Origin of the sequence: Streptomyces sp. NBC_00236 (assembly GCF_036195045.1) — a bacterium.
Taxonomy (GTDB): domain Bacteria; phylum Actinomycetota; class Actinomycetes; order Streptomycetales; family Streptomycetaceae; genus Streptomyces.
The window spans coordinates 802,449-857,636 of sequence record NZ_CP108100.1 but is presented as its reverse complement, the minus strand read 5'-3'; the positions used below and the strand labels follow the sequence as shown (position 1 = coordinate 857,636).

Genomic DNA, 55,188 nt, shown 5'->3' with positions numbered 1-55,188 from the left:
ACCTCGGTCGGGCGCAAGGACACCCTGCGCAACATCGAGGCGACGGGCTCCTTCGTCGTGAACTTCGCCCCGGAACACCTCTTCGAGCAGATCAACGCCACGGCGACCGACTTCCCGCGCGGCGTCAGCGAGTTCGAGGCCGTGGGCGTCGAGCGGGAGCCCAGCCTGCGGGTGAAGCCGCCGCGCGTGGCGGGGGCGCCGGTCGCGCTCGAGTGCGAGCTGCACAGCACGGTCCTGCTCGGCGACTCCACCGTCGTGTTCGGGCGGGTGGTGCATGCCGCGGTCGACGAGGACGTCATGACGGACGGGCATCCGGAAGTCACCGCACTCCGCCCGCTGACCCGGCTGGGCAAGGACGAATGGGGCACCTTCGGAGGCGTACGGGAGATCTCCCGCATCCCGTACGCCCGCTGGCAGGAGGACCGCGACGCCCGCTGACACGGCTGTGCAGGCGAATGGCGGGCGGACCGGGCGACGGCGGCTACGGCCGGGCCCGTGACAACGGATACTCTCAGCATGCCTCGTCGGATACCGGTGCCCTGGTGGGTGTGGGGCCGGGACGGTGCCACACCCCGTCGCCGCCGCGTTCCGAAGGACCGGACGGCGTCCCGGGGCCCCAGAACAACTGCGAAGCAACAGGAGACCCCGATGGCTGATACCCCGCCCCGCCAGGTTCAGCGGCGCTCGGACGAGAGCGCGGCGGGCTCGGCGTCCGAGGCCCCGGGCCGCGCCGAGGCCGTACCGACACCGCGCTACCAGGGGCTGTTCGTCGAACCCGATCTTCCGCCCTTCGCCGAGACCGAGTGACATCACCCGCGTCGAGGCCCGCGCTGCCCCCGTTTCCCGCTCCGCGGGGCGGGGGCAGCGCGGTGTCCGGGCTCCTCGTACCGGCAGACGGAGCCCGGCGCGCTCAGGCCGCTGCGAAGTCGTGGGCGGCGGCGCCCTGCCACTCGACGAGGGACGGTGTGTCGAGGGCACGTGCCGGGTCCGCCATGCCGGCGTCGGCGAGGAACACGATGACATCGTGATCGCTGTGCGCGAGCCCGAGCCGCTCCTCGCGACCGGCGATGTGCACGGTGACGAGCCGGGCGCCGGACGGTGTCGGTCGATGGATCACAATCGGGGGAGTAGCCATACCTCCAGCGTGGCCCCAGGCGCCCGCGCCCGCATCCGAAACCGGCGGGGCGCTTCAGTCCGTGCACCCGGCCTGCGCCAACGCAGCGAGGGCCCACCTGAACGACAGGAGCTGAGAAGCCGGCCGGGCCCCACGGCCGGCGGACACCACTCGGTTCAGCGTTTGATGCGGCCACGAATGGCAAGGGCGGCCAGCGCGAGCAGGACGGGCTCCAGGAAGCGGCTGATCATCTCCGTGTACGTGCCCCAGGTGGTGAGGTCCTGGCCGCTGGTGCGGAACACGACGGAGTTCAGGACCACCTGCACGGCCTTGTCGAAGCGCTCCCCGGTGAACCGATCGGTGACAGGCAGAGTCAGCCGTGCGTCCTCCTTGCCCACGACCAGCGTCACCTGCCCCCCGCCGGCGGGGACAGTACCCGTGGCGACTTGCTCGGGTGACGAGTCGGGGAGGCCGAGGCCCAGCATGAGCACGATGGTGACCGCCATCGCTGCGAGCAGCCAGCCGATGGCGCGGGATGCGCGCAAGCCGTAGCCGGAGAGCAGCCAGTACCCCCGGAGAAGGAAGCGCTCGCCGGTCGTCGTATCGACGCGGTCGTGGCGGCGCATCTCCATCTCGCCGTAGTAGAAGTCGGCTGCCCCGGGCTCGTTCTTGCCGTCCTCGAACGCCTTGCGCAACTGCCGGTAAAGGGTTGCCACGTCTTCCGGGTCAGGGGTGAGATCCGGGCTGGGGTGGGCCGGACCGGTGCGCCAGACACGGGGGGAGGGATGCCGGCCATCCGGCAGTGCGGGTTGGCCGGCGACCTGCGCGCGCCAGTGGTGTTCCTCGGCCAGGGTGCGTCGACTGCTCCACCGGTACGGACAGATGAGATAGCGGCGGTGCAGGCCGGTGGGAGTGGGGGCGAAGGTGCAGCGGCCTTCCAGACGGAGCTGGTCGAGGTGGAAGGCCCCGGCGAACAGGCAGTCGACAAGATCGATGTCCGTCAGGACCAGGTGTGCGGCGTCCACCCCGCGCACCGAGGACACCCGCACTCCGCTTCGGGAGCCCCGAAGCAGGTCTTCCCTCACCTCGATGCCGCCCCCGGCGTTGAAGAGCGTCGGATGGGCCGTGACCGCCACTGGATTGGTCAGCACCGCATGACTCAGGTTCACCGTGGCGTGGCGAAGGCGAAGGGTTGCCGTCGATTCCCAACGAGTCCTCTCGAAGCGCACCGCAACGGCCGCGATCTCCAGTGATACGGGAACCTCGAAAACCGAACCGGACAGATCGATCTCCTTGGCACACTCCATCGGCCCGAACCGGGTCGTCCGTGCGAAGAGCGCGCCGCTGAAGTCGGCGCTGGAGAACCGCGCCCCGTCGAACTCGGTCTCCCCGGAGAATATGGCCGCGCCGAAGCCGGCATCGCTGGAGAATTCGGCCCTGACGAAGTGTGCAGGGCCGGAGAACTGGACCCGGGCGAAGTCGACTTGCGCGGAGAACATTGTCGCGCCGAAGCCGGCGTCGCCTGCGAACTCTGCCCCTGCGAATGAGGTGTAGCTGGAGAACCGCGCCGCAGTGTACCCAGCGCTTCCGGAGAACCTGGCCCCGATGAACATGGCCTGTCCGTCGAACTTCGCGCCGTAGAATCTGGCCGTACCGGAGAACTGTGCGTCGTCGAACGCGGCGGCGCCGGCGAACTGTACCTGGTCATACGTCGCCTGAGCGTCGAACCTCGCCTTGCTGAACCCGGCTTGCCTGGAGAACTGTGCATCGGCGAATCCGACGACCTCATGGAAATGGGTTCCGTCGAAGCAGGCATCGCCAAGGAACTGCACCTCGGTGAACGAGGCTCTTTCGTAGAATTCCGCCCCGCTGAGTCTGGCAGTTCCGGAGAAGATCGCCCTGTCGAATGCGGCCTCGTGGAACTCCGCCCCTCTGAAGTCAGCTTCGCCGATCCGGGCGCGACCGGCTTCGGGGTCATGGAGGGCCTGAAGGAGGCGATCGAGGAGGTGGCCGGGGAAGGGGGTGCACCGGTGATCGATGCTGGAGCCGGGGACCAGTCCGGCGAAGTAGGCTGCGCGACCCGCTTCGGCGGCGTGCATGAGGCAATAGCCTTGATCCGGGATGCGGACGCCCCGGCAATTGGCGGTCGAGCACGTGCTCCCCGGTGCAGGACTCATGACAGCGACCCCTTGTCGACTCACGGTGGACAGGAGGACTGTCTGAGTGCCGATCCCCTGACCGACCGAGCGTAGCGAATCGACCCCAACTCGCTTTTGGGCCAGGGGCTTCGGCTCGGTGAACCGGTCGGCCTCTTCGGGCCGCTCGCCGGACCGACCGGGTATGAAGCTGCTTCGCGTGAGGCTTGCAGTCCCGGCGGGGCGCCTGCCACCTGCCGCCAGTGACGGGCTTCAGCAGACGCAGGAAGGGTGTGGCGGCTTCAACAGCCCGATGGCCACGCCAACACCCCCCGCCCCTGCCCCTGCCCCCGCTCCCCGTCCCGGATCGGGAGGCAAGCGGGAGAGAGGCGGGAGATGATCATGAAGCGCAGAGGTGCGGAGGCGTCCGGAATTGCTGAAAGGCGCTGGACACGCCCACGTGATCAGCCCGCGGACTCACCCGCGTGCGGGCTCAGGGACCCCGCGCCGACCAGGATGAACAGCACGATGCCCAGAATGATCCGGTAGATCACGAACGGCATGAAGCTCTTGGTCGTGATGAACTTCATGAACCAGGCGATGACCACGTATCCCACGCCGAAGGCGATGAACGTCGCGAAGATCGTCGGCCCCCAGGACACGTGACCTTCGCCCGCGTCCTTGAGCTCGAAGACACCGGAGGCGAGCACGGCCGGGATCGCGAGCAGGAACGAGTAACGTGCCGCCGCCTCACGGGTGTACCCCATGAGCAGACCGCCACTGATCGTCGCACCCGACCGGGAGACGCCCGGAATGAGGGCCATCGCCTGGCAGAAGCCGAAGATCAGGCCGTCCTTGACGCCGAGTTCCTTGAGCGACTTGCGCTCCTTGATGGCCCGGTGCTTGCCGCCGGCCTCGTCGCGCGCGGCCAGGCGGTCGGCGATGCCGAGGACGATGCCCATCACGATCAGGGTGGTGGCGATCAGCCGCAGATCGCGGAACGGGCCCTCGATCTGGTCCTTGAACGTCACACCCAGCACGCCGATGGGAATGGAGCCGACAATGACCAGCCAGCCCATCTGCGCGTCGTGGTCGCCGCGCATCGAGCGGTCCGTCAGCGACTTGAACCATGCCGAGACGATGCGGACGATGTCCTTGCGGAAGTAGATGAGGACTGCGGCCTCCGTGCCGATCTGGGTGATCGCGGTGAACGCCGCGCCAGGATCGTGCCAGCCGGCGAATGCCGCGGTGAGCCGCAGATGCGCGCTGGAGGAGATCGGCAGGAACTCGGTCAGTCCTTGAACGAGGCCGAGGACGAACGATTCGAACCAGCTCATGGGGCTTGGGCCATCCCGGAGTGATCATGCATCGGCCGACGGCGTCGAACCGTCGGCGGCGTGCGGATTGCGGTCGTGCGATGACAGGGCCGCACCGGGCCCGGAGATCGTCAGTCGGTCGCGGGCAGCGTATCGCCCCCGGATGAACAGGGGGACGACTGCCCCCGCGCTGCCCGCCGCGTCACTCCGCGCCGAGCCGGTGGCGCCGCCGCCAGGCGACCACGGCCCCGCCGGCGCCCGTCAGCACGATGAAGCCCATCGCGGCCAGGAAGGCGGGTGAGGTCGGGGAGGAGGCCGAGCTCCCCGCGACGACGTACGCGGCCGTGTTCGGGATCGATCCGAGGCCGGTTGCGACGAGGAAGGGCGGATACCCCATGCGCGAGACCGCGGCGCAGTAGTTGGCGGCGGCGAACGGCACCCCGGGGAACAGCCGCAGCGCCAGCATCGAACGGAAACCGTGCCTGCTCAGCTGGCCGTCCGCCGCACGCATCCAGCGCCCGCGCAGCAGCGTACGCAGCGCCTCCTGGCCCAGTACCCGGCCGAGCATGAACGAGATGCCCGCGCCGAGCACCGTGCCCGCCAGGGCCGCCGCCAGTCCCGCCTGCGAGCCGAACAGCGCACCGGCGGCGAGGTTGAGCAGCGGTCTCGGTACGAAGGCCACCGTGCAGACGCCGTACGCGAGGCCGAAGAGCACGACCGCGGCGGCCCCGCCGCTCAGCTGGGCCGGCCAGCCCGAGGCCAGCAGCCGCTGGGGCTCCAGGAGCAGCATCGTCGACGCGGCGGCCAGCAGGACGGCCACGAGCAGGGAGAACCGGGACCAGGGCGACAGCAGCACCCGCGTGCAGCGCACGGCGAGGCCACCGGAGGGCCGGGCGGCAGGAACGGGGACGGGGTCGAGCATTCGGGGAGAGTAACCGAATCCTTGAGGTGATCGCCGTAACGTAACCGTTATGAGCCATGGAGCCGAACCGGACCCGCAGCGCGCCGAAGCGCCCCCCGGGCCGCCCGGGAGCACGCTCGCCGACACGGTGCTGGAGCGGCTGACCCTGCTGTACCCCACGGCCGCTGACCCCGTACGCGCCCGGTCGGCCGCCGCGTACATGAAGCACGTCCAACCGTTCCTCGGCATTCCCACGCCCCGCCGCCGCGCGCTGTCCCGGTCCGTCCTCGAAGGCACGCCGCGCCCCGACGAGCGGGACTGTGCGGCGATCGCGCTGCGCTGCTGGGCGTTGCCCGAACGCGAGTACCGGTACTTCGCCGCCGACTACCTGCGCCGTCATGTCGCACGCTGCTCGTCCGGATTCGTTCCGGTGCTGCGCCGTCTGGTCACCACCGAGCCCTGGTGGGACACCGTCGACACCCTGGCCGCCCATGTCGCGGGGCCGCTGGTGGCCGCCGACCCGGAGCTGCGGCGGACCATGGACGAGTGGATCGAGGACGACGACCTCTGGATCGCCCGCACCGCGCTGCTGCACCAGCTCCGCTTCAAGGAGGCCACCGACGCGCACCGGCTCTTCGCCTACTGCCTGCGCCGCGCGGACCATCCCGACTTCTTCATCCGCAAGGCGATCGGCTGGTGCCTGCGCGAGTACGCCAAGACCGCCCCGCAGGCCGTACGCAACTTCGTCGACGGTGCCAGGGACCGGCTGGCGCCGCTGTCCGTACGAGAGGCCACCAAGCACCTGCGATGAGTGCCGGGGCCAACCTCCGTACCGCTCGCCGAAATTCGCTCGACGGGCCGACGGCCGTCGGAGATGATCGAGCCATGTTCCGGTACGCCTTCCTCGCAGCGCAGTCCGCAGTCGCGGACACGCCGGAGGCTGCCGTGAGCCCCCTCGCAGCAGTTGTCGCAGCAGCGTGCACCGCTGCCGCAGCGCCCCTCGGCGGCGCCCGAAGCTGACCCTCCCCCGACTGTCCGGCGGACCCCGCAAGGGGAGGGTCGGCCGGGCCCCGGGGTCCCCTCTCCAGCTTCGCTTCCCAAGGAACTCACCATGCCCAAGACGGCATACGTCCGCACCAAGCCGCACCTCAACATCGGCACCATGGGGCACGTCGACCACGGCAAGACCACCCTGACCGCCGCCATCACCAAGGTCCTCAGCGACCGGGGCACCGGCACGTTCGTCCCGTTCGACCGCATCGACCGGGCGCCCGAGGAGGCGCAGCGCGGCATCACCATCAACATCGCGCACGTCGAGTACGAGACCGGCACCCGCCACTACGCGCACGTCGACATGCCCGGACACGCCGACTACATCAAGAACATGGTCACCGGTGCCGCCCAGCTCGACGGGGCGATCCTCGTCGTCTCCGCGCTGGACGGGATCATGCCGCAGACCGCGGAGCACGTGCTGCTCGCCCGTCAGGTGGGCGTCGACCACATCGTGGTCGCGCTGAACAAGGCCGACGCGGGTGACCCCGAGCTGACCGACCTGGTCGAGCTGGAGGTGCGCGAGCTGCTGTCCGCGCACGGGTACGGCGGCGACACCGTGCCCGTCGTGCGGGTGTCGGGTCTGCGGGCGCTGGAGGGCGACCCACGCTGGACCTCGGCCGTCGAGGCGTTGCTCGACGCCGTCGACACGTACGTGCCGATGCCGGTGCGCTACACCGACGCGCCGTTCCTGCTGTCCGTGGAGAACGTCCTGACCATCACCGGCCGGGGCACCGTCGTCACCGGTGCGGTGGAGCGTGGCACCGTGCGCGTCGGCGACCGGGTGTCCGTGCTCGGTGCCGGCATCGAGACGGTCGTGACCGGTCTGGAGACCTTCGGCAAGCCGATGGAGTCCGCCGAGGCCGGTGACAACGTCGCCCTGCTCCTGCGCGGAGTCGAGCGCGACCGGGTGCGACGCGGGCACGTCGTGGCGGCGCCCGGCAGTGTGACACCGAGCCGGCGCTTCACCGCGCAGGTGTACGTCCTGTCGGGGCGCGAGGGCGGCCGCACCACTCCGGTCGCCACCGGCTACCGGCCGCAGTTCTACATCCGCACCGCCGACGTCGTCGGCGACGTGGACCTCGGAGCGGTCGCGGTCGCGCGCCCCGGCGAGACGGTCACCATGACCGTCGAGCTGGGCCGCGACGTGCCGCTGGAGTCCGGTCTGGGCTTTGCCATCCGTGAGGGCGGCCGCACCGTCGGCGCGGGCACCGTCACCGGACTGCTCTGAGAGGTACGGCTGTTCAGGGTCCGTCGCCCGCACCCCGGGGGCGGCGGGCCCGCCGCCGTGCGCCAGACTGACGGCATGACAGAGACAGCACTGGTGCTCGGTGCCGGCGGCATCACCGGGAGCGCCTGGGAGACCGGAATCCTTCACGGCCTCGCGAAAGCGGGACTGGACCTGTCCACCGCCGATGTGATCATCGGCAGCTCGGCCGGTGCGGTCGTCGGGGCACAGCTCGCCTCCGGGCTGATCGGCCTGCCGCAGCTGTACGAACTCCAGCTGGCCGAAGCCGGCGCCGAGCGGGGCGGCAGACTCGGCGCGGTCACCGTCCTGCGCTACGCACGGGCCGTGCTGACCTCGCGCACCCCGCAGGCGTACGGGCAGAAGCTGGCCCGCATGGCCCGCGAAGCCCGTGTCGGCCTCTCGCCGGAGGAGCGGCGCGCGGTCATCGCGAGCAGGCTGCTGTCGCCGGAGTGGCCGCAGCGCCCGCTGCGCGTCACCGCGGTCGACGCGGTCACCGGTGAGCTGCACACGTTCGACAAGGACAGCGGGGTGTCACTGGCCGACGCCGTCACCGCGAGCTGCGCCGTCCCTGCCGTCTGGCCCGTGGCCTCCTTCGGCGGACGGTCCTGGATCGACGGCGGTGTGCACTCCCCGGCCAACGCCCACCTGGCCGCCGGATACGAGCGGGTCGTCGTCATCGCGCCGACGGCCTCCGGCAACAAGGTGATCGCGTCGCCCCGCTCCCAGGCCGACGCACTGGCCGCGCAGGGTGCCCGGACCGTCGTCATCACCCCGGACGCCGCGGCGAAGAAGGCCTTCGGCCGCAATCCGCTCGACCCCAGCAGCCGGGCCGCCGCCGCGCGCGCCGGACTCGCCCAGTCGGCAGCGCACACCGAAGCCGTCGCCGCGGTCAGGAACAGCTGATCCCACGCCGCACAATGGTGTCGTGAACGAGTCGATACCCGTCATCCGCGACGTGGACCACGGCACCGCCAGGCTGCTCCCCGACGTGGACCGGGAGCGGGCCTGGCTGCTCACCGTCGACGGCGCACCCCAGTCGTACGTCGACCTGGACGCGCCGGAGCACCTCGAATTCGAGTACGCGCGACGGCTGGCCCACGTCGTGGACTGCGCGGCCGGAGCGGGCGCGCCGCTGGATGTCCTGCACCTCGGCGGCGGCGCCCTCACCCTGCCCCGCTACGTCGCAGCGACCCGGCCCGGTTCCCGTCAGGACGTCGCCGAGGCGGACCGCGGGCTGCTCGGCCTCGTCACGGAACACCTGCCGTTGCCCGAGCGCAGCGGAATCACGGTGTACGCGGCGGACGCCCGCAGGCAGCTGGAGGAGACGGCCCCCGGCTCGGTGGACCTGGTGATCGCGGACGTCTTCGGCGGCTCGCGGGTACCGGCCCACCTGACGTCCGTGCCCTACGCCGAGGCTGCGGCACGGGCCCTGCGCGCGGGCGGGATCTACGCGGCCAACCTGGCCGACGGGGCGCCCTTCGGTTTCCTGCGCTCGCAACTGGCGACCTTCGCGACCGTTTTCGGGGAGCTGGCCCTGATCGCCGAGCCCGCCGTGCTGCGGGGGAGGCGCTTCGGCAACGTGGTCCTCGTCGCGTCCCGAGAGCCCTTCGACACGGCCGCGCTCACCCGCCGCTGCGCCGCCGACGCGTTCGCGGCCAGGGTCGCGTACGGAGATGCGGTCGCCGCACTCCTCAAGGGCGCGCGGCCGGTGGGCGACGACGAGGCGGTCGCCTCACCCGAGCCGCCCGACGGGGCTTTCGGCATCGGCTGACGCCGGCGGGACCTTGGCGAGCACCTCGGCGGACGTGGTCCGGCGGGTCAGGTTGCGTACGTCCGGTACGAACAGCACCGCGCCGGTGACCAGGACGACCAGACCCGCACAGCCCCACAACGCCTGACTGCGGCCGACCATCGACTCCACCGGGCCCGCGAGCGCGGTGGCGACCGGCACCATGGCGACCGAGCCGAACCAGTCGTACGCCGCGACCCGGGACAGCTTCTCCTCCGGGATCTCCTGGTGCATGGCCGTCATCCAGGAGACGCCGAACACCTCGATGGCCGCCCCGCTGACGAACATCACCAGGCAGAGCCCCTCCACCGGCAGCGGGACGGCGAGCCCCGCCGAGGGCAGGGCGAGCGGGAAGACGCAGAGTGTTCCGGCGAGCAGCAGCCGCCGCGGCTTCCACCGCACCATCAGCAGCCCCCCGGCCACCGTGCCGACCCCGAACGCGGCGAGCGCGAAACCCCAGGGACGGGCGCCCCCGAGCTCCTCCTGGGCGACCAGCGGCCCGTAGACCGCCTCCGCGGCCCCGACCGCGGCGACGACCACGGAGAACTGCGCCACGACGGCCCAGAGCCAGGGACGCCCGATGAACTCCTGCCAGCCGTCCCGCAGGTCGGCGAGCAGGCCACCACCCGGCTCCCGGGCGGGGATGTGACTGACGTCGAGGAAGGCGCGCAGCGCACCCGCCAGGGCGAAGGCGGCGGCATCGACGGCCAGCACCCAGCCCGGATCCATCGCGGCGATCATCGCCCCGCCGAGCGCCGCCCCGCCGATGGCCGCGCCCTGCATGGACATCCTGAAGAGGGCGAAGGCCCGACTTGCCTGTTCACCGCTGACGCTGGACATCAGCATGCCCTCGGCCGCAGGGCTGAAGAAGGCCTGTCCGGTCCCGCACAGCGCGGTCAGCAGCATCATCTGCCAGAGCTGCGGGTCACCGGCCAGGACCAGCCAGGCGAAGACGCCCTGGGAGACACAGTTCAGGGTGTTGGCCGCGACCATCACGCGATGGCGCGGCAGCCGGTCGGCTATCGCTCCGCCGATGAGCAGGAAGAGCACCAGCGGCGCGGTCCTGGCGGCGGCCACCAGACCGACGTCCCCGCCGTCGCCGCCGGACTGCAGAACCGCGAACGCCGCCGCGATCAGCGCGCCATGGGTGCCCAGGCCGGTGATGATCGCGGCGGCGGTCAGCAGCCGGTAGTTGCGGCCCGCCGGGATGGGGCGGTCCGGGCGGGGTGCGGGGTCGGCTGCGTCAGTCACTCAGGGACTATCGCGGCAACGACCTCGTTGTGCCAAATACGTTTCCGCCGGTCAGGACTTGGTGATCTTGACCAGGCGCACCGTGCTGAGGATCTTCTGCACCGTGGCTTCCGGCAGTTCGCCCTCGACGCCGGCCGCGGCGTACAGCACCCAGGAGGAGAAGGCGCCGCTGCTGTTCTTGAAGGTGAAGGCGTAGGTCTTGCCGTCGCTGTCACACTTCTTCTTCTTGGTGACGTTCGGGGCGGTGGCCGTGACCAGGCTGCCCGTCAGGCCCGACGTGGTGGTGTACTGCTTGGCCTTGCTGATCTTGATGGTCTTCTTCGGCATGTGCTGGGCGTAGGCGCCCCAGGCCCAGGTGCCCGCCTCGTTCCTGGCGTTCAGGGCGGCGTCCGTGGCGCCTTCCGCGCCGCGGGTGCCGGTACCGGCGAGGCTGTAGTTCTCCTTGGTGCCGTCCTTGTCGAAGTCGTCGACGCACCACTTCTTCTTGAGGTCCGCCGGCGCGGAGAAGCCGATCAGCGGCGAGCCGTCACCCTTCGCGTCGTCCTCGAAGTACGAGAACGTGCCGGGGGACCCGACCTCCCAGTCGCCGGGCACGTCGAACTGCGTGCCCCACTTGGGGTTGGTCACGACCTTCCAGCCCGCGATGAGCGGCTTGGCCTCCGCGTCCTCGCCCCGTGGGTTCGCCACCGGCGAGGAAGCGGCGTCGGTGGGCTTGGCGGGCGCGGACGACTTCTTGCCGTCGGCGACGTTCTTGCCGTCGTCGTCGTCCTTGTTCAGTACGACGACACCGGTGACCGCCGCGGCCACCACGACCGCGGTCGCCGCGACGATGGCGATGACGGTCGTCTTCTTCTTGTCGTTGCCGGGCTGGGGCCCGCCGGGCGGACCGGGCACCGCGTACTGCGGGACGGTCGGCTGCTGGTACGGATTGGGCTGCTGATACCCCGGCTGACCCTGCTGCGGGTAGCCGTACCCGGGCTGCTGCCCCGGCTGACCCTGCTGCGGATAGCCGTACCCCGGCTGCTGCTGGGGGCCGGGCTGTTGCTGCCCCGGCTGCTGATAGGGGTTCGGCTGTTGGTACCCCGGCTGCTGGTACGGGTTCTGGTTCTGGTCCTGCGGGTTTTGCTCGCCCCCGGGCGGCTGCTGTCCTGGCCACATGGCGAGTAACGATAGAGGGGCGCCGCCCGGGCGGCTATCACCGCCCCCGTGAGCGGACGGTGAAGGATGCGTCCGGGGCGCGGGCGCACGGCCGTGAGCCATGGCCAAATATCTCTACTCGTGAGTAACATCTGGGCCATGAGCGCTGAACAGATGACCGCGGGCGAGATGGTCGCCGCGTCGGTTCCGATGGTCCGGACCCTCAACCTCGAATTCCTGGAGTCCACCGCCGAACGTGCCGTGGTCCGCATGCCGGACCAGGCCGACTTCCACAACCACGTCGGCGGACCGCACGCCGGAGCCATGTTCACCCTCGCGGAATCGGCGAGCGGGGCCATCGTCATGGCCGCGTTCGGTGACCAGCTGACGCGGGCCGTCCCGCTCGCGGTGAACGCCGAGATCGCCTACAAGAAGCTGGCGATGGGCGAGGTCACCGCGACCGCGACGCTCGGCCGCCCGGTGGCCGACGTCGTCGCCGAACTCGACGCGGGCGAGCGCCCCGAGTTTCCCGTGGCCGTCCGGATCCGGCGCGCCGACGGTGCGGTGACCGGTGAGATGACCGTCCTCTGGACGCTGCGCCCGATCGCCTGATTCCGGACCTGCCCGGACGGGGCCGCCACGCACCCGGGAGGGGGCGGGCGGCCCCTCGGGCGTCCGGGGGCGGCCGGTCCCCTTCGCCCTGTCGGGGCCGACGGGGCGACCGGTAGGCTTCCGCCGTGCGCCGAGGAGTTGTCCGGCGGGCGATGAGGACATCACTACGGAGGAACCGGCGTTGCACATCCAGGAGTGGCTGGAGACCGTCCCCGCGATCAGCGTGTACGTCCTGGTGGGCGTCGTCATCGGGCTGGAGAGCCTGGGCATTCCGCTGCCCGGCGAGATCGTGCTGATCAGCGCGGCGCTGCTGGCCGCGGGACACGACGGCATCAACCCGTGGATCCTGGGCGCCTGCGCCACGGCCGGGGCGGTGATCGGCGACTCCATCGGCTACGCCATCGGCCGCAAGGGTGGACGGCCGTTGCTGGCCTGGCTCGGCGGGAAGTTCCCCCGGCACTTCGGTGAAGGCCAGATCGCCATGGCGGAGCGCTCGTTCCAGAAGTGGGGCATGTGGGCGGTCTTCTTCGGCCGCTTCGTCGCACTGCTGCGCATCTTCGCCGGACCGCTCGCGGGCGTCCTGCACATGCCGTACTGGAAGTTCCTGACCGCCAACGTGCTCGGCGGCATCGCCTGGGCGGGCGGCACCACCGCCGTCATCTACTCCGTGGGTGTCGTCGCCGAGGAGTGGCTCAAGCGGTTCTCGTACCTGGGGCTGGCGATCGCCGTTCTGATCGGCCTCGCCTCGATGCTGATCATCAAGAACCGGGCCAAGAAGGCGGCCGCGCAGTCCACGGTGACCGCGCCCGAACCCGAGGCCGTACCGGTCGCCGACTGACGAAGGCCGACCCGGCTGCCCGGGTGGCGACACATGTGCCCCGGCCGTCCGGCCGGGGCCCGAGCGCTCAGTTCTCGTACGCCTGTCGGTGGGCCCTGGCCAGCTCCACGTAACCGACCGCGTTGAACCTGATTCCTTCGAGCTCCTCCTCGGTCAGCTGCCGCTTGACCTTGGCGGGCACGCCCGCGACCAGGGAACCCGGGGGCACGCGCATTCCCTGTGGGACAAGGGCCTGGGCGGCGATCAGCGAACCGGTACCGATGTGGGCGCCGTTGAGCACGGTGGCACCCATACCGACCAGGACGTCGTCCTCGATCGTGCAGCCGTGCAGTACGGCGTTGTGGCCGACCGACACCCGCTCGCCGACCGTCACGGGGAAACCGGGGTCGACGTGGACGCTGCAGTTGTCCTGGATGTTGGAGTCGGCGCCGATGACGATCGGGCCGCAGTCGGCCCGCAGCACCGCCTGGTACCAGAGGCTGGAGCCCGCGGCCATCGTGATCTCACCGATCGCGACCGAGGTCGGTGCGGTGAAGGCATCCGCGTCGATGACCGGCTCCTTGCCGCCCATGGCCGTGATCAACGCCTGCTCTGCCATCGCGCGTCCTCTCGTTCTCCCGTGCCGTGGGGCGCGGCCGCCCGGTCGCCGACCGGCGGTCCCGCCCCGGAAACGGTAAGCGACGGGCCGGGCGCTCCGCGGCCGGGTGGGGCGAAGATCACAGGACGGTGCGGCGATCGCCGATGGGGCGGCCGACTACCGTGTGCGAGTGCCGAAGAACAGAAACACGTTCTCCTCCGTGACCGCCTGGCGGCGGCGCGCTCTGTCCGGGGCCGTCCACCGCTGCTGGCGCTGGGTGCAGAAGACCGGTGCGGTCACGGCGGCGCACCCCGGAGGGCTGCGCTTCCGCCGGATCGGCGAGGGCACCCGGCTGGCCTTCCCGCAGGGCACGGTGTTCGGTGAGCCGTGGATCGAGCTGGGCGCCCACTGCATCATCGGCGAGCAGGTCACCCTGACGGCCGGGCTCATGCCCGATCTCGATCTCGGGTCCGACACCGTGCTGACCCTCGGCGACGGAGTGGTGCTGGGACGCGGCAGCCATGTCGTCGCGGACACCACGGTGACGATCGGCTCGGACACGTACTGCGGACCGTACGTCTACATCACCTCGACCAACCACAGCTACGACGACCCGCGGCAGCCCGTCGGCAAGCAGTGGCCGCGGATGGAGCCGGTGGCCATCGGCCCGGGCTGCTGGATCGGCACCGGGGCGGTGATCCTTCCGGGTGCCAGGCTCGGCCGCAACGTGGTGGTGGCCGCGGGTGCGGTGGTACGCGGTGAGGTGCCCGACCATGCGGTCGTGGCCGGGGCCCCGGCCCGGGTCGTACGCAGCTGGGACCCCGAGAAGGGGTGGCAACCGCCCCTGCGGACACCGGCCCCGGTGCCCATCCCGGCGGGCGTGACGCCCGAACAGCTCCTGGCCGTGGCGGAGCTCGACGAGAGTTGAGGCCCGCCTGCCACCGCCGCCGTCAACCGGTCGCGAGCAGCACCGTGCCCAGCAGCGCGAGGCCGGCGCCCGCGGCCTGTACCCCGCGCAGCCGCTCCCCGAGGAGTCCGCGCGCGGCCAGGGCCGTGACCACCGGGTAGAGCGAGGCCAGCACGGCTGCCACGGTCACCGGTCCGTGCTGCGCGGCGATCGAGTAGCTTCCGTTGGCCGCGACGTCGGCGAGACCCACGAAGGTCAGCGCCGGCAGTGCGGCGACCACCAGGGCGGCGCCCCCCTCCTCGGGCAGGGCGCGTGCCCCGCGCCGCACGGAGGCGTACAGCGCCGCACCGCCCACCGTCACATTGGTGATCCGCTGGACGAAGAGCGCCAGGAACAGTCCGGTCACCGTGGTGGACGCCTCGGCGATGAGGGCCATCACGGCCCCGAAGCCGAACGCCGCGACGAGGGTCAGCAGGACCGCCTGACGCTGCACCGGGGCGCCGCGCAACTGCGGTCCGCCCGCCATCACGACGCCGGCCACGGCGACGGCCACACCCGCGCACTGCAGCAGACCGGGACGCTCGCCGACGGCCAGCCCGATGCTCACGGGCACGGCGACCCCCAGTGAACCGAGCGGTGAGACCACGCCCATCGGGCCGAGCGCCAGGGCCTTGTAGAAGCTCAGCATCGCCACCGGACCCACCGCACCCGCCGCGACGGCGAACCAGAGCCGTGGGCCGGCCTCGCTCCAGCCGCCGGTCGCCATCACGATCACGCCGAGCACGACCGCGGCGATCACCTGCGAGACGACCACCACGGTGAGCGCGGGGGCACGCCGGGTCAGCACCCCGCCGCCGAAGTCGGCCAGCCCCCACAGCAGGCTGGTGGCCAGGGCGAACAGTGCGGTCATGGGCGGGCCTCGCAGTACAGTGCGATGAACGGTGAGTACAGCACACCGTAGTGCAGTATTCGCTACCAAGGCATCCAAAATATTGGACGGAATGTGACGGATCTCGACCAGCTGACCCAGTCCCTCGCCCGGAACCTCAAGCGATGGCGCGGCGAGCGGGGCTTCACCCTGGACGCGCTGGCCGCCCGTGCCGGGGTCAGTCGCGGGATGATCATCCAGATCGAGCAGGCCCGCACCAATCCCAGCGTCGGCACCACGGTCAAGCTCGCAGACGCCCTCGGGATCAGCATCACGACGCTGCTCGACTACGAACGGGGCGCGCCCGTCCGTCTGGTCCCCGAGAGCCAGGCCGTCCGCATGTGGTCCACCGAGGCGGGCAGTTCCACCACGCTGCTGGTCGGAACCGAGGCCCGGGGTCCGCTGGAGCTCTGGTCCTGGCACCTGATGCCCGGCGAGTCGAGCGCGTCCGACCCGCACCCCGAAGGCACCGTGGAACTCCTCCACGTCACCACGGGCACGCTCACCCTGGTGGTCGACGACACCCCGTACGCCGTGCCCGCCGGAGCCTCCGCCACCTTCGAGGCGCACCACCCGCACGCCTACCGCAACGAGGGCTCCGAGCCGGTCCGTCTCACGATGGCCGTGGCGATCCCGCCCGTCAGATGAGACACCCAACCGGCAACGGACCAGGGGCTGTTAGCGTTGCGCGCATGCGCGCCCCGATCGGCTCCTTCGAGGATGCCTGCCCTGCCGCCGAACGTCTCGGACTCCTCACGGCTCCGGTGGCCCGAGCCGTCGAGGGGGGCTGGGGCGGCGTGCCCGCCGAGCAGATCATCCACGTCGACACGGACCCGGAGATCGCCGACACGGCGGCCTTCGTCGCACACCACGGGGCCGATCTGCTGCGCCGGTCCGCCAACTGCGTCGTGGTGGCGGGCAAGCGCGGGGGCGAGGTCACCCTGGCCGCCTGTCTCGTGCTGTCCCACTCCCGCGTCGATGTGAACGGTGCCGTACGCAAGCATCTCGGTGCTCGCAAGGCCTCGTTCGCCCCGATGGAGACGGCGGTCGGCGAGACGGGAATGGAGTACGGCGGCATCACCCCGGTCGGACTCCCCGACGGCTGGCCCCTGCTGATCGACGCCGCCGTGGTGGACGAGGAGTGGGTCCTGGTCGGCAGCGGCACCCGCCGGGGCAAGTTGATCATCACGGGCAAGGCGCTGGCGGCGCTGCCCGGGGCCGTCGTGGTCGAAAGTCTGGGAACCGGCGGCTGACGCTTGTCGGGCGAGGGCTCACCGGACGGGCGTCCGGCTTGCATGTCGTGAGCCCGTCCAAGGGTCAGAATGGTGGAGCGTCGGGGTGGCGGGGCGTACGGTTCGCCCCCTTCAGCAGGTTGATGCAGCGCTCGTGCGTGTCGCCGACCCGGTCGACGACGCGCACCCGTACGAAGACGCTCTCCACCTCCCGCATGGCTCGTTCCGTGAACCAGCTGAGCAGCATGAGTCCCTGTGCGGGTAGGGGGCGGCCCGGCCCGACGAAGTCCAGCCTGAAGTCCTCTCGGTGTTCAAGCCCGCGCGACTCGATGGTGGCTGCAGCGGTATGGACGTCTACCCATTCCGTGCCGTTCCGGCTGTTCTCCTGGCTAGCGGACTCTGTGAACCTGACCTGGTAGCTCATCTCCTGGACGATGGCGACGTCCTGCGCACCGTTGATCATGTGACATCCCCATGCGAGCCGTTCACCGGGTGCTAGTTCGGCCATGGCCCGGCCGAAATACCCCAGCGCAGGCCGTATTGCGCGCGCGTATTGCGCGCGCGCCAGGGATGCGCCCACTGTCGCTATCGTTGCGGTGGTCGCGCTCTGGATGTCGAGCAGCCTGAGTTTCCAGGGCCAGTTGACGGTGAGCCTGTCCGGCAGGTTCTCCCGCAGCACGCTGTAGCACAGGAGCAGCACCGATGCTCCGACGAGAACCAGCACCAACCTGGAGAACAGCCCATTTCTCCGGACTACCCGCTGCGCCGTTTCCATGGCCCCCCGCTCCGTCCCGCAGTCAACGAAGAATCTAGAGGCTTACGCCCATGAGTGACAGAGCGCCTGGGGCGGGACGTTGGGACGGGTGACCGCCCAGCTCAGCGGTGCGCCGTCAGCCACCCCGTGGCGAACGAGACGGCTGCCGGGAAGCGGAACAGACGGCCCGTGGCGGAGCCCACCGGGGCGGCGCGGACCGCCGTGCCATGGTCCGAACGCTCGAAGTCAGCGCCCAGCTCCGTGAAGTCGCTGTCGTCCAGCGCCACGTCCTCGTACTCCCACCACCGGCTCCCGTCGCCGCCCCGCACCACGCAGCGGTAGGTGCGGCGGGGCGGGGCCGGTACGCGGTACTCGGCGAGGTGGAACGCGGTGCAGCAGCCGAAACCGGTGCCGAGCAGCAGGATCTGGGCGCGCAGTGCGTGCAGGCGGGCGAGGGGGGAGTCCTCGCCCAGGTGGCAGTCGGGGTGATGGCCGGCCACCACATGGCCGGCCAGTGGCCCCACGGCGGCGAAGGAGGTCTGCGGGTGCGCGCTGCGGGCGGCGCCGGGGGACCGGCGCACCGTCTCGGCGAGCCGGCCCATCGACGGGGCCGCCGTGGTGCCCGGGTCGAACGCGGGCATCGCCGCCCGGACGGCCTCCCGCCCCCGCTCGTCGAGACCGTGGACCCGGGCGTGGTACTGGGGGGAGGTGTCGGAGTTCTCGGGGGTGAAGGACGGGACGACCAGCGTGCCCTCAGGGCCCAGCGCTTCGCGCAGCGCGGCGGCGACCGTGTCCGCGCCGCCGTCCACCGCCCCCACGGCGCTCAGAGACGCGTGCACCATCAGGACGCCGCCGCGCTCGACGCCGAGCGCAGCGAGCTGTCCGGACAGGCGGGCCCGGGAGTGGGGGGCGGCGGACACGTCCGTGGCGTGGGCAGTACTCACAGCGGGCCATCCTCCCAGCCCGTTGCGGCGTGTGATACCCCGCACATACGACCGCCCCGGCGCAGTCAGCCGTTCAGCGCGGGTATCTCGATCGCGGGGCAGCGGTCCATGACCATGTCGAGCCCGGCCGCCCTGGTGCGCTCGTACGCCTCCTCGTCGATCACGCCGAGCTGGAACCAGACCGCCGATGCGCCGATCGTCACCGCCTCGTCCGCCACCGCACCGGCCAGCTCGCTGTTGACGAAGACGTCCACCACGTCGACCGGGAAGGGGATGTCCGCCAGCGAGGCGTAGCCCTCCTCGCCGTGCACCCGCTCCGCCTTGGGGTGGACGGGCACCACCCGCTTGCCGAAGCGCTGGAGCACCTCGGCCACCCCGTAGGCCGCGCGCGAGCGGTTGCCGGACAGGCCGACCACGGCCCAGGTGTCGCCGGTGTCCTTGAGAATCCTGCGGATCGTCTCCGTGTCTGCGTACATGATCCGCACAACGGGCGGCCGCCCCGGACCATTCCCGCGGCTGCGCATAGGCTGGCCGGATGCAGGAGCAGTACCGGACAGTCGCCCGCGCGGGCGAGCACGAGACCGAGATCAGCCGATCGCGCTTCATCTGCGCGCTCGCCCCCGCCGCCACCGAGCAGGACGCCCAGGACTTCGTCGCACGCGTCCGCAGGGAGCACCCGACCGCCACGCACAACTGCTTCGCGTACGTGATCGGCGCCGACGCCTCCGTACAGAAGGCCAGTGACGACGGCGAGCCGGGGGGCACCGCCGGCGTTCCCATGCTCCAGATGCTCACGCGCCGCGAGATGCGGTACGTCGTCGCCGTCGTCACCCGCTACTACGGCGGCGTGAAACTCGGCGCCGGCGGACTGATCCGGGCCTACGGGGGCGCGGTCGGCGAGGCCCTCGACGCCATCGGCACGCTCACCCGGCAGCGGTTCCGCATCGCGACGCTCACCGTCGGGCATCAGCGCGCCGGCCGGCTGGAGAACGAACTGCGGGCCACCGGGCGCACCGTGCGCGAGGTCCGGTACGCGGAGGCGGTGAGCATCGAGATCGGACTGCCGGACGCCGACGTCGAGGACTTCCGCCGCTGGCTGGCCGACGCCACCGCGGGAGAGGCGGCACTCGAACTGGGCGACGAGGCGTACGGGGACGCCTGAGCGGCGGACCGGCCGAGGCGAGCAGTCAGGGGGCGTCTTCCCTGCGGCGGCCCCGCGGGACTCCCCGGTGGTGGGAGACTGTGGTGCGTGAGGGAACAGGGGCAGGGGCACGCGGGTGTGGCGGACACCGGCACCAGGGCCCTGAGCAGCGCCGGTGCGGGGCCGGACAGGGCTCGGGGGACGAGGGAGCGAAACATGCAGGTCGGAGCCGGCTCTTGAGGATTTTGCACACATCGGACTGGCACCTGGGCCGCTCCCTCCACCGGGTCTCCCTGCGCGAGGCGCAGGCCGCCTACCTCGACCACCTGGTGAACACCGTGCACGAGCACGCGGTCGACGTCGTGCTCGTGGCGGGTGACGTGTACGACAGGGCGGTGCCGCCGCTCTTCGCCGTGGAGCTGTTCGACGACGCACTGCACCGGCTGGCCGCCGCCGGTGTGCCCACCGTGATGATCTCCGGCAACCACGACTCGGCCCGGCGGCTGGGGGTCGGTGCGGGACTCATCGGGCGGGCCGGCATTCACCTGCGGACCGACCCCGCCCACTGCGCCACGCCCGTCCTCATCGCGGACGCGCACGGTGACGTGGCGTTCTACGGCCTGCCCTACCTCGAACCCGCCCTGGTCAAGGACGTGTTCAAGACGGAACGCGCCGGACACGAGGCCGTGCTGACGGCCGCCATGGACCGGGTGCGTGCCGATCTCGCCGAGCGGCCGGACACCACCCGGTCCGTGGTCCTCGCCCACGCCTTCGTCGCGGGCGGCGAGCCCAGCGACAGCGAACGCGACATCACCGTCGGCGGCGTCGCGGCCGTCCCCGCCGGGGTCTTCGACGGCGTGGACTACGTGGCGCTGGGCCACCTCCACGGCTGCCAGACCGTCGCCGAGCGCGTCCGGTACTCCGGCTCCCCGCTGGCGTACTCCTTCTCGGAGGTCCACCACCGCAAGACGATGTGGTTGATCGACCTCGACGCCGCGGGTGCCATCGCCGCGGAGCGCATCGACTGCCCGGTGCCCCGCCCCCTCGCCCGGATCCGCGGCCGGCTCGACGCCCTCCTCGACGACCCCGCCCTCGACCGGCACGAGGACTCCTGGGTCGAGGCCACCCTCACCGACCCGGTCCGCCCCGCCGAGCCGATGGCCCGGCTCATCGAGCGCTTCCCGCACACGCTCAGCCTCGTCCTCGAACCGGACCGGGCACCCGACGACCCGCACACCTCCTACGCCCAGCGGCTGCGGGGCCGCGACGACCAGAGCGTCGCGGAGGACTTCGTGGCCCACGTCCGGGGCGGGTACGGCACCGACGAACACGAGCGCACGGTCCTGCGCAGCGCCTTCGACCACGTACGGGTCGACGACACCGTGCGCGAGGTGAACCGATGAGGCTCCACCGGCTCGACATCACCGCCTTCGGCCCGTTCGGCGCCACCCAGGAGATCGACTTCGACGCGCTCTCCGCAGCCGGACTCTTCCTGCTCCACGGCCCGACCGGCGCCGGCAAGACCTCGGTCCTCGACGCCGTCTGCTACGCCCTGTACGGGGCCGTGCCGGGAGCCCGGCAGAGCCCGGGCACCTCGCTGCGCAGCGACCACGCACCCGCGGACCTGCCCACGGAGGTCCGGCTCGAACTCACCGTCGGCGGGCGCCGTCTGGAGATCACCCGGCGCCCCGCCCAGCCCCGCCCCAAGAAGCGGGGCGGCGGCCACACCACGGAGAAGGCGCAGAGCCTGCTTCGCGCGTACGACCCCGAGCAGGGCTGGCAGGCGCAGAGCCGCTCGCACCAGGAGATCGGTGAGGAGGTCACCCAGCTCATCGGGATGAGCCGTGAGCAGTTCTGCCAGGTGGTGCTCCTGCCGCAGGGTGACTTCGCCCGTTTCCTGCGGGCCGACGCTGAGGCGCGGGGCAAGCTGCTCGGCAGGCTCTTCGACACCCGTCGCTTCGCCGCCGTCGAGGAGCGCCTCGCCGACCTCCGCCGCCTCGCCGAGAACCAGGTCAGGGCCGGGGACGACCAGATCCTCGCCCTCGCCCAGCGGATCGCCCAGGCCGCGGGCCCGGCCGGGGCGGAATGCCCGATGCCGCAACTCCAGCCGGGCGAACCGGGGCTCGCGGACTCCGTACTCGCATGGGCCGCGACGGCCCGCAGCAGCGCACGCGAACGGCTCGACATCGCGGCCGAGGCGCTGTCCGCGGCCGAGAGCCGCCACGCCGCCGCCAGGTCCGCGCTGGACTCCGAACGGGAACTGGCCGCACTCCAGCAGCGCCACGCCGAGACCCGGCGCCGAGCCGCCGCCTCCGAGGCGGGCCGGTCCGGACACGACGAGGACCAGGAACAGCTCAGGCGCGCCCGCAGGGCGGACCGTGTCGCCCCGGCCCTGGAGCTCCGCGACGAAGCCGAGCGGGCGTACCGACAAGCGAGCGCGGCCCGCGACCGCTCCCGTAGCCGGCTGCCGGACAGCCTGGCCGACGCCGGCGCCGAGCAACTGGCGGCTCTGGAACGGGGGCTGCGCGAGGAGCTCGGCGGCCTCGACGCCGCACGCCGTGCCGAGCGGCGGAGCGCGGAGATCGACAGCGAACGCACCGCGCTGGAGCGCCAGGCCCGGGCGGACGACGAACTGATCCGTGAGGCCGAGGGCTGGCTGGCGGGCTGGGACGACACCCGAACCGGTCTGCTGGCCCGGATCGAGGCGGCGCAGGACGCCGCGACCCGGGCCGAGTCGCTGGCCGGCCGGCTGGACCCGGCCCGGCGACGTCTGGACGCCGCCCGCCGGCGGGACGCGCTCGCGGGCGAGGCGGCGGCCGCCGACGAGCGGCTCGGCGAGGCCCGCGAGCACGCCCTGGGCACCCGTGAACACTGGCTCGATCTGCGCGAGCGGCGGCTGCGTGACATCGCGGCCGAACTCGCGCGGGGCCTCGTCGAGGGCGAGGCCTGCGCGGTCTGCGGATCGGCCGACCACCCGCGGCCGGCCCGTGCCGGGGACGGACACGTCGACCAGGCGACGGAGGACGCTGCGGAGGCCGCCCACCGGCGCGCCGAGCACGCGCGTACCGAGGCGGAGCACGCGCTCGGAGCCGTACGCGAACGGTACGCGGCAGCCCGTGCGGAGGCCGTGGAGACAGCCGACGCCGGGGCGGACGCGGGCAGGGCGGCGGACCCGTCGGTCCCCGCGCTCGCGGCCCTCGTGGACACCCTGACCAGGGAGCACGCCCAGGCGTACCGGACCGCGGCCGGGATGCACACCGCACGCGAGGCCCTGACCGCGGCCGAACGGGAGCAGGCGCAGCGCGCCGAGGACCGGCAGCAGGCCGAGCGGCGGGTGTCGGCCCGCACCTCCCGTCGCGAGGGCCTCGACAGCGAACAGGCCTCCCTGGAAGAGGTGCTGGCGCAGGCGCGTGGAGCGTCGGGCAGCGTCACGGAGCACGCCGCCCTGCTGCAGAACAGGGTCACCCTGCTCGCCGAGGCGGCCACGACCGTGCGGGACGAGGAGAGCGCGGCAGAGCGGCTCAAGGCGGCCGACGACCGGCTCGCCGACGCCGCGTTCCGGGCCGGCTTCGACACGCCACAGGCCGCCGCTGACACCCTGCTGGGCGACTCGGGGCAGCGGGCGCTCCAGCACCGGATCGACGCCTGGCAGGCCGAGGCGGCCGCGGTGGCCGACCGGCTCGCCGAGACCGGCGCCCGCGCCGCCGCGGACCGAGCCCCCGCCGCGCCGGACACCGCGCAGCAGGTGCACGACGAGGCGGAGCGCCTGCTGCGGGACGCGTCGGCGGCCCTCTCGTCGGCGCGGGAACGCTGCGCCGAGCTCGGCAGGCTCTCGCGCCGCGCCGCCGAGGAGATCCGTGGCCTGGGCCCCGTGCGCGAGGAGCACGAGCGGGTCGCACGGCTCGCCGGTCTCACCGCCGGAACCTCGGCGGACAACGAACGCAAGATGCGGCTGGAGTCGTACGTGCTCGCGGCCCGTCTCGAACAGGTGGCGGCGGCCGCCACCGCCCGGCTCCGGCGGATGTCCTCCGGCCGCTACGAGCTGGTGCACTCCGATGCCCGGACGGGCGGCCGCCGGGCCGGCCTCGGCCTGCACGTCATCGACGCCTGGACGGGACGCGAACGCGACACGGCCACGCTCTCCGGCGGCGAGACGTTCTTCGCCTCGCTCGCCCTGGCACTCGGCCTCGCCGACGTGGTCACCGACGAGGCGGGCGGCGTACGGCTGGACACCCTGTTCATCGACGAGGGGTTCGGCAGTCTCGACGAGCAGACCCTCGACGAGGTGCTCGACGTGCTGGACTCGCTGCGCGAGCGGGACCGCAGCGTCGGCATCGTCAGCCACGTCGGCGATCTGCGCCGCCGTATCCCCGCCCAGCTGGAAGTGGTGAAGGAGCGGGGCGGCTCGGCCGTACGGCACCGGGTGACCGGCGGGATCAGCGACTGACCGCACGCCTCGGCAGCGGCGAGGAGTAGACGACGCTGGTGGTGACGGAACCGAGGGCGCCGATCTTCCCCGAGACCGCCTCCAGATGCCGCATGGAGCGGGCGGTCACCTTCAGCACGAAGCAGTCGTCGCCGGTGACGTGATGGGCCTCCACGATCTCCGGTGTGGTGTCGAGGAGGTCGTGGAACGGCTTGTAGTTGCCGTTCGGATAGCGCAGCCGTACGAAGGCGAGAACCGGCAGGCCGAGGCGTTCCGGATCGACCGCCGCCGCGTAGCCGCTGATGATTCCTGCCTCCTCCAGCCGGCGCACGCGCTCGGTCACGGCGCTCGACGACATCGAGACGGCCCGCGCGAGCTCGGCGAACGTCGCGCGTCCCTCGCGCTGCAGGACGTCGAGAATGCGCCAGTCGGTGTCGTCCGGGGAATAGTCGGTCATGGAAAGAGGAAACAGGGGATTCCCCGGAGGATCAAGTCGTGTCCCGGGGATCTGGCCTTCCGGAGTGCGATCGGCGCTCGTAGATTTTCCCCATGACTACGCAGCCCACCGCCACGACCGTCACGAACCCCGTACTGCGCGTACCCCCCGCCGCTCCGGCCGCGGCCGCCGCCTACTTCGGCGCCTCGCTCGCCTTCCACGCCGACGTCTCGGACGTCGCCGCGGCACTGGCCTCCGACGACGACACCGGCTTCGTCCTCCTCGACTCCCGCTCCAACGCGTCCTGGGACCAGGGGCACGTGCCCGGTGCGGTTCACCTGCCGACGGCGCTCATCGCCGGGCAGGCACGGCAACTCCTCGACCCCGCCGTGCCCGTGGTCACCTACTGCTGGGGCCCCGGCTGCAACGGCGCCACCCGTGCCGCACTCGCCCTCGCGGAACTCGGCTACCAGGTCAAGGAGATGCTCGGCGGATTCGAGTACTGGGTGCGCGAGGGCTTCGAGTTCGAGACCTGGCAGGGGAGCGAGCGGCGCACCGCCGACCCGCTCACCGCGCCGGACGCGTCCGCCGACTGCGGCTGCTGACACCGGCCGGCCGGCACCGGGCACCATCCCAGGCCGGCCGGCGTCACGGTCAGAGCTTCGACAGCTCGTCGACCAGATCGTCCAGACCCAGCGGCCCCTGGGACAGGGCGGCCATGTGCCAGGACTTGAGGTCGAAGGCGTCCCCGTGCGCCGCGCGGGCGTTCTCCCGGCCGAGCAGCCAGGCACGCTCGCCCAGCTTGTAGCCGATGGCCTGACCCGGCATCGAGAGATAGCGGGTCAGCTCGCTCTCCACGAAGTCGGCCGGCCGGCCGCTGTGGTTGCCGAAGAACTCCTGCGCCAGCTCCGGCGTCCACCGCTCACCGGGGTGGAACGGCGAGTCGGCGGGGATGTCCAGCTCCGCGTGCATGCCGATGTCCACGATCACCCGGCAGGCCCGCATCATCTGGGCGTCCAGGTAACCGAGCCGGCGCTCGGCGTCGGGCAGGAAGCCCAGCTCGTCCATCAGCCGCTCCGCGTACAGCGCCCAGCCCTCGGCGTTGGCGCTGACCATGCCGATGGAGGCCTGGTAGCGCGAGAGGCTCTCGGCGACATGCGCCCACTGCGCGATCTGGAGGTGATGGCCGGGCACGCCCTCGTGGTACCAGGTGGAGACCAGGTCGTACACCGGGAAACGTGTCTCGCCCATCGTCGGCAGCCAGGTACGGCCGGGGCGCGAGAAGTCCTCGGACGGGCCCGTGTAATAGGGCGCAGCGGCGCCGCCGGGAGGGGCGATCCGGGACTCCACCCTGCGGACCCGCTCGGCGAGCTCGAAGTGCGTGCCGTCCAGGGCCTCGATCGCCTCGTCCATCAGACCCTGCAGCCATGCCTGGACCTCATCGACGCCCTCGATGTGCTTGCCGTGGACGTCGAGGTGGGCCAGCGCCTCCCAGGGGCCCGCGCCCGGCAGCACCTTCTCGGCCTCGGCCCGCATTTCGGCGAGCAGCCGGTGGTACTCCGACCAGCCGTACGCGTACGCCTCGTCGAGGTCCAGGTCGGTGCCGTTGAAGTAGCGCGACCAGCGGGCGTAGCGCTCGCGGCCCACCGTGTCCGGCTCGCCCTCGATCGCGGGGGCGTACACCTCCCGCATCCAGTCCCGCAGCTCCTCCAGCGAACGGGTCGCCTGCGCCGCGGCGGCGTCCAGCTCGGTGCGCAGCGTCTGCGGCCCGGCGGCGGCGAAGTCCTGGAAGAACCCCGTCGTCCCGTCCCCGACCCACTCGTCGAGCTGGCCGATGAAGGTGGCGGTGGCGCGCGGACCGCCGTACAGCTTCCGCTCCAGACCGAGCGCGAGCGACTCGCGGTAGCCGGACAGGGCGCCCGGAACCGCCTTGAGCCGTTCGACGACGGCCGCCCAGTCCTCGTCCGTCTCGGTGGGCGTCACCGTGAACACCTCACGGATCGAGTGGGCCGGGGAGTGCAGGTTGGAAACGGCCCGCAGCGCCTCGTCGGCCTCGTGCACGGCGAGTTCGGCCGTCAGGCGCTCACGCAGGAGACGGGCGCAACGACGCTCGGCGTCCTCGGCCGCGCCGGGAAGCTGCTCCGCGCGGTCGAGCCGCGCGAGCGTGGTGCGGGCCAGTGCGGCCAGGGCTTCCTGGCCGGCGGGGGAGAAGTCGGGAAGGCGGCGCGAGCTCTCCGCGACACCCAGATAGGTGCCGGAGATCGGGTCGAGTTCGATGAACGCGTCGACATAGGTGTCGGCGACCTGGCGGGGCAGCGCGCTGCTCGGAGTGTCTGACATGTGGACATCCTCGTACGGGGAGGGCCTTCGCGTCACTACCGATCGGCAGTACGGGCCTGGCTCCGACCGTCCTCGGCCGTCCGGGACGGGGGCGGCAGCAGCGGGCCGCATTCCCACTGCTGGAATATCAACCGCGTCTCCACACGGGCGACTTCACGGCGCGAGGTGAACTCGTCCAGGACCAGACGCTGGAGATCGGCGGTGTCGGTCACCGCCACATGGACCAGGTAATCGTCGGGGCCGGTCAGATGGAAGAGCGCACGCGACTCGGGCAGTGTCCTGATCCGGTCGACGAACGGGCCGATGAGTTCCCGGCGGTGCGGCCGGACCTGCACGGACAGGAGCGCCTCCAGACCGCGGCCCAGCCTGGCCGGGTCCAGTCGCAGCTGATGGCCGAGAATGACGCCTGTGCGGCGCAGTCTGGCGACCCGGTCCAGACAGGTCGAAGGGGCGACCCCGACCTCGGCGGCGAGCTCGCGGTACGTGGTCCGGGCATCGTTCTGCAGAAGCCGCAGAATGTGCAGATCCACCGTGTCGAGAGCGACGGAATCGGTCATCTGCCGAACGTAGCACGGACATTCTCCGCAATGTCCCGGTCGTTGTTCAGAGTGGGCTCATGGACGACGAATTCTCGATGGCGCCCCCGACGGCACTCCCGTACCGGGCGCAGGCCACCGAAGCCGTGCACGCCGGACGCGAAGACCTCGCCGCCCTCGGCCTGCACGCACCGCCGATCGACCTGTCCACCACTTACCCCTCGTACGACTCCAGGGGTGAGGCGGAACGGATCGACTCCTTCGCCGCGACCGGCGCCAGGCTCGACGGGCCGCCGGTCTACGCCCGGCTCGACAACCCGACCACCGCCCGGTTCGAGACGGCCCTGGCGCGGCTCGAAGGGACCGCGAGCGCCGTGGCGTTCGCCAGCGGGATGGCCGCGCTCACCGCCGTTCTGCTGGCCCGCGCGAGCATGGGGCTGCGTCATGTGGTGGCCGTCCGACCGCTCTACGGCTGCAGCGACCATCTCCTGGGCGCCGGGCTCCTCGGTACGGAGGTGACCTGGACCGACCCCGCGGGGATCGCCGACGCGATCCGCCCCGACACCGGGCTGGTGATCGTCGAGACACCCGCCAACCCGACCCTTGCCGAGGTGGACATCCGGGCGGTCGCCCATTCCTGCGGCTCGGTGCCGCTCCTGGTCGACAACACCTTCGCCACTCCGGTTCTCCAGCGGCCGGTCGAGCACGGGGCACGGATCGTGCTGCACAGTGCGACGAAGTACCTGGGGGGCCACGGGGACGTGATGGGCGGAGTCGTCGCCTGTGACGAGGAGTTCGCGGCCCGGCTGCGGCAGGTGCGCTTCGCCACCGGCGGGGTGCTCCACCCGATGGCGGGCTATCTGCTGCTGCGCGGTCTCGCCACGCTGCCGGTGCGTGTCCGGGCCGCGTCGGCGAACGCCGCGGAACTCGCCCGCCGGCTCACCGCCGACCCGCGGATCGCCCGAGTCCACTACCCGGAACTGGGCGGCGCGATGGTCTCCTTCGAGGTGTACGGGGACCCGCACGGGGTGATCGCCGCCGTACGGCTGATCACGCCCGCGGTCAGTCTCGGCAGTGTCGACACCCTCATCCAGCACCCGGCCTCCATCAGCCACCGCATCGTGGATGAGGGAGACCGGCAGTCCTCGGGCGTCGGCGACCGGCTGCTGCGCATGTCGGTCGGGCTGGAGGACGTCGAGGACCTGTGGGCCGACCTGTGTCAGGCGTTGAGCGCCGAGGAGCCCGTACGCCGGACGGTCAGTGCTCCGCCCGCTCGTACGGCGGCAGGGAACGCGCCGCGGCCGCGCCCAGCCGGGCGGTGATCACGAGCGTGCCCTCCTCGATCTGGTAGTCGAGCGGCAGCGAGAGCGCGCGCATGGCGGCGACCATGCCGGTGTTCGACGCCTGGGTGACGGCGTAGACGCTCTCGCAGCCGGCCTCGACGGCGAGCGCCACCAGGCGGCCCAGCAGCTCGGAGCCGATGCCGCGTCGCTGCCAGTCGTCCTCGACGAGCAGGGCGACCTCGGTCTCGTCGCCGTCCCAGAGGAGATGGCCCAGGGCCACCGTCCGGCCGGAGGCCGTCTGCACGGCGAGGGTGCGCCCGAAGCGCGGGCTCAGCAGGTGCTCGAGATAGCGGTCGGCATCGCGGACCGGTCCGTGGTAGCGCAGCCGCAGGGTCTGTTCCGAGCAGCGGTCGTGCATGGCCCGGGCCGCTTCCAGGTCGTCCCCGTCTGCCCGGCGTACGGTGATCGCGTTGCCCTCGGGCAGGGTGAGCACGTGCTCGCTGCGCGGGACGCGCGGGCCGAGCCGCGCATCGAGCTCGACCAGCGCGCGCGCCCTGGCGAACTCCGTGGGTGTGAAGGGCAGATAGGGCCGCTCGACGGTGATGACGCCGCCCGACGGATCACGCAGCCGCATCACCGTCTCCTCCAGCACGCCTTCCACGGGTGCGGACTCACCGGTGGCACGCCCGGTGATGGACACGGCGGGGAGCGAGTGGATGGTGCAGCGGCCGAGCAGCTGGCGCAGGGCGAGGGGGAGTTCGGCCGCGTCCAGGGCGGTGCGGGTCGCGAGGCCGAGCACCCGGGTCGGGGCGTCCACCAGATCGTGGGCGTCGGCGCGCTCGATCCAGGTGGAGCTGCCGCCGGCTTCCGAGATGGCGCGGGTCAGCTGGGCGGCGGGCAGCGAGGCGGGGGCGCGCAGCAGGAACTCGTCGACCGTTCCTTCGGCCAGCGGGTGGGTCTGCAGGGTCAGGATGTCGATCCGGTGGCGGGCCAGCACGGTGCAGAGTGCGGCCAGGCTGCCGGGCGCGTCCCGGACCGTGGTCCGCATCCGCCACAGCACCGTCTCGGTCGGAGCGGCGTCCGGCGACGTGTCGGCCCGCACGGCCGGGGCGTCCGGGGCCGCGAGGCCCTCGGCATCCGGCGGTGGCGCGTGACTGTGCCGACGTGCCCACCAGGTGTGGAAGGCGGCGGTGGCGGTCAGCGCCACCGCCGAGGCGATGAGCAGATAGGGGCCGTCGGGCTGGTGCCCGATCAGGTTGGCGATCGCGTCGGCGACGGCGACGGCGGTGAACAGGGCGGCAAGCTCAATGAGGTCCCGCCGCCAGTGGTGGGGGCGGCGGGCGCTCTTCGCGGAGATCGCATCAGTCATGACTTCACTGTGACCGAGCGGTGTTGCCTGATCACGAACGCCTTGTGACCGATGGGTTAAGTGTGGATCTAGTCGCCTATCGTCTGTTTTTGTCCGGTTGGCAAGTCGATTTTGAGCGAGGTTCGGGCCGGGAACGAACGCGAGGTGCCCCAATCCGCGCCTGTGCCGCCGTCGGCCCGAGCCGCCCCGCTCACTGCCCCACGCGTCCCGGCTGGAGCACCTTGCGGAACAGGACGGATCCGCCCTGTTCCCGAAGGCGTACGGTCAACTCGCCGCTGTCACCGTCGATGTCCACCTCGCCGAAGAGCGCAGGTGTCTCCATCGGCGAGACGTTTGCCCGGTCGGGAGCCTGAACGAACACCTGATCGGGTCCGAACGTGCCGTCGAGCGCGTTCGAGGGGAACTGGCCGGCCGCCAGCGGTCCCGTGACGAACTCCCAGAACGGTGCGAAGTCCTTGAACGCCGCCCGCTCGGGGGCATAGTGCTGGGCTGATGTGTAGTGCACGTCCGCCGTCAGCCACACCGTGCCGGTGATCCTGCGGTGCTTGATGAACCGCAGGAGTTCGGCGATCTGCAGTTCGCGGCCGAGCGGGGCCCCGGGGTCGCCCTGCGCCACGGCCTCGAAGTTCGTCGCGCCGTCGGCGACCACCAGTCCCAGCGGCATGTCCGCGGCGATCACCTTCCACACCGCCCGGGACTTCGACAGCTCCCTCTTGAGCCAGGCCAACTGCTCGGCGCCGAGGATTCCGGTGGTGTCGTCGGGCCGCCGGCCGGGGGAGTTGGCGTTGCGGAACGTCCGCATGTCCAGGACGAACAGGTCGAGCAGCGGGCCGTGCCGCACCACCCGGTGGACCCTGCCGCCGCCCGCTGAGCCGTGCGGGGCCGACACCGGGAAGTACTCCCCGAACGCCTGCGTCGAGCGTGCCGCCAGCACGTCCACGTTCTTCTCGGTGTACCGGGCGTCGTCGAGGATCTGCCCGGGGTACCAGTTGTTGCGCACCTCGTGGTCGTCCCACTGGATCACCGACGGCACCTGTGCGTTGAACCTGCGGAGGTTGTCGTCCAGCAGGTTGTAGCGGAAGTTCCCCCGGTACTCGGCGAGTGTCTCGGCGACCTTCGCCTTCTCCTCGGTGGTGACGTTGTGCCAGACACGCCCGTCGGGCAGCGTCACACTCGGCTCGATGACCCCGTCCGCGTAGATGTTGTCCCCGCTGCAGAGGAAGAAGTCGGGGTCAGTCGAGGCGGCGCATCTCGTCGTAGACCCGGTAACCCCCGATGTCCGGGTTGATGCCCCATCCCTGGCCCGCGATGTCGCCGGACCACAGGAACCGCACACCGTCGCGGCGGCGTGCGGACGCGGTCCGGAACGTGCCGTACACCGGTTCGCCGGTACGGCGGGGGTCGTCCGGGGCGGCGAGCGTCACCCGGTAGTGCACCTGCTCGCCGGGCGGCAGCCCGTACAGGGGCGTCGTTCCGGTGAAGTCCGTCCCCGCACCCAGCAGCGGGCCGTGCCAGGTGCGGGCGCGCCGGAACGACTCGGTCGCCGACGTCTCGACCACCATCCTGGCCGGCCGGTCGGAACGTACCCAGACCAGAGCCGAGGACGAGGTGACATCACCGACCTGCACACCCCAGGCCGCATCGGGACGGCCGGACCGCGCGAAGGCCGGAGCGGCCGCACCCGCCGCGGGGAGGGCGAGAGCGGCCGTGGCCACCAGCGAACCGCGCAGCACGGTACGGCGGTCGGGGGACGGGATTCGCGGACGGTACGGCATCGGGAGGCCTCCGGCGGGTCGGACGTACGGACTGCTGAGCGACCGGGCCACCCTCGCGCCCGACGGAGGCGGACACACCAACACCAGGTGAATACCGGGGCCCGCCTGCCCGGCAGGCCGCCCTTGGCCGATCGGGAGTCCGTTCGGCGTCCGCCACCGGAGTTCGCCCCCGCCGCCCGGCAGCCCGTTCAGCTTCCGTTCCGCCCAGCAGTCCGTTCAGCTTCCGTTCCGCCCAGCAGTCCGTTCAGCCTCCGTTCCGCCCAGCAGTCCGTTCAGCCTCCGCTCCGCCCGGCAGTCCGTTCAGCCTCTGCTCCGCCGGCATGCTGCGAGCAGACGGACACCGTGTGCGATGTCCGCCGGCGGCAGGTGTGCGTAGCCGATCACCAGGCTCACCGAGGCGTCGGCGGACCGTACGTCGCGGCAGTCGTCGAGGGGCCGCAAAGCGATTCCGGCCTCCGCCGCGCGGCTCACGAACTCGGCTTCGGGGCCGTACCGTTCGGGCAGTCGGGCGATGACGTGCAGTCCCGCCGCGATACCGCTGACCTCGGCGCCCGGGAAGTGCTCGGCGAGCGCGGTCGTCAGGACGTCACGACGCTCCCGGTAGGCGCGCTGACAGCGGCGCAACTGCCGGTCGTAGCCGCCCCGGACGATGAAGTCGGCGAGCACCGCCTGGTCGACGGCGGGATTGCCCATGTCCATGGTCCGCTTGCGGTCGACGATCTCGTCCGTCATCGATGCCGGTGCCAGGAGCCAGCCGAGCCGCAGACCGGGCGCCAGGGACTTGCTCACCGAGCCGGTGTACGCGACATGCTCGGGGTCGAGGCCCTGGAGGGCGCCGACGGGGGCGCGGTCGTAGCGGAAGTCGCCGTCGTAGTCGTCCTCCACGATCACGCCGTCCGTCTCCCTGGCCCAGTCCAGAAGCCGGCTGCGACGAGCGGCGGAGTACGCGATTCCGGTGGGGAACTGATGGGCCGGAGTGGTCACGACGGCTCGCACGCCGGAGCGCACGAGGTGCCCCATCGACAGTCCTTCGTCATCGAGCGGCAGTCGCGCCGTGGCAAGCCCCGCCGACGAGAAGAGGGCGGCGTGCTCCGGGCTCCCGGGATCCTCGACACCGACGGTGGTCAGTCCGCGTCCGTGCAGGACGAAGCCGAGCAGGGTGCTTGCCTGGGCGACGCCGGAGCAGACCAGCAGGCGCTCCGGGTCGGCCACCACCCCGCGGCGCCGTGTCAGCAGCGCGGCCAGCGCGTCACGCAGCTCCGGCAGCCCGCGCGGGTCCGGATAACCCAGTGCGCTGTGCGGCAGCCGGCCGAGAACCGAACGATGGGTGGCGGCCCAGGCGCCGCGCGGGAAGAGCGAGAGGTCCGGCGTGCCCGGCCGGAAGTCGACGCGTGTGCCGGGGGCGCGGGGAGCGAGATCGCGGGCGCCGCCCCTGGCCGCCCGCACCGACCCGCTCACCCATGTCCCCGCCCCGTGCCCGCTGCGCAGATAGCTCTCGGCGGTCAGCTGTTCGTAGGCCTCGGTGACCAGGCCGCGCGAGACGCCGAGGTCCGCGGCGAGCGCGCGGGTCGACGGCAGCCGGGTCCCTGGCGCCAGACGGCCGGAACGGACCGCCTCCCGCAGCGCGGACTGCAGCGCCCGTCCGCGCCCGCGGGCCGGTGCCGAAGCGGCCGGGAGGAGCAGTTCCCAGGCGGCCGAGACGGACTCCCGCGCACCGCCGTCCGTACCGGGCGTCGAAGTGGTCCCCGAAGACGTCATAAATGTGGACCTTAAACCGGGCCGTCCAGCGGCCTAGCGTCGAAGCCATGAATGTGACCTATCTGCGTGGCGCGTCTCTCGCCGCCTTCGCCTCCGTCCTCGTAGGTGCCTCCTTCACCGCCAACAGTGTCCTCGGCGACTATCCGTACGCCGGCGGTCAGGCGCTGCGCTACGGCCTCGCCGCCCTGCTGCTCCTGCCGCTGTTGAACCGGGCCGGTGAGCCCCGGCCGGCCGACGTGCTCCGTGGGCTCACCGCCAGGCAGTGGGGCAGGCTGGCCCTGCTCGCCGCTGTGGGAATGGTCGGCTTCAACCTCGCCGTTCTGGCGGCCGAACGGTCCGCGGAGCCGGCTGTTCCGGGCGTGTTCGTCGGATGCGCACCGATCCTCGTAGCCGTCCTCGTGCCCCTGGCGGCCGGGCGCAGGCCGACCCGCGCCGTTATCAGCGCCGCGGCGCTGGTCGCGGTCGGCGCGTTCACCGTTCAGGGCTGGGGGCAGACCGACACGGCCGGCATCGTCTTCTCCGTCGGTGCGCTGGCCGGCGAGGTGGGCTTCGCGGTCATCGCCGTGCCGGTGCTGCGTCCGCTGGGACCCAAGCTGCTCTCCGCCACGGTGTGCGCGATCGCCGCGGCGGAGTCCACGGTCCTGGGGCTGCTGGTCGACGGTGCGGGATTCGTGCGGGTTCCGACGACCGGCGAGGCGGTCGCGCTGCTCTGGCAGGCGGCTGTGGTCACGGTGATCGGTTTCGTCTGCTGGTACCGCGGGATGCAGCGCATCGGAGCGGAGCGCGCCACGCTGTTCCTCGGGCTGATCCCCGTCGCCGCCGCGCTCACCGCCCCGCTCGTCGGTTCCGGTTCGTACGGCATCGCGCAGGCGGCGGGCAGCTGCCTGGTCGGGGCCGGCGTGGCGATCGGCTCGGGGGTCCTGAGCCGGCGGGGCCGCGAGCGGGTGGCGGATTCAGCGGCTGGTGTCGAGAATCACCCGCGCCACCAGAGCCGGGTCGTCGTTCATCGGGACGTGACCGCAGCCGGGAAGCCGGACCAGCCGGGCGCCGGGGACGGTGTGCTTGGCCCGGATGCCCTGGCGTCGCAGGAGGAGCCGGTCATGGCCGCCCCAGGCGATGGTCACCGGTAGCCCCGGCACGTCGTCGGCGAACCGGACGCTCCTGCCGGCGGCCAGGGTCCGGTGGAAACCGGTCGCCCGTCGCAGGGCGAGGGTCTCGGACACGGCCGCCTCCGGTGCGCGCCGTCCGGGCCGGGCATAGATGGTGCTGGTCAGGACGGTGCGACCGGCGGCGCTACGGGACAGGCGCTCGATGAGAGGCAGCGGCATCGACTCCGCAGCGAGCCGCATGGCGCGGAGGGTTCCGAACGCGTACCGGCGCTCGGGATCCGTCCAGAAACCGGCGGGCGAGAGCGCGGTCACCGAGCGTACGAGTTTCTCGCGGCCCAGCTCCAGCGCCAGCAGGCCGCCGAGCGAGTTGCCCGCCACGTGGGGGCGGTCCACCCCGATCGCCTCGCAGAAGCTCCCGAGCAGCGGCGCCACGGTCGTCAGGTCGTACGCCACGTCATCGGGCAAACCCGGAGAGGCGCCGAAGCCGGGCAGGTCCACGGCGATGACATCCCGTTCCAGGGCCAGGACCGGGATCACGGGGTCCCAGGCCTGACGGTGGTGGCCGATTCCGTGGAGCAGCAGCAGCGGCTCACCGGCACCCGACCGCTCGTACGCCACGGACACGGTCCGCGGTCCTCGGGGTGACTCGACGGTGAACGGAACCGTGGTGGCCATGGGGTTGCTCCCGGGTGAGGCGGCACGAGGGGTCCGTGCCAAGCGGCTTAGACATTCCGTCAGCAACAATTACCGCCAGGTAGCTTGTAGTTCAAGAGGGCGGGGGAGCGAACTGGACAGATGGGTGGGGCGGTGAGCTGGATGTGCGGCGACAGGTCGGCCGGCCCCTCGTATGCCGGATGGATGCCTGGACGGAGGCGGCCGATATGCGCATATCGCCCTTAATGCTGATGAGATCCTCGTGTCGCTTGCCGAGTGATCGATCCGCCGGTTCTCCCGCACGCCCTTTCCGGCCGCCCGCACCGGATGGTCGACCAGTCGGCCGGTCGAGCCCCACGCACCCTCCCGGACGTGGGGCTTTGTGCTGTCTGCGCCCCGCCTTCCGCGAACGTCCTGTGAACGCTGCACGGCGGATCGCCGCTTCGCGGCCCCGTGGCCCGAGGATTGGTCTTGACCAAGGGGGTGCGCCGTCCTATGGTCTCAACGTTAAGACAGGAACCTTTAATAAATAACGTCGCGGAAAAGCCGCTGGGCGATTGCGGAGGACAGGGTGGGGACCACGCAGCTGGAATCGGTGCAGGAGCCGAAGTACTGGCACCTCAAGACCGTGCTCAGTGAGGCACTCGACTCGGACTTTGCGGTGGGGGAGATTCTTCCCAACGAGCGCGAGCTCGCCGCCCGGTTCGGCGTCGCCCGGGCCACGCTCCGGCAGGCCCTTGAACAGCTCGAACTCGAAGGCAGGCTGCAACGCCGCCGAGGAGTGGGCACCACCGTCGCTCCGCCGCGCGTGGGAGTCGCCGTCTCCACCGCTCAGCACGACTGGACCGGGGGCGGTGCGGGCGAGGCCTGGCAGTCGGTCGACTGCAGGACGGCAGCCGCACCGGCCGCCGTGGCCGGGATGCTCGACGTGGCAGGTGACGAGCCCGTTCACATCGTGCGCAGGATCCGCCTCACGCACGGACAGGCGGTCGCGGCGGAGCTGTTGTACGTACCGGCGGCCTCCGTTCCGGATCTCTCGGCGATAGAGACCCCGTCCGGTCCCGCCAGGGCCCGCAGTGTCGTACGTGAACTGCACCGGCTCGGCCTCGACGGTCAGGACCGTTCCGTGGAGCTCGGCTCGGCGCGCGCGGACGACGCCAAGGAGCTCGACCGGCTCCCCGGCGCCCCTGTCCTCGTCGTGACGACCCGCTACCTCGCGGCCGGCGGCACAGCCGCCGTCTCCGTCGCCACGTACCGGGCCGACACCTGCCGCCTCACCTTCGGCGACTCGGGCGATCTGGAGATCAGCCACGACGACCGGGCCCAGCAGGCATCCTGACCGGATGACCGCGCGCCCCGGCGTGCACCGAACGGCCCGTCGCCTTCAGCGGCGGGCCGTCACCGTTCCCTCCACGGCGAAGAGCTGCTCCTCCACATGGTCGAGCGCCAGTCGCAGTGCACCCGTGGCCACGGCGGCCTCGCCGAGGAGCGACAGGGCGACCCGAGGAGGCCGCAGGCAGTAACGGGCCAGCTCACCGCGGAGCGGATCCAGCACCCCGTCCAGCCCGGCGGCCCAGCCGCCGATGACCACCAGCTCCGGATCGAGCGCCAGGACCAGCGCCGCAACGTCGTGCACCAGACGCTGGATGAACCGTTCGACAGCGGCCTGGGCCTGCTCGTCACCGCGCCGTGCCTTGGCGAACACAGCGGCGACCGCGTGTTCGTCGAGCGGGTCCAGCGGCGTGTCCGTCGTTGACAGCAGTCTTTCCGGCGTGACGTCACGGCCGAGGAGATGCAAGGCACCGATCTCGCCGGCCGCGCCGCCGAAACCGCGGTGCAGTCGTCCGCCGATGAGAGAACCCGCGCCGGGGCTCAGACCCGCCAGCACGAACACGATGTCGTCGGACTCCGTGGCCGCACCCTTCCAGTGCTCCGCGACCGCCGCCGCGTTCGCATCGTTCTCCACGAGCACGGGGCAGCGGAACGAGCGCCTCAGACGCTCACCGAGCGCCAGCCCCGTCCAGTCCGGCAGCGCGGTCCCGAGCCGGACGGTGCCGTCGGCCTCCACGATGCCGGGGCTGCCCACGCCGACCGCCCGCAGACTGCTGCGGGCCACGCCGGTCCGCCTGAGCACGTCGGCGACCACGGTCCGCACCCTGTCGAGGCGGTCGTCCGCACAGGCGGTCTCCGACACCTCGCGCGAGCCGGCGCCGATGATCCGGCCGTCCAGCCCCGACAACAACGCCGAGACCCGATGCGGGCCGATCTCGATGCCCAGGAGGTGTCCCGCCTCGGCCCGGAACCGGAACCGGCGGGCCGGACGCCCTTGACGCCGCGCCTCGGCCCCGTCCGGGGCCGACTCGACGACCAGGCCGGCCTCGAACAGTCCCTCCACGACGCCCTCGACCGTGGGCCGGGACAGACCCGTGATCCGGGTCAGGTCCGTAAGGGTCGGGGATTCCGCACCCCGGAGGGCGTGCAGCACCACCGCGGAATTGATCCGTCGCAGCAACGACGGGTCCCCACCGGTCAGCCGGCCCACGGTGTGTCCTCCCAGCTCGTGCGCATGTCAGGCGGATCGTACTCGCTGCCCGGAGGCTGGGCGACCGTGGGCGACGAGGCAGTCCGGGAACGCCCGGAATCAGCTCGGAGCGACGAATCCGGACTCGTAGGCGGCGATGACCGCCTGGGTGCGGTCCCGGGCACCCAACTTCGCCAGCACGGCGCTGACATGGGACTTCACCGTCTCGACGCCCACCACGAGCCGGGCCGCGATCTCGGCATTGGACAGCCCGCGGGCCATCAGGCGCAGCACAGCCTCCTCGCGCTCGGTGAGGGAAGCCCGCTCCATGACCTCCCGCGCCTTGTTCGTACCGTATTCGGCTGCCAGCTGCCGGACCGCGGCGGGGAACAGCAAGGACTCGCCCTCCGCCACCAGGCGCACCGCGTGCACGATCTCGGCCGGCCGGGCCCGCTTGAGGAGAAATCCGTCCGCGCCGGCCCGCAACGCCTCGTAGACGTACTCGTCGTTCTCGAACGTCGTCACCACCAGGATCTTCGGCGGATCGGGCACGGTCCGCAGTACCACCCGAGTCGCCTCGATGCCGTCCATGAGCGGCATCCGGACGTCCATCGCCACCACATCGGGCCGCAGCTGACGCACCAACGGGATCACCGCGGCGCCGTCGCCCGCCTCACCGACCACCTCGATGTCGGGCTGGGCTTCCAGAACTGCGCGCAGTCCCGCGCGGACCAGGGGCTCGTCGTCGACGAGAAGAACGGTAACCGGCATCCGGTCAGCGTATGCGGTACAGAGGAAGGCTCGCGTGCACCATCCATTCCCCCCTGTACGGCCCGGTCCTGGCACTGCCGCCCAGCAGCGCGGCTCTCTCCCTGATGCCCCGCAGCCCGCTGCCGCCCCCCGCGGTATCGGCCGAGCCCGCGAGCGCGGCATCCGTCGAACCCATGAGCGGATTCGTCACTTCCAGCTCCAGCCGGCCATCCGCGACGGTGATGCGGACCCGGACCGCGACAGATCCGGCATGGCGCAGAACATTGGTGAGGGCCTCCTGGAGAATGCGATAGCCCTCGCGGGACACCGACGCCGGTACCTGTTCCAGGGGGCCGGACAGGTCAGCATCGACCTCGGCTCCCGACCCGCGCGCCGAGTCCAGCAGACGGTCCGCCTCGCTCAGCGACGGCTGTCGACCCGACGGCTCACCCGATTCGCGGAGCACTCTCAGCACTCGTTCCAGATCGTCCAGCGCGTCACGGCCCGTCTCCTCGATTGCCGACAGTGCCCGCTCGGTGAACTCCGGGTCGTGTGCCGCCCGGGCGGCACCTGCCTGAACGACGGCGACCGTCAGGGCATGCCCGATCGAATCGTGGAGCTCGCGCGCTATCCGGTTGCGTTCGAGCAGCTGCTCCGTGCGCTCCTCCAACGCGGTCATCCGCTGTTTCGGGGTCGGCCCGAGCAGCCAGCGGGCTGCCGCGGTGATGAGCTCCCCGCAGCTCACGATGATGGCGAGCAGCATCACCAGGGGAACCGGAGCGAGGAGCGCGGCCCACCAGTGCGTGCCCAGCCCGGCGGCGAACCAATCGGCGCTCGGTTTGGAACCCACCGCCGAGCGGATGAGATCGACCGACGTGGCCGACAGCCACACCGTCGCCATGCCGGCCAGCGCGGCACAGAGCAGGCGCACCTCCAGCCAGAGGGACGTCCGCCACCGCTCGGACCACGACGTGGAGGGAGCGACGGAAATCGATGCCCCCGGTTCACCCCGCTCCTCGGGGGTGAGCAGCAGTTGTGCCTGGACCCCCTCGGCCAGGCGCATTCCGGGGATCAGCCCGACCAGGGCCGCGAGGACGACGGGCACCCAGGGAGTGTCCGTCGATATGAACAGCCAGACACTCACAGCGGCGCCGGGCAGGAGCAGATGCAGCCACCGGGTGTAGGTGACCGGCGTGGTCAACGGGCGGAGGAAGCGGGACATGCTGCCATCGTGCCAGCGAGCTCTGCGCGGCGGCTCCCCCGAGCGAGGGAGATGATCCACACCGGCGGGGGAGGACCGCTGCCGGCGCTGCGGCCAGGCTGAGGACATGACCAGTATCGACGTCAATGAGCTCACCAAGGACTACGGTGCGACCCGCGCCGTGGACCGACTCACGTTCAGCGTGCGGCCCGGCCGGGTCACCGGTTTCCTCGGACCGAACGGGGCGGGCAAGTCCACCACCATGCGGCTGGTCCTCGGCCTGGACCGGCCCACGGCCGGCACCGCCACGATCGGCGGGCGCGCATATGAGGCTCTGAACGATCCGCTTCGTCGCGTCGGCGTGCTGCTCGACGCGCAGGCCGCCCACGGCTCGCGGTCGGCGCGCGACCACCTGCTCACCCTGGCCACGAGCAATGGCCTGGGACGGGCACGGGTCGAGGAAGTACTGGAGGAGGCCGGACTCGGTCGCGTCGGGGGCCGACGGGTCAAGACGTTCTCCCTCGGTATGCGCCAGCGCCTCGGCATAGCGGCGGCACTGCTCGGCGACCCGGAGGTGATCATGCTCGACGAGCCGTCGAACGGACTGGATCCGGAAGGCATCATCTGGGTCCGGGAGTTGATGAAGCGGATGGCGCGGGAGGGCCGCACCGTGCTGGTCTCCAGCCACTTGATGAACGAGACATCGTCGTTCGCCGACCATCTGATCGTCCTCGGACAGGGCCGGCTGCTCGTCGACATGCCGATGCGGGAGTTCCTCCACTCCCGGAGCCGGCCCCGGGTGCGAGTAAGGGTGGACACGGCCGAATCGCCCCGGTTCAGCGAGGCCTTGGCACGCAAGGGACTCCGGGCCGAGCAGGGCGAGGACGGGCGCTGGACCGTCGAGGCGGTGAGAGCGGCCGAGATCGGTGCCCTCGCTGCCGCGGAAGGCATTCCTGTTCTCCAGCTCATGGACGAACAGGCCACGCTGGAACAGGCCTACCTGGATCTCACCGCGGGGGCCGCGGAGTTCGAGTCCGCAGCTGATACCCGCACCACCCGACAGGAGGTTGGAACATGACGGCCACCGCAGTTCTGCGCTCCGAGTGGATCAAGATCAGATCGGTGCGCTCCGTCGCCGGATCCCTGACGGCGGTCTTCCTCGCCACCATGGCCGTCACGGTCCTCAGCTTCGCCACCGTCGGCCAGGCCGAGGCGGACAACGCGGACGCGGATCTTGTCTTCGGTGCCTTCTACGCGCTGAACTTCGGTCAGATCGCGGCCATCAGCTTCGGAGCCACAGCGATCTCGTCCGAATACGTCAACGGTGCGCTGCGTCTGTCGCTGGCTGCGGTTCCGCGCCGCACTCTGTTCTACACGGTCAAGATGTCGCTCATCGGAAGCGCAGCTCTGGCCGTTGGGCTGGTCACCAGCTTCAGCTCATTCCTCGTCGGGCAACTGTTCATGGGGGACTATGCCATCGGGCTGGGTGAACCGGGCGCGCTGAGGGCGGCTTTCGGCAGCGGCATATATCTCGCTCTGATGACTCTCTTCGCCGCTGGGCTGACCGTTCTGTTGCGAAGCGCCGTTGCCGTGCTCAGCCTGCTCATTCCCTTCATCCTGATCGTCTCGTTCGTCGTCGGCGACATCGCGGGTGGCGTGGCCGACTATCTTCCCGACCGGGCCGGCCAGTTGGTGCTGCACCAGCATCCGGACGGCAGCATCGGGCCCTGGGCTGGGCTTGCCGTGACCGCAGCATGGGCGGGGGCGACGTTGGTCGCCGGCTGGTGGGCACTGCGACGCCGGGATGCCTAGGACGAAGTGAGCCCGGGGAGATCGCTGGGGCCTGGCCCTTGGAGAGATACGTAGGACGTGGCCCTGGAAGGATGCGCCGGAGGTGACTGCAGGGCGTGACGCTAAGTGGTCGAGTTTGGAAGTCCTTCGGGGGTTGACGCTGAGGGAGCTCCCGTGCCGCGTGGTGGCGTGGAACCCGACCAAAGAGCGAGTTGACCTTCAAGTTGGATGAAGGTCAACAATCGGGTCCATGGACGGCAGCACGGAACTACTGAGCATCAGCGCCTTCGCGCGGCGAGTCGGCCTCGCTCCGAGCGCCCTGCGTTTCTACGACGACAGCCGCGTTCTGCGGCCGACGAGGGTCGATGGGGCGACCGGATACCGGTTCTACAGCCCCGCGCAGGAGGCCCGTGCCGTTCTCCTGCGCGGTCTGCGGGAAGCGGGGCTGCCGCTGGCCGAAGTCACCGTGGTGCTCGACGGGCCCGAGCGCGAGGGCCGAGAGGTACTGGAACGGCACTTGGAGAGGATGCGGGACCAGACGCAGACCGCCAAGGCCGCCGTCGCAGTGGCTCTGCAATCCCTCCGTACTGCAAGTAGTACGACGGAAGCGAGAATCGACGGCGTGGAGTTCGCCAGCGCTGTACGCCAGGTGGTGTCGGCCGCGGCTTCCGACGAGGAGCATCCTGCGCTTGGCTGCGTCCTCATCGAGATCGATGACGGCGAGGTTCGTCTGGTAGCCACCGATCGCTATCGCCTGTCGATGCGCGTCCTGAAGCCGGCGGCGCTCGACGGAGGACCCTGCCATCTGCTGATGCACGCGACTGACCTGATCGAGTTCGGTCAATGGGCGGCGCGAGTCCATCAAGTCACCATCCAGGTCGGACCGGACGGCACCCGAGCACGCAGCGCGACACAGTCCCGCGTCCTGGCGACGGTCGATGCCCCGTTTCCTTCCTACCGCGAGATGCTCTCGGCTCTGCCCCCGACCGAATACCGCGTGATCGTGGATCGCCTGGCCCTTCGCGACGCGGTCAACAGCCGTGGCGACGCTGCCCGCATCGCTGTGAGCTTCGCCGACGATGAGCTGGTCGTCTCTCTGGCCGATCACTCCCATCCCGCCACCCTGCCTGCGATCTGCCATGAAGAACTGCCGCAGCGGATCGGTTTCGACCCTGCCGTCCTGGCTCCCGCGCTGGAAGCCAGCGTCGGGCCCGACGTCCTGTTGGAGATCTCCGCCACAGACCGTCCTGTTGTGGTGCGTTCCGCAGACCAGGGCAGCTTCACCACTCTGGTCATGCCGGTGGCTCTGAAAACCTCCAGCTGACTCCGTCGCAACACCGCACCCCCATCACCTCCAGGAGAACCGTGACCGACCCCGAGAACGTCGTCGTGCAGCTGTGCGTGCAGGGCATGCAGGCCGAGACCGAAGGACGCGATGCCCAAGCACGGGACTTGTTCCTCCAAGCATGGGACGCAGCCGAGGACGACTACGACGCCTGCATCGCCGCGCACTACCTCGCCCGGCATCAGCCGACCCCGCAGGAGACCCTGCACTGGAACCAGGAGTGCCTGAACCGGGCCGACAAGGTCGGAGACGACCGTGTCCGCGGCTTCTACGCCTCACTTCACGGCAACATGGCCCGAGCCCACCGGGACCTGGGCCAGATCGACAAGGCCCGCGAGTACTTCGAGTCCGCGGCCAAGCACCTCAACGCGGTCCCGGCCGGCCCCCACAACCAATGGCTCCGCTACCGCATCGCCGCAGGACTGCGCGCCACCACCCTGTCCGCACCACAGCATCACGAGGACCCGGTCGGCGAACTCCTCACCCGACTCTGCGCACGCACGGACCTCGAAGCTCTGAGTCTGCTGCTGCCTCCGTACATGGGCAGCCTCGGCACACCCGAGGACAACGAACGCATCACCACTGCCCTGCGCATGCTCCACGCCGAACGTCGGCTCCCCGACGCTGAGCAGTCCGTCCTCAGCCACGCGATCGAGGTCCGGTCCGCCGCGTGAGCGCCTCCGATTCTCGGTGACACGCGAGACGCCCGGGCAGGAATCCGGCTGCCTGCTCGGTGCTGACGGACGTTCAACGATCATGACGGGCCGCCGTGAGAATCGTCGGCCCGCTATACGTGGACCCCCAGCCCGGTCTTCCTGTCCCCCTTCAAGGTCCAATGGAGGGGACAGGAAGGGGACCAGTCGAAAATGCTCGGCCTCATCGGCCTGCCGCAGGCCCCAGGAGACAGATACTTGCCCATACGCGCCGCCGTGGCGGTGGTGCTGACCGCCGCCGAGCGCCACCGACTCAAGAAGATGGCTTACGGCCGCAAGACTCCACACCAAGCCCGGCAACGTGCTGCGGTCGTCCTTCTCGCTGCCCGTGGTCGGGGTAATGCCAGGATCGCCGACGAGACCCACCTGCACGTGGACACGGTCCGAACCTGGCGTGGCCGGTTCGCCCATGGTGGTCTGCCAGCCCTGGCCGACCGCAAACGGTCTGGACGCCCTGCCCGGTTCTCTCCAGTGCAGGTCGCTGAGGCCAAGGCGCTGGCCTGCCAACTCCCCGTGGAGAGCGATATCCCACTCTCCCGCTGGTCGTGTCCGGAGCTGGCCGCCGAGCTCACCGCGCGCGGGGCATCACCGCGACCGTCTCCGCGTCCACGGTGCGCCGTTGGCTGCGCGAAGACGCGATCAAGCCCTGCCAGTACCAGTCCTGGATCTTCATCACGGACCCCGACTTCCGGCCCAAGGCCCAGCGGGTCTTGGATCTTTACGCCCGTACCTTCGAGGGCGAGCTGCTGGGCGCGGACGAGTACCTCATCTCCGCCGATGAGAAGACCTCCGTTCAGGCCCGCTGTCGTTGCCATCCGACCTTGGCGCCCGGCCAAGCCAGAATGATGCGCGTCAATCACACGTACAAGCGCGGCGGCGCGCTGGCCTACCTGGCCGCCTACGACGTCCATGCCGCGAAGGTGTTCGGCCGCACCGAGGAGCGCACCGGCATCGTCCCGTTCATGAACCTGGTCTCCCAGGTCATGAGCCAGGAACCGTACGCGAGCGCGAAGCGCGTGTTCTGGGTCGTGGACAAACGGCTCCTCGCGCCGGGGGAAGAAGGCCGCCGCCCGGCTGACCGCGGCGTTTCCGAACGCTGTGCTCGTGCACACCCCCGTCCACGCCTCCTGGTTGAACCAAGTGGAGATCTTCTTCTCCGTCGTGCAGCGCAAGGTCGTGACGCCCAACGACTTCACCGACCTGAAGCAGGTCGCGGACCGGCTCCGAGCCTTCGAAGACCGCTACAACGCCACGGCACAGCCGTTCCAGTGGAAGTTCACCACTTCCGACCTGGACGATCTGCTGGCCAGGCTCGACGGGCACACCGCCGATCACCCAGAAGAATCCTCTGCCGGCCCCACCATCTGATCCACCCCCGAAGGACTTACGGCGCAGACCACTAAGCGGGGGGCCGGTGGATCGGATATGTCAGCCCCATGGCACAGCGCTGACCGAGGAGGCAGACCCGTCCCATGCCGAGCTTCGAGGTCACGCCCATCGGCACGGCCGGGAACGACCGGAAGGACGTGCAGCACACGGACACCGGGGGTGCCGTTCGCAGCACGTCACCGTTGACTTGGCGAGGGCTTCGGTGAGGCGTGTCTCCAGGGGGCGGAGGGCATCTCCCAGGCGGAAGGCCTGAACAGTGGCTGAAAACCGCTCAAAGTGCAGGGCGAGGCTTTCGTTGTCAGTGCCGGACGGTTTACTGACGGCATGACCACCGCACATCACCTCCGCCTCATCGACGGGATGCGCACCCGAGAGTTTCCCGCGGATCGCATCCGGTCGGGGTCGGGAGTCAGCGGGCCCGGCTATCACACGGCGTACCTGCACGCCGACGACGATCACTGGGACGACGACGAGGCGGGACGGCTGGAGCACCGTGCACAGTGCTTGGCGGAGCACGAGGCGCTGATCACCGTGCTTGGCGCACGCTGGGGAGACCCGCAGCTGATCAGCCTGTGGAGTGCGCAGGAGCGAATGATGTCGGGTGAGGACATACCTGACCCGTGGGCCGACACCGTTGCCGGGTGCGAGTACCTCCGGCTCTGGCATATCGAGGCTCGGTGGATCGCCCTCGCGCTGTACCTGGAGGAAGAAGGCCCGGGGTGCGAGCTCAGCGTGGTGGTGACCGAGATCGATCCTCCCTGAACCCTGTCCTGGGGCGACGGGGCGACGGGGCGACGGGGCGACGGGGCGAAGTGGCGGTGGGCGGAGGGGCGAAGTGGAGGTACAGCCGACGAGCCCTGTTCCGTAGTCAGGGCTAACGGCTCAAGGCTCACGGCTCAAGGCTCACGGCTCAGGAGTCGGGATCGAGGCATCCGAGTCGACGGCTGAGCGGAGGCGTCCGTACTCGTCGGCCATGGAGCTCACGGTCCAGTGGGCGTTGAGCCCGCTCGGGTTGGGCAGCGCCCAGACGGAGGCCCCGCCGATCTGCCGTTCCTGCGGTCCGATGCGCGCCTGACGCTCGCCGAATGCCGTCCGGTAGGCCGTGATGCCGACGACGGCCAGCCATCGGGGGCGCAGTTCCTCGACCTTCGCGGTGAGGATCCGGCCCCCAGCGCGAAATTCCTCCGCAGACAGCTCGTCGGCCCGGGCCGTGGCCCTGGCGACCACGTTGGTGATGCCCAGCCCATGGCGGAGCAGTTCGGACTGTTCGCAGGGCTTGAGCTGCCGTGGAGTGAATCCCGACCGATGAAGGACCGGCCAGAAGCGATTACCGGGAAAGGCGAAGTGGTGACCCGTGGCACCTGTCATCAGGCTTGGGTTGATGCCGCAGAACAGTACGCGCAGGCCGCCCGCGATCACATCGGGAACGATGCGGTCACGGGCGGCCAGGAGCTCTTCGGGTGTCATCGGCCGGTGGCCCGGCGCATCAGAGGATCGAGCCCGGCGTGTAACCGGCCGCCTCCGGGTGCTGCTTGGTGATCTCCTCGATCCGGCCGATCAGGGCGGTCACCTGGTCGCCCGCCGCACCGGTGAAGGAGAGTTTGTCGGCCATGAGCTCATCCAACTGCGCGCGGTCGAGCGGGATGCGCTTGTCCGCCGCCAGCTTGTCCAGCAGCTCGTTGCGCTCCGTGCCCTGCTCACGCATGGCGAGAGCGGAGGCGACCGCGTTCTCCTTGATGGCCTCGTGGGCGACCTCACGGCCGACACCGGCGCGAACCGCGCCCATCAGCACCTTGGTCGTGGCGAGGAAGGGCAGGTAGCGGTCCAGCTCGCGAGCGACCACGGCGGGGAAAGCGCCGAACTCGTCGAGCACCGTGAGGAAGGTCTCCACCAGACCGTCGAATGCGAAGAAGGCGTCCGGCAGGGCCACCCGGCGGACCACGGAGCAGGACACATCGCCCTCGTTCCACTGGTCGCCCGCCAGCTCACCGGTCATCGACGCGTAACCCCGAAGAATGACCATCAGGCCGTTGACGCGCTCGCACGAGCGGGTGTTCATCTTGTGCGGCATGGCGGACGAGCCGACCTGGCCCGGCTTGAAGCCCTCGGTCACCAGTTCGTGGCCGGCCATCAGCCGAATGGTCTTCGCGACGGAGGAAGGCGCCGCGGCCAGCTGTACCAGCGCGGTCACCACGTCGTAGTCGAGCGAGCGGGGGTAGACCTGGCCGACCGAAGTGAAGGCCTGTGCGAAGCCGAGGTGCCCGGCGATGCGCTGCTCCAGCTCGGCGAGCTTCCCGGCGTCTCCGCCCAGCAGGTCGAGCATGTCCTGGGCGGTGCCGACGGGGCCCTTGATCCCGCGGAGCGGGTAACGGCCCAGCAGGTCCTCGAGGCGCCCGTAGGCCACCAGCAGCTCGTCCGCCGCCGATGCGAATCGCTTTCCGAGGGTCGTGGCCTGCGCCGCGACATTGTGGGACCGGCCCGCGATGACCAGTTCGCGGTACTCACCGGAGAGCCTGCCCAGCCGGGCCAGGACTGCCACCGTGCGATCGCGCATCAGTTCCAGCGACAGCCGGATCTGGAGCTGCTCGACGTTCTCCGTCAGGTCCCGGGAGGTCATTCCCTTGTGGACCTGCTCGTGGCCGGCGAGGGCGTTGAACTCCTCGATGCGGGCCTTGACGTCGTGCCGGGTCACCTTCTCGCGCTCCGCGATCGAGGCCAGGTCGACCTGATCGATGACGCGCTCGTAATCTGCGAGGGCCGCGTCGGGTACCTCGATCCCGAGGTCCTTCTGGGCGCGCAGCACCGCCAGCCACAGCTGACGTTCCAGCTTCACCTTCTGCTCGGGGGACCAGAGGACAGCCAGCTCCGTAGAGGCGTAGCGGCCGGCCAGGACATTGGGGATGCGAGGCTTCGCAGACACAGCAGTCACGTGTGCAGATTCTACTGGCGGTTTGTGCAGGTCGGCGCCGCCCCCGGTTTGTGCGTTGCTACGAGTGCGGGTGCCGGGGCCGGAGCGGCGGTGGGGTCGGCGGGCAGCGGGCAGTCGTTGCCCTCGACTCCTTGGCTGGGGCGGGCTCGCAGCTGTGCCCCCGAGGGCCGGCTACTCGACCGTGTCGACCCGTCGCCACGTGGCCACGGGGCCCGGGGCCTCGGCGTTCACGGGAGTGACCCAGAAGGCCCGCCCCAGCTCGGCGCTGAACTGTGCTCCCGTACGCCCGTCGCCGGAGGAGCGCCCGGTCAGACGCCGCCCTATCCACGGGAGCAGGTGCCGGCGGGCGAAGCGCACGTCGTCCACGCGCCGGGAGGTCCAGCGCGGCGGGGACGTGGCGGCCGGGTGCGCCTGCCAGTCGTTCTCCGGAGGCAGTCCGAGCGTCTGCCAGACGGCCTCCGCCACCCGGCTGTGACCCTCGGCGGTGAGGTGCAGCCGGTCCACGTCCCACATCCTTGGGTCGCCCAGAACCGGTGCTCCGTACAGGTCGGCGACCTCCGCACCGTGCCGCGCGGCAAGGTCGTCGACCAGCGCGAACAGCTCCTCCATGCGCGGCCGGAAGCGTTCCATCACCGGCCCGTTGCGACCGGGGCTGCGCATCAGGACCAGCTTCTTGCACGAGGGGGCGAGACGCTCCACGGCCTCCTCCAGCCGGCCACGGACCATGCCCATGTCGCACTTGGGCCGCAGGGTGTCGTTGAGACCGCCCACCAGCGTCACGACGTCTGCCTGCATGGCGGCCGCCACGTCCACCTGCTCGTCCACGATCTGGCCGATGAGCTTTCCGCGCACGGCGAGATTGGCGTACCGGAATCCGGGGGTGCGGGTGGCCAGCCGGGTGGCGAGAACGTCGGCCCAGCCCCGGTACGAACCATCGGGCAGCAGGTCCGACATGCCCTCGGTGAACGAATCGCCCACTGCGACGAGACTGGTGTATTCAGCATTCATTTCCATGGCCCTGCGATCGTATCGCGGTGCGGCCGGCCCTCTCCCGAACACGGCGGCAGGCGCGGTCCCGCACCCCGGGAAGGGGGCGGGACCGCGCCTGCCGGGTCGGGATCAGCGCGGCTGGGGCCGGCCCACCAGCTCGCGGAGCACATCCTCCATCGTCACCATGCCGGCCAGCCGGTCGTCCTCGTCGAGGACGGCGGCCAGGTGCGTGCGGCTGCGCCGGAGCGCCGTCAGCACGTCGTCGAGCGGTGTCGCCGCCCGTACCCGGGCGATGGGCCGCATCGCCGTCACCGGGAAGGGCACGTCGCGGGGTGTGACGTCCAGGGCGTCCTTCACATGCAGGTAGCCAAGGATCCGCTGCTCGCTGTCCATCACCGGGAACCGCGAGAATCCGGTCTCGGAAGACAGACGCTCCAGCTCCTCGGGTGTCGTCCCGACCCGCGTGTACATCACCCGGTCCACCGGCAGCACCACATCGCGCACCGGCCTGCGCCCCAGCTCCAGGGCGTGGTGCAGCCGCTCGGCCGCGCGGTCGTCGACCAGCCCTGCGTCGCCGGCGTCCTTGACGAGCCGGGCCAGCTCATCGTCGGAGAAGGTGGCGGACACCTCGTCCTTCGTCTCCACCCTCAACAGCTTCAGCAAGGCGTTGGCGAAGGCGTTGATCGCGAAGATCACCGGGCGCAGCGCTCGGGCCAGGGTGACCAGAGGCGGCCCGAGCAGCAACGCGGTCTTCACGGGTTCGGCCAGCGCGATGTTCTTCGGCACCATCTCGCCGAGCAGCATGTGGAGGTAGGTCGCCACCGACAACGCGATCACGAACGAGATCGGGTGGACCAGCCCGTGCGGCACTCCCACGGCGTCGAAGACGGGCTCCAGCAGATGGGCGATGGCGGGTTCGGCGACGATACCCAGGACCAGGGTGCACAGCGTGATGCCCAGCTGGGCCGCCGCGAGCAGTGCCGAGACGTGCTCGAGACCCCAGATGACGCTGCGCGCCCTCCGGTTCCCGTCCTCGGCCTGCGGTTCGATCTGGCTGCGCCGCACAGAGATGAGAGCGAACTCCGCACCGACGAAGAAGGCGTTCACGACCAGGGTCAGCAGACCGATGAAGAGCTGTACGGCGGTCATCGCTCATCCTCCGACGGCTCGTCGGAACCGGGCAGCGGTGCGTGCAGCAGCGCCCGTGCGGCGCGCCGCCCTGAGGCGTCCACCACGTCGAGGCGCCAGCCGGCCAGCTCGATCGAATCACCCACGGCCGGGATGCGGCCCACCTCCGTGGCCAGCAGTCCGGCGAGGGTCTCGTACGGTCCGTCCGGCACGCGCAGTCCGATCCTCTCCAGCTGGTCGGTGCGGGCAGCGCCGTCGGCCGACCACAGGGTGCGTCCGTCGGCGTCCTCGCCGGCCGGTGCCAGATCCGGGGTTTCGTGCGGATCGTGTTCGTCCCGCACCTCGCCGACGACCTCCTCGACGATGTCCTCCAGTGTCACGACACCCGCCGTGCCGCCGTACTCGTCGATGACGACCGCCATCGCGAGTTTGCCGGAGAGGCGGTCCAGCAGTCGGTCCACGGTCAGGGTCTCCGGCACGAGCAGCGGCTCGCGCAGCATGTCCGAGACCCGTTTGCGAGGGCGCTGTTCGGCGGGGATCGCCAGTACGTCCTTGATGTGGGCGACGCCGACGACGGTGTCGAGGCTGCCCCGGTACACGGGGAACCGGGACAGTCCGGTGGCCCGGGTGGCGTTGGCGACGTCCTCTGCCGTCGCCTGCACGTCCAGTGCGGTGACCTGTACCCGCGGCGTCATCACGTTCTCCGCGGTCAGCTCCGCCAGATTGAGGGTGCGGACGAACAACTCCGCCGTGTCGGCCTCCAGCGCGCCCGCCTTGGCGGAGTGCCGGGCCAGGGCCACCAGCTCCTGCGGACTGCGGGCGGATGCCAGCTCCTCGGCCGGTTCGAGGCCGAAGCGGCGCACGATGTGGTTGGCCGTGTTGTTGAGATGGCTGATGAAGGGCCGGAAGAGCGCGGTGAAGGCCCGCTGCGGGGTGGCCACCGTCTTCGCCACGGCGAGCGGCGAGGAGATGGCCCAGTTCTTCGGTACGAGCTCGCCGACCACCATCAGGAACACGGTGGACAGGGCGGTGCCGATCACCAGGGCCACGGAGGACGCGACGCCGGATGACAGCCCGACGGCCTCGACCGGGCCGCGGATCAGTTTCGCGATGGACGATTCGGAGAGCATGCCGACGACCAAATTGGTGACGGTGATGCCCAGCTGGGCCCCGGAGAGCTGGAAGGTGAGGCTGCGTACCGCCTTCATGGCGCTCGCTGCGCCGCGTTCCTCCCGCTCGACAGCGCGCTCGAGCTGGCCGCGCTCGACCGTGGTCAGGGAGAACTCCGCCGCGACGAAGGCGCCGCAGGCGAGCGAGAGCAGTACGGCCACGAGCAGCAGAAGCACTTCGGTCATCGGTTCACCTCCGTCCCATGATCGGGCAGGGGGAGGAGGATCGCTCGATCTCGGCGATATCGGCTACTGGGAGGCTCGCCCATGGGCGGACGCTCACACCTTTCAAAAGGAATCGACAGGGGGAGCACCCATAGTAAAGGATCGGCAAAGTGGCGAGGCCGGGAAGGTGCCCGGACTCCCGGACCTCGGTCCGGATCCGACGGCTCCCCGCCCCACCCGCTGTCAGAGCGGCTTCACCCAGCGGCGCCAGTGGTCCTCCCGGTGGTAGCCGGCGGCGGCCCATGCGTGCTGTGCGCGCTCGTTGGCTTCCAGGACCATGGCGTCGGCCCGGCGGCCGCCGAGCGCCGTGAAACGGGCGTCAGCCGCTTCCAGCAGCGCCGTGGCGATGCCCTGCCGACGGAACGCGGGATGCACGGCCAGCCGGTAGACGTGGCACCGCCAGCCGTCGAAGCCTGCGATGACGGTGCCCACGAGCCGGCCGTCCCGTTCCGCCAGAAGCAGGGCCTCCGGGTCCCGGAGGACCAGCCGGGACACCCCGTCGCGGTCGTCGCTGATACTCGTACCCTCTGCGGCCTCGGGCCAGAACCGCAGCACGCCGTCGATGTCGTCGAGGCCGGCACAGCGGATGTGAAGATCGCTCATAGGGCGAGCCAAGCAGAGCGTCGTCCCGGCGGGCGACCGAATTTCGACTCCGTTCGTACGCGCGTCCCACGCGCGCCGGCGCAGTCCGTCCCGTCCCGGCTCGGGAGCACCGGCTCGGCAGCGTCGGGCGGAGTCCGTCTCAGCATGGGTACATCGGGCGCAATCCCTCCCGGCGCAGTGCACCGGGAGCGACACCGCTCGGCGGAGTACACCGAGTCACTCGCCTCGGCTCAGGTACACCGGGAGCGACTCGCCTCGGCTCAGGTGCACCGGGAGCGACCCGCCTCAGCTCAGGTACACCGGGAGCGACTCGATGCCGTAGACGATCGACAGCTTCCGGAAGCCGAGTTCCTGCGGCGGGACGGCGAGCCGCATGCCGGGAAACCGCCTGGCCAGCGCCGGGTAGGCGACGCGCAGTTCCATGCGTGCCAGCTCGGCCCCGATGCAGCGGTGGATGCCGTGGCCGAAGGCGAGGTGGCCGGACGGGGTGGTGCGGTGCGGGTCGAAGCCCCCGTCGTCCGAGACGTACGCCGGATCGCGGTTTGCACCGCTCAGGGAGCAGAGCACCATGTCGCCGCGCGGAATGACCACGCCGGCTATCTCGATGTCCTCACGGGCGAACCTGGGGAAGGCCATCTGGACCGCGGAGAGATACCTCAGGACCTCCTCGACGAACGGTGCGGTCATCGTGTCGTCCGTACGCAGCCGGTCCAGGACCTCGTCGTTCTGCAACAGGACGAGTGAGCCGAGTGCGATCGTGCTCGCCGTCGTCTCGAATCCGCCGGTGAGCACTCCGTCGGCGAGACCCGCGAGTTCCTCGTCGTCGACGCTGTCGCCGTGCTCCCGCACGATCATGCCGAGCAGTCCGTCCCCCGGGTTTCGCCGCTGCGCCCTGACCACGTCCCTGAAGTAGTCCAGCGACGCGGACATGGCGCCGAAGGGTGCGGTCGTCCCGCCGAAGAGATCGAAGCGGTCCATGGCCAGTTGCTGGAAGTCGTGCCGGTCGGCATACGGCACGCCCAGCAGTTCGCAGATGGTGAGCGAGGGGACGGGCAGTGCGAACTCGTGCACCAGGTCGACCGGGCCACGGGCGCCCTCCATCGCGTCGAGACGTTCCTCCACGATGGCTTCGATCCGGGGTGCCAGCCGCCGCAGCCGGCGCATGGTGAACTCCGGCGTCAGGATGCGGCGCAGCCGCGTGTGCACCGGCGGATCGCTGAACCCGAGCCCGCCCGGGCTCTGCTCGGCGGCGATCCCGGCGTTGCCCGCGAGATGGGCGAAGTCCGTACTGAATCCTTCGGCGGAGCCGAGCACGGCCTTCGACTCCTCGTAGCCGGTGACCACCCAGGCATCCATGCCGAACGGCAGCGAAACTCTGGACACCGGGGCACTCGCCCGGGTCGTGGCAACCCGGCGCACGGGATCGAGACCGTCGCGGCGCAGGAGCATGAGCAGTTCCTCCGGCAGCAGCTTGATCGTGGAGGAGCCGATTCCGTGCCGTTGGATCCTGGCCAGGTAGGTGCGCCCGAGCCGGGCGGTGATACGGGAACGGAACGTCGTACTCAATGTGCACTCCATGAGTCGTCGCGAGATCTGGTCGGTTGGCAGGCATTCGCAGGCGATTACGGGCGTTCGCCGCCAGGACATGGCCGACTGCGCGGACTTCGGCTTCCTGACCAGGAATTATGACCACTTGTTCGGAGAAGAGGGCGGCCGGGTGGGGTATCCGTCGCTCATCCTTCGACGGTACGTGTCACGACGCCCGCGCGCCCGGGCCGGCGGACGGCGGAGACATGCCAGGTGGCGGGGGTGCGAGGTGACCGCGGGCGGTCCGGAGGGAAGGTTCCGGAAGGCCGCCCGGGGCTCTGCCGGGCCCCGTTCCTCTTGCCGGTGCTAGCGCTCCCGCGCTAGCGTGGGGGAGTGCCCAAGACGCAGCTGAACGTTCGAGTGGACGAGGCCACCGCCGAGGCCGCGCGGCAGCGCGCGCTCCAGAGGGGGATGAGCGTGAACCGCTACATAGAGGAACTCGTCAAACAGGACGCGGGCGAGGTCGGCCACACCTTCGTCGAGGCCGCCGCCGACTTCATGAAGCAGTACGAATCGGTGTTCGCCGAGGAGTTCGGCCCGGAGCGCAAAGGCACCCGTTGAACCTCCGGATCCACCTTTCCTGGCTGCTCATGGTCGCCGAGCACAAGACACCCGGCGATCCTCAGGTCACCGACTGGGGCGCGCTGGTAGCCGCGGTCGCGCGGCACGAGGCGGAGATCTTCGGCAGCGCGGTCTACAGCGACCCCCACTCCAGGGCCGCGGCGCTGCTTCAACTGCTGCTGCACGTGCCCGCGCTGGAGCGCTCCAACGCGATGTTCGCTTCGGCCGTCGCCTACGGCTATCTCGTCGCGTCGGGCCTGAAGGTCATCACCTCGCCGGAACAGGTGCGCGATCTGGCCCTGCTGGTCAAGGAGGGCAAGGCGGACGTCCGGGCCATCGCCGACGAACTGCGCCAGTGGAGCCTGTGACGCGCCCGGGATGCTGCCGATGAACGGCCGGTGGAGCCCGTGACGCGCCCGGGATCGCATGACGTGGAGGGGGCGGCCGCGAAGCACCGGCGCCCGACGGGGTTCGAGCCGCCGCGACCCCGCGAGCCCGCGAGCCCGCGACCCGCCGGTCAGCGGAGCCCCTGCGGCCCCCGGTCCACGACCGTCGAGCGTCGGGCCACACCGAGCACGCAGGAGGACGTGGGAAGCCTGATGCCGCACTCCGGCATGTCGACCTTCCGGTACGTCTCCACCACGAACCCGGCCGCCTCGATGGCGGCGAGAGCGTCGCGCGAGGTGTGACAGCCACCGGACACCAGCGGCCAGAAGGTCCCGTCC

Annotated in this window: 55 protein-coding genes and 2 pseudogenes (2 of these 57 running past the window's edge); 27 read left to right on the top strand and 30 right to left on the bottom strand. The window is 70.9% G+C overall.

What is annotated here, in order from left to right:
- Both OG446_RS03725 and OG446_RS03720 read left to right on the top strand, forming a co-directional pair.
- A protein-coding gene (locus OG446_RS03725; protein WP_328892670.1) for a flavin reductase family protein crosses the window boundary here: on the top strand, positions 1 to 438 show its 3' portion. Its footprint begins 183 nt before the window's first position; the window shows 438 of its 621 coding nt (coding positions 184–621); the start codon falls outside the window, past its left edge; the stop codon is at positions 436 to 438.
- A 210-nt stretch (positions 439 to 648) separates the two neighbouring features.
- Positions 649 to 807, top strand: coding sequence for a hypothetical protein (locus OG446_RS03720; protein WP_328892669.1), 159 nt, complete (start codon positions 649 to 651; stop codon positions 805 to 807).
- Between the two features lie 103 nt (positions 808 to 910).
- On the opposite strand, the gene OG446_RS03715 is transcribed toward OG446_RS03720, so the two are convergent.
- The 4 genes from OG446_RS03715 to OG446_RS03700 form a co-directional block, all read right to left on the bottom strand.
- Entirely contained in the window at positions 911 to 1,135 is a 225-nt protein-coding gene (locus OG446_RS03715; protein WP_136326307.1) for a hypothetical protein, read from the bottom strand.
- A gap of 155 nt (positions 1,136 to 1,290) precedes the next feature.
- The gene (locus tag OG446_RS03710; protein ID WP_328892668.1) at positions 1,291 to 3,213 is read right to left on the bottom strand and encodes a pentapeptide repeat-containing protein; all 1,923 of its coding nucleotides are present in this window, start codon (positions 3,211 to 3,213) and stop codon (positions 1,291 to 1,293) included.
- A gap of 500 nt (positions 3,214 to 3,713) precedes the next feature.
- Positions 3,714 to 4,586 (bottom strand): undecaprenyl-diphosphate phosphatase, encoded by an 873-nt coding sequence (locus OG446_RS03705; protein WP_328892667.1) that lies wholly within the window; start codon positions 4,584 to 4,586, stop codon positions 3,714 to 3,716.
- Between the two features lie 181 nt (positions 4,587 to 4,767).
- Complete coding sequence (locus OG446_RS03700) at positions 4,768 to 5,487, bottom strand: TVP38/TMEM64 family protein (protein ID WP_328892666.1); 720 nt, start codon at positions 5,485 to 5,487, stop codon at positions 4,768 to 4,770.
- 49 nt (positions 5,488 to 5,536) lie between these two features.
- Between OG446_RS03700 and OG446_RS03695 the strand changes: the two genes are divergently transcribed.
- The 4 genes from OG446_RS03695 (at position 5,537) to OG446_RS03680 (ending at position 9,536) form a co-directional block, all read left to right on the top strand.
- Positions 5,537 to 6,277, top strand: a complete 741-nt coding sequence (locus OG446_RS03695; RefSeq protein WP_328892665.1) for a DNA alkylation repair protein — start codon at positions 5,537 to 5,539, stop codon at positions 6,275 to 6,277.
- 300 nt (positions 6,278 to 6,577) lie between these two features.
- Complete coding sequence (gene tuf, locus OG446_RS03690; protein WP_328892664.1) at positions 6,578 to 7,747, top strand: elongation factor Tu; 1,170 nt, start codon at positions 6,578 to 6,580, stop codon at positions 7,745 to 7,747.
- Positions 7,748 to 7,822: 75 nt separating this feature from the next.
- Positions 7,823 to 8,668 carry a patatin-like phospholipase family protein gene (locus OG446_RS03685; RefSeq protein ID WP_328892663.1) on the top strand — a complete coding sequence of 282 codons (846 nt, stop codon included), beginning with the start codon at positions 7,823 to 7,825 and terminating at the stop codon, positions 8,666 to 8,668.
- A 22-nt stretch (positions 8,669 to 8,690) separates the two neighbouring features.
- Complete coding sequence (locus tag OG446_RS03680) at positions 8,691 to 9,536, top strand: spermidine synthase (protein ID WP_328892662.1); 846 nt, start codon at positions 8,691 to 8,693, stop codon at positions 9,534 to 9,536.
- Here the strand turns inward: OG446_RS03680 and OG446_RS03675 are convergent.
- Together OG446_RS03675 and OG446_RS03670 are read right to left on the bottom strand one after the other, a co-directional pair.
- Positions 9,498 to 10,805 (bottom strand): MFS transporter, encoded by a 1,308-nt coding sequence (locus OG446_RS03675; RefSeq protein WP_328892661.1) that lies wholly within the window; start codon positions 10,803 to 10,805, stop codon positions 9,498 to 9,500. The two genes, OG446_RS03680 and OG446_RS03675, sit on opposite strands and share 39 nt — an antisense overlap.
- 51 nt (positions 10,806 to 10,856) lie before the next feature.
- Complete coding sequence (locus OG446_RS03670) at positions 10,857 to 11,963, bottom strand: hypothetical protein (RefSeq protein ID WP_328892660.1); 1,107 nt, start codon at positions 11,961 to 11,963, stop codon at positions 10,857 to 10,859.
- Between the two features lie 153 nt (positions 11,964 to 12,116).
- Here OG446_RS03670 and OG446_RS03665 point away from each other — a divergent pair, with 153 nt between their 5' ends.
- Positions 12,117 to 12,554 (top strand): DUF4442 domain-containing protein, encoded by a 438-nt coding sequence (locus OG446_RS03665; RefSeq protein ID WP_328898186.1) that lies wholly within the window; start codon positions 12,117 to 12,119, stop codon positions 12,552 to 12,554.
- A gap of 181 nt (positions 12,555 to 12,735) precedes the next feature.
- Positions 12,736 to 13,392: a DedA family protein gene (locus tag OG446_RS03660; RefSeq protein WP_328892659.1), complete on the top strand. Its 657-nt coding sequence runs from the start codon at positions 12,736 to 12,738 to the stop codon at positions 13,390 to 13,392.
- A 67-nt stretch (positions 13,393 to 13,459) separates the two neighbouring features.
- On the opposite strand, the gene OG446_RS03655 is transcribed toward OG446_RS03660, so the two are convergent.
- Positions 13,460 to 13,990, bottom strand: a complete 531-nt coding sequence (locus tag OG446_RS03655; protein WP_328892658.1) for a gamma carbonic anhydrase family protein — start codon at positions 13,988 to 13,990, stop codon at positions 13,460 to 13,462.
- A 169-nt stretch (positions 13,991 to 14,159) separates the two neighbouring features.
- On the opposite strand from OG446_RS03655, the gene OG446_RS03650 reads away from it, so the two are divergent.
- The gene (locus OG446_RS03650) at positions 14,160 to 14,897 is read left to right on the top strand and encodes an acyltransferase (protein WP_328892657.1); all 738 of its coding nucleotides are present in this window, start codon (positions 14,160 to 14,162) and stop codon (positions 14,895 to 14,897) included.
- Positions 14,898 to 14,919: 22 nt separating this feature from the next.
- Here OG446_RS03650 and OG446_RS03645 read toward each other — a convergent pair whose 3' ends face one another.
- Positions 14,920 to 15,786, bottom strand: a complete 867-nt coding sequence (locus OG446_RS03645; protein WP_328892656.1) for an EamA family transporter — start codon at positions 15,784 to 15,786, stop codon at positions 14,920 to 14,922.
- Positions 15,787 to 15,879: 93 nt separating this feature from the next.
- On the opposite strand from OG446_RS03645, the gene OG446_RS03640 reads away from it, so the two are divergent.
- Both OG446_RS03640 and OG446_RS03635 read left to right on the top strand, forming a co-directional pair.
- Positions 15,880 to 16,452, top strand: a complete 573-nt coding sequence (locus OG446_RS03640) for a helix-turn-helix domain-containing protein (protein WP_328892655.1) — start codon at positions 15,880 to 15,882, stop codon at positions 16,450 to 16,452.
- 44 nt (positions 16,453 to 16,496) lie between these two features.
- Positions 16,497 to 17,057 (top strand): YbaK/EbsC family protein, encoded by a 561-nt coding sequence (locus tag OG446_RS03635; protein ID WP_328892654.1) that lies wholly within the window; start codon positions 16,497 to 16,499, stop codon positions 17,055 to 17,057.
- Between the two features lie 64 nt (positions 17,058 to 17,121).
- Here OG446_RS03635 and OG446_RS03630 read toward each other — a convergent pair whose 3' ends face one another.
- The 3 genes from OG446_RS03630 to OG446_RS03620 all read right to left on the bottom strand — a co-directional run bounded on the left by OG446_RS03630 (position 17,122) and on the right by OG446_RS03620 (position 19,210).
- A complete protein-coding gene (locus OG446_RS03630; protein WP_328892653.1) occupies positions 17,122 to 17,811 on the bottom strand; it encodes a hypothetical protein in 690 nt (229 codons plus the stop codon).
- A gap of 101 nt (positions 17,812 to 17,912) precedes the next feature.
- On the bottom strand, positions 17,913 to 18,734 hold the full coding sequence (locus tag OG446_RS03625) for an aminoglycoside N(3)-acetyltransferase (RefSeq protein WP_328892652.1): 822 nt from the start codon (positions 18,732 to 18,734) through the stop codon (positions 17,913 to 17,915).
- A gap of 65 nt (positions 18,735 to 18,799) precedes the next feature.
- Positions 18,800 to 19,210 (bottom strand): CoA-binding protein, encoded by a 411-nt coding sequence (locus OG446_RS03620; RefSeq protein ID WP_328892651.1) that lies wholly within the window; start codon positions 19,208 to 19,210, stop codon positions 18,800 to 18,802.
- A gap of 59 nt (positions 19,211 to 19,269) precedes the next feature.
- Here OG446_RS03620 and OG446_RS03615 point away from each other — a divergent pair, with 59 nt between their 5' ends.
- The 3 genes from OG446_RS03615 to OG446_RS03605 all read left to right on the top strand — a co-directional run bounded on the left by OG446_RS03615 (position 19,270) and on the right by OG446_RS03605 (position 24,322).
- Entirely contained in the window at positions 19,270 to 19,896 is a 627-nt protein-coding gene (locus tag OG446_RS03615; RefSeq protein ID WP_328892650.1) for a YigZ family protein, read from the top strand.
- 215 nt (positions 19,897 to 20,111) lie between these two features.
- On the top strand, positions 20,112 to 21,278 hold the full coding sequence (locus tag OG446_RS03610) for an exonuclease SbcCD subunit D (RefSeq protein ID WP_328892649.1): 1,167 nt from the start codon (positions 20,112 to 20,114) through the stop codon (positions 21,276 to 21,278).
- Complete coding sequence (locus OG446_RS03605) at positions 21,275 to 24,322, top strand: SMC family ATPase (RefSeq protein WP_328892648.1); 3,048 nt, start codon at positions 21,275 to 21,277, stop codon at positions 24,320 to 24,322. The genes OG446_RS03610 and OG446_RS03605 overlap by 4 nt, the downstream gene beginning before the upstream one ends.
- On the opposite strand, the gene OG446_RS03600 is transcribed toward OG446_RS03605, so the two are convergent.
- Positions 24,312 to 24,758 (bottom strand): Lrp/AsnC family transcriptional regulator, encoded by a 447-nt coding sequence (locus tag OG446_RS03600; protein ID WP_328892647.1) that lies wholly within the window; start codon positions 24,756 to 24,758, stop codon positions 24,312 to 24,314. The genes OG446_RS03605 and OG446_RS03600 overlap by 11 nt on opposite strands.
- Positions 24,759 to 24,850: 92 nt before the next feature.
- On the opposite strand from OG446_RS03600, the gene OG446_RS03595 reads away from it, so the two are divergent.
- Positions 24,851 to 25,342: a rhodanese-like domain-containing protein gene (locus OG446_RS03595; RefSeq protein ID WP_328892646.1), complete on the top strand. Its 492-nt coding sequence runs from the start codon at positions 24,851 to 24,853 to the stop codon at positions 25,340 to 25,342.
- A 49-nt stretch (positions 25,343 to 25,391) separates the two neighbouring features.
- On the opposite strand, the gene OG446_RS03590 is transcribed toward OG446_RS03595, so the two are convergent.
- Together OG446_RS03590 and OG446_RS03585 are read right to left on the bottom strand one after the other, a co-directional pair.
- A complete protein-coding gene (locus OG446_RS03590) occupies positions 25,392 to 27,077 on the bottom strand; it encodes a DUF885 domain-containing protein (RefSeq protein ID WP_328892645.1) in 1,686 nt (561 codons plus the stop codon).
- A 35-nt stretch (positions 27,078 to 27,112) separates the two neighbouring features.
- Positions 27,113 to 27,634, bottom strand: coding sequence for an Lrp/AsnC family transcriptional regulator (locus tag OG446_RS03585; protein WP_328892644.1), 522 nt, complete (start codon positions 27,632 to 27,634; stop codon positions 27,113 to 27,115).
- A 59-nt stretch (positions 27,635 to 27,693) separates the two neighbouring features.
- On the opposite strand from OG446_RS03585, the gene OG446_RS03580 reads away from it, so the two are divergent.
- Positions 27,694 to 28,935, top strand: coding sequence for a trans-sulfuration enzyme family protein (locus OG446_RS03580; RefSeq protein WP_328892643.1), 1,242 nt, complete (start codon positions 27,694 to 27,696; stop codon positions 28,933 to 28,935).
- Here the strand turns inward: OG446_RS03580 and OG446_RS03575 are convergent.
- The 3 genes and pseudogenes from OG446_RS03575 to pdxR all read right to left on the bottom strand — a co-directional run bounded on the left by OG446_RS03575 (position 28,871) and on the right by pdxR (position 33,798).
- The gene (locus OG446_RS03575; protein WP_328892642.1) at positions 28,871 to 30,265 is read right to left on the bottom strand and encodes a GNAT family N-acetyltransferase; all 1,395 of its coding nucleotides are present in this window, start codon (positions 30,263 to 30,265) and stop codon (positions 28,871 to 28,873) included. The genes OG446_RS03580 and OG446_RS03575 overlap by 65 nt on opposite strands.
- Positions 30,266 to 30,455: 190 nt before the next feature.
- Positions 30,456 to 32,040: pseudogene (locus OG446_RS03570) on the bottom strand (alkaline phosphatase D family protein).
- A gap of 300 nt (positions 32,041 to 32,340) precedes the next feature.
- A complete protein-coding gene (pdxR, locus tag OG446_RS03565) occupies positions 32,341 to 33,798 on the bottom strand; it encodes a MocR-like pyridoxine biosynthesis transcription factor PdxR (RefSeq protein ID WP_443050033.1) in 1,458 nt (485 codons plus the stop codon).
- Positions 33,799 to 33,800: 2 nt separating this feature from the next.
- On the opposite strand from pdxR, the pseudogene OG446_RS37140 reads away from it, so the two are divergent.
- Positions 33,801 to 34,262 (top strand): annotated as a pseudogene (locus tag OG446_RS37140) (EamA family transporter); the annotation flags it as partial.
- A 489-nt stretch (positions 34,263 to 34,751) separates the two neighbouring features.
- Here the strand turns inward: OG446_RS37140 and OG446_RS03555 are convergent.
- The gene (locus tag OG446_RS03555) at positions 34,752 to 35,582 is read right to left on the bottom strand and encodes an alpha/beta fold hydrolase (protein ID WP_328892641.1); all 831 of its coding nucleotides are present in this window, start codon (positions 35,580 to 35,582) and stop codon (positions 34,752 to 34,754) included.
- A 550-nt stretch (positions 35,583 to 36,132) separates the two neighbouring features.
- Here OG446_RS03555 and OG446_RS03550 point away from each other — a divergent pair.
- Positions 36,133 to 36,900 carry a GntR family transcriptional regulator gene (locus tag OG446_RS03550; protein WP_328892640.1) on the top strand — a complete coding sequence of 256 codons (768 nt, stop codon included), beginning with the start codon at positions 36,133 to 36,135 and terminating at the stop codon, positions 36,898 to 36,900.
- Positions 36,901 to 36,945: 45 nt separating this feature from the next.
- Here the strand turns inward: OG446_RS03550 and OG446_RS03545 are convergent, their stop codons facing one another.
- From OG446_RS03545 to OG446_RS03535, 3 genes are all read right to left on the bottom strand, one after another.
- The gene (locus OG446_RS03545; protein WP_328892639.1) at positions 36,946 to 38,103 is read right to left on the bottom strand and encodes an ROK family transcriptional regulator; all 1,158 of its coding nucleotides are present in this window, start codon (positions 38,101 to 38,103) and stop codon (positions 36,946 to 36,948) included.
- 99 nt (positions 38,104 to 38,202) lie between these two features.
- Positions 38,203 to 38,853 (bottom strand): response regulator transcription factor, encoded by a 651-nt coding sequence (locus OG446_RS03540; RefSeq protein ID WP_328892638.1) that lies wholly within the window; start codon positions 38,851 to 38,853, stop codon positions 38,203 to 38,205.
- A 4-nt stretch (positions 38,854 to 38,857) separates the two neighbouring features.
- Positions 38,858 to 40,054 carry a sensor histidine kinase gene (locus tag OG446_RS03535; RefSeq protein WP_328892637.1) on the bottom strand — a complete coding sequence of 399 codons (1,197 nt, stop codon included), beginning with the start codon at positions 40,052 to 40,054 and terminating at the stop codon, positions 38,858 to 38,860.
- Positions 40,055 to 40,160: 106 nt separating this feature from the next.
- Here OG446_RS03535 and OG446_RS03530 point away from each other — a divergent pair, with 106 nt between their 5' ends.
- From OG446_RS03530 to OG446_RS03510, 5 genes are all read left to right on the top strand, one after another.
- Complete coding sequence (locus OG446_RS03530; protein ID WP_328892636.1) at positions 40,161 to 41,111, top strand: ATP-binding cassette domain-containing protein; 951 nt, start codon at positions 40,161 to 40,163, stop codon at positions 41,109 to 41,111.
- Positions 41,108 to 41,845 (top strand): ABC transporter permease subunit, encoded by a 738-nt coding sequence (locus tag OG446_RS03525; RefSeq protein WP_328892635.1) that lies wholly within the window; start codon positions 41,108 to 41,110, stop codon positions 41,843 to 41,845. The genes OG446_RS03530 and OG446_RS03525 overlap by 4 nt, the downstream gene beginning before the upstream one ends.
- 229 nt (positions 41,846 to 42,074) lie before the next feature.
- Positions 42,075 to 43,148, top strand: a complete 1,074-nt coding sequence (locus tag OG446_RS03520) for a DNA polymerase III subunit beta family protein (RefSeq protein ID WP_328892634.1) — start codon at positions 42,075 to 42,077, stop codon at positions 43,146 to 43,148.
- Positions 43,149 to 43,189: 41 nt separating this feature from the next.
- The gene (locus OG446_RS03515; protein WP_328892633.1) at positions 43,190 to 43,843 is read left to right on the top strand and encodes a hypothetical protein; all 654 of its coding nucleotides are present in this window, start codon (positions 43,190 to 43,192) and stop codon (positions 43,841 to 43,843) included.
- A 192-nt stretch (positions 43,844 to 44,035) separates the two neighbouring features.
- A complete protein-coding gene (locus OG446_RS03510) occupies positions 44,036 to 44,728 on the top strand; it encodes a helix-turn-helix domain-containing protein (RefSeq protein ID WP_328892632.1) in 693 nt (230 codons plus the stop codon).
- Positions 44,729 to 44,780: 52 nt separating this feature from the next.
- On the opposite strand, the gene OG446_RS03505 is transcribed toward OG446_RS03510, so the two are convergent.
- Positions 44,781 to 44,918, bottom strand: a complete 138-nt coding sequence (locus OG446_RS03505) for a hypothetical protein (protein ID WP_328892631.1) — start codon at positions 44,916 to 44,918, stop codon at positions 44,781 to 44,783.
- A gap of 68 nt (positions 44,919 to 44,986) precedes the next feature.
- Between OG446_RS03505 and OG446_RS03500 the strand changes: the two genes are divergently transcribed.
- Together OG446_RS03500 and OG446_RS03495 are read left to right on the top strand one after the other, a co-directional pair.
- Positions 44,987 to 45,250 carry a hypothetical protein gene (locus OG446_RS03500; protein ID WP_328892630.1) on the top strand — a complete coding sequence of 88 codons (264 nt, stop codon included), beginning with the start codon at positions 44,987 to 44,989 and terminating at the stop codon, positions 45,248 to 45,250.
- A gap of 345 nt (positions 45,251 to 45,595) precedes the next feature.
- Complete coding sequence (locus tag OG446_RS03495; RefSeq protein ID WP_328892629.1) at positions 45,596 to 46,033, top strand: hypothetical protein; 438 nt, start codon at positions 45,596 to 45,598, stop codon at positions 46,031 to 46,033.
- Positions 46,034 to 46,174: 141 nt separating this feature from the next.
- Here the strand turns inward: OG446_RS03495 and mug are convergent, their stop codons facing one another.
- The 7 genes from mug to OG446_RS03460 form a co-directional block, all read right to left on the bottom strand.
- A complete protein-coding gene (gene mug, locus OG446_RS03490) occupies positions 46,175 to 46,738 on the bottom strand; it encodes a G/U mismatch-specific DNA glycosylase (protein WP_328892628.1) in 564 nt (187 codons plus the stop codon).
- Positions 46,739 to 46,757: 19 nt separating this feature from the next.
- Complete coding sequence (gene purB / locus OG446_RS03485) at positions 46,758 to 48,200, bottom strand: adenylosuccinate lyase (RefSeq protein WP_328892627.1); 1,443 nt, start codon at positions 48,198 to 48,200, stop codon at positions 46,758 to 46,760.
- A 171-nt stretch (positions 48,201 to 48,371) separates the two neighbouring features.
- The gene (locus OG446_RS03480; RefSeq protein ID WP_328892626.1) at positions 48,372 to 49,214 is read right to left on the bottom strand and encodes an SGNH/GDSL hydrolase family protein; all 843 of its coding nucleotides are present in this window, start codon (positions 49,212 to 49,214) and stop codon (positions 48,372 to 48,374) included.
- A 105-nt stretch (positions 49,215 to 49,319) separates the two neighbouring features.
- Positions 49,320 to 50,339, bottom strand: a complete 1,020-nt coding sequence (locus OG446_RS03475) for a hemolysin family protein (RefSeq protein ID WP_328892625.1) — start codon at positions 50,337 to 50,339, stop codon at positions 49,320 to 49,322.
- The gene (locus tag OG446_RS03470) at positions 50,336 to 51,673 is read right to left on the bottom strand and encodes a hemolysin family protein (protein WP_328892624.1); all 1,338 of its coding nucleotides are present in this window, start codon (positions 51,671 to 51,673) and stop codon (positions 50,336 to 50,338) included. Before OG446_RS03470 ends, OG446_RS03475 begins: the two co-directional genes overlap by 4 nt.
- 222 nt (positions 51,674 to 51,895) lie before the next feature.
- Positions 51,896 to 52,315, bottom strand: a complete 420-nt coding sequence (locus OG446_RS03465; RefSeq protein ID WP_328892623.1) for a GNAT family N-acetyltransferase — start codon at positions 52,313 to 52,315, stop codon at positions 51,896 to 51,898.
- Positions 52,316 to 52,600: 285 nt separating this feature from the next.
- Positions 52,601 to 53,893, bottom strand: a complete 1,293-nt coding sequence (locus tag OG446_RS03460) for a cytochrome P450 (protein WP_389258036.1) — start codon at positions 53,891 to 53,893, stop codon at positions 52,601 to 52,603.
- Positions 53,894 to 54,235: 342 nt separating this feature from the next.
- On the opposite strand from OG446_RS03460, the gene OG446_RS03455 reads away from it, so the two are divergent.
- A complete protein-coding gene (locus tag OG446_RS03455; RefSeq protein WP_030921856.1) occupies positions 54,236 to 54,463 on the top strand; it encodes a hypothetical protein in 228 nt (75 codons plus the stop codon).
- Positions 54,460 to 54,831 carry a fic family toxin-antitoxin system, toxin component gene (locus tag OG446_RS03450; RefSeq protein WP_328892621.1) on the top strand — a complete coding sequence of 124 codons (372 nt, stop codon included), beginning with the start codon at positions 54,460 to 54,462 and terminating at the stop codon, positions 54,829 to 54,831. Before OG446_RS03455 ends, OG446_RS03450 begins: the two co-directional genes overlap by 4 nt.
- 149 nt (positions 54,832 to 54,980) lie before the next feature.
- Here OG446_RS03450 and OG446_RS03445 read toward each other — a convergent pair whose 3' ends face one another.
- A protein-coding gene (locus tag OG446_RS03445; RefSeq protein WP_328892620.1) for a class I SAM-dependent methyltransferase crosses the window boundary here: on the bottom strand, positions 54,981 to 55,188 show its 3' end. Its footprint extends 491 nt past the window's final position; only the last 208 of its 699 coding nucleotides appear in the window; the start codon falls outside the window, past its right edge; its stop codon occupies positions 54,981 to 54,983.

Excerpts from the sequence above, each read along its gene's own strand:
- OG446_RS03720 (WP_328892669.1), top strand. The coding sequence starts at position 649 with ATGGCTGATACCCCGCCCCGCCAGGTTCAGCGGCGCTCGGACGAGAGC.
- OG446_RS03715 (WP_136326307.1), bottom strand. The coding sequence starts at position 1,135 with ATGGCTACTCCCCCGATTGTGATCCATCGACCGACACCGTCCGGCGCC.
- OG446_RS03710 (WP_328892668.1), bottom strand. The coding sequence starts at position 3,213 with ATGCACGCCGCCGAAGCGGGTCGCGCAGCCTACTTCGCCGGACTGGTC.
- OG446_RS03705 (WP_328892667.1), bottom strand. The coding sequence starts at position 4,586 with ATGAGCTGGTTCGAATCGTTCGTCCTCGGCCTCGTTCAAGGACTGACC.
- OG446_RS03700 (WP_328892666.1), bottom strand. The coding sequence starts at position 5,487 with ATGCTCGACCCCGTCCCCGTTCCTGCCGCCCGGCCCTCCGGTGGCCTC.
- OG446_RS03695 (WP_328892665.1), top strand. The coding sequence starts at position 5,537 with ATGAGCCATGGAGCCGAACCGGACCCGCAGCGCGCCGAAGCGCCCCCC.
- tuf (WP_328892664.1), top strand. The coding sequence starts at position 6,578 with ATGCCCAAGACGGCATACGTCCGCACCAAGCCGCACCTCAACATCGGC.
- OG446_RS03685 (WP_328892663.1), top strand. The coding sequence starts at position 7,823 with ATGACAGAGACAGCACTGGTGCTCGGTGCCGGCGGCATCACCGGGAGC.
- OG446_RS03670 (WP_328892660.1), bottom strand. The coding sequence starts at position 11,963 with ATGTGGCCAGGACAGCAGCCGCCCGGGGGCGAGCAAAACCCGCAGGAC.
- OG446_RS03665 (WP_328898186.1), top strand. The coding sequence starts at position 12,117 with ATGACCGCGGGCGAGATGGTCGCCGCGTCGGTTCCGATGGTCCGGACC.
- OG446_RS03655 (WP_328892658.1), bottom strand. The coding sequence starts at position 13,990 with ATGGCAGAGCAGGCGTTGATCACGGCCATGGGCGGCAAGGAGCCGGTC.
- OG446_RS03645 (WP_328892656.1), bottom strand. The coding sequence starts at position 15,786 with ATGACCGCACTGTTCGCCCTGGCCACCAGCCTGCTGTGGGGGCTGGCC.
- OG446_RS03635 (WP_328892654.1), top strand. The coding sequence starts at position 16,497 with ATGCGCGCCCCGATCGGCTCCTTCGAGGATGCCTGCCCTGCCGCCGAA.
- OG446_RS03630 (WP_328892653.1), bottom strand. The coding sequence starts at position 17,811 with ATGGAAACGGCGCAGCGGGTAGTCCGGAGAAATGGGCTGTTCTCCAGG.
- OG446_RS03620 (WP_328892651.1), bottom strand. The coding sequence starts at position 19,210 with ATGTACGCAGACACGGAGACGATCCGCAGGATTCTCAAGGACACCGGC.
- OG446_RS03615 (WP_328892650.1), top strand. The coding sequence starts at position 19,270 with ATGCAGGAGCAGTACCGGACAGTCGCCCGCGCGGGCGAGCACGAGACC.
- OG446_RS03605 (WP_328892648.1), top strand. The coding sequence starts at position 21,275 with ATGAGGCTCCACCGGCTCGACATCACCGCCTTCGGCCCGTTCGGCGCC.
- OG446_RS03600 (WP_328892647.1), bottom strand. The coding sequence starts at position 24,758 with ATGACCGACTATTCCCCGGACGACACCGACTGGCGCATTCTCGACGTC.
- OG446_RS03595 (WP_328892646.1), top strand. The coding sequence starts at position 24,851 with ATGACTACGCAGCCCACCGCCACGACCGTCACGAACCCCGTACTGCGC.
- OG446_RS03590 (WP_328892645.1), bottom strand. The coding sequence starts at position 27,077 with ATGTCAGACACTCCGAGCAGCGCGCTGCCCCGCCAGGTCGCCGACACC.
- OG446_RS03585 (WP_328892644.1), bottom strand. The coding sequence starts at position 27,634 with ATGACCGATTCCGTCGCTCTCGACACGGTGGATCTGCACATTCTGCGG.
- OG446_RS03580 (WP_328892643.1), top strand. The coding sequence starts at position 27,694 with ATGGACGACGAATTCTCGATGGCGCCCCCGACGGCACTCCCGTACCGG.
- OG446_RS03575 (WP_328892642.1), bottom strand. The coding sequence starts at position 30,265 with ATGACTGATGCGATCTCCGCGAAGAGCGCCCGCCGCCCCCACCACTGG.
- pdxR (WP_443050033.1), bottom strand. The coding sequence starts at position 33,798 with ATGACGTCTTCGGGGACCACTTCGACGCCCGGTACGGACGGCGGTGCG.
- OG446_RS03555 (WP_328892641.1), bottom strand. The coding sequence starts at position 35,582 with ATGGCCACCACGGTTCCGTTCACCGTCGAGTCACCCCGAGGACCGCGG.
- OG446_RS03540 (WP_328892638.1), bottom strand. The coding sequence starts at position 38,853 with ATGCCGGTTACCGTTCTTCTCGTCGACGACGAGCCCCTGGTCCGCGCG.
- OG446_RS03535 (WP_328892637.1), bottom strand. The coding sequence starts at position 40,054 with ATGTCCCGCTTCCTCCGCCCGTTGACCACGCCGGTCACCTACACCCGG.
- OG446_RS03530 (WP_328892636.1), top strand. The coding sequence starts at position 40,161 with ATGACCAGTATCGACGTCAATGAGCTCACCAAGGACTACGGTGCGACC.
- OG446_RS03525 (WP_328892635.1), top strand. The coding sequence starts at position 41,108 with ATGACGGCCACCGCAGTTCTGCGCTCCGAGTGGATCAAGATCAGATCG.
- OG446_RS03520 (WP_328892634.1), top strand. The coding sequence starts at position 42,075 with ATGGACGGCAGCACGGAACTACTGAGCATCAGCGCCTTCGCGCGGCGA.
- OG446_RS03510 (WP_328892632.1), top strand. The coding sequence starts at position 44,036 with ATGCTCGGCCTCATCGGCCTGCCGCAGGCCCCAGGAGACAGATACTTG.
- OG446_RS03495 (WP_328892629.1), top strand. The coding sequence starts at position 45,596 with ATGACCACCGCACATCACCTCCGCCTCATCGACGGGATGCGCACCCGA.
- mug (WP_328892628.1), bottom strand. The coding sequence starts at position 46,738 with ATGACACCCGAAGAGCTCCTGGCCGCCCGTGACCGCATCGTTCCCGAT.
- OG446_RS03480 (WP_328892626.1), bottom strand. The coding sequence starts at position 49,214 with ATGGAAATGAATGCTGAATACACCAGTCTCGTCGCAGTGGGCGATTCG.
- OG446_RS03475 (WP_328892625.1), bottom strand. The coding sequence starts at position 50,339 with ATGACCGCCGTACAGCTCTTCATCGGTCTGCTGACCCTGGTCGTGAAC.
- OG446_RS03470 (WP_328892624.1), bottom strand. The coding sequence starts at position 51,673 with ATGACCGAAGTGCTTCTGCTGCTCGTGGCCGTACTGCTCTCGCTCGCC.
- OG446_RS03465 (WP_328892623.1), bottom strand. The coding sequence starts at position 52,315 with ATGAGCGATCTTCACATCCGCTGTGCCGGCCTCGACGACATCGACGGC.
- OG446_RS03460 (WP_389258036.1), bottom strand. The coding sequence starts at position 53,893 with ATGGAGTGCACATTGAGTACGACGTTCCGTTCCCGTATCACCGCCCGG.